62 protein-coding genes, 1 tRNA gene and 1 pseudogene (2 of these 64 only partly in view) are annotated in these 55,773 nt (G+C 43.0%); 41 read left to right on the top strand and 23 right to left on the bottom strand.

Features of this window, described 5'->3' with window-relative positions; genetic code table 11:
• Window positions 1–104, top strand: the 3' portion of a protein-coding gene (locus tag ATL39_RS06410) for a hypothetical protein (protein ID WP_120192462.1). It extends 97 nt beyond the left edge of the window; the window shows 104 of its 201 coding nt (coding positions 98–201); its start codon lies beyond the left edge, outside the window; it ends in the stop codon at window positions 102–104.
• A 35-nt stretch (window positions 105–139) separates the two neighbouring features.
• Here ATL39_RS06410 and trpS read toward each other — a convergent pair whose 3' ends face one another.
• The 3 genes from trpS to ATL39_RS06395 form a co-directional block, all read right to left on the bottom strand.
• Window positions 140–1,123, bottom strand: a complete 984-nt coding sequence (gene trpS, locus ATL39_RS06405; protein WP_120192461.1) for a tryptophan--tRNA ligase — start codon at window positions 1,121–1,123, stop codon at window positions 140–142.
• Window positions 1,124–1,199: 76 nt separating this feature from the next.
• Window positions 1,200–1,388 (bottom strand): hypothetical protein, encoded by a 189-nt coding sequence (locus tag ATL39_RS06400; RefSeq protein ID WP_120192460.1) that lies wholly within the window; start codon window positions 1,386–1,388, stop codon window positions 1,200–1,202.
• A 66-nt stretch (window positions 1,389–1,454) separates the two neighbouring features.
• Window positions 1,455–2,447, bottom strand: a complete 993-nt coding sequence (locus ATL39_RS06395; protein WP_120192459.1) for a sodium:calcium antiporter — start codon at window positions 2,445–2,447, stop codon at window positions 1,455–1,457.
• A 183-nt stretch (window positions 2,448–2,630) separates the two neighbouring features.
• Here ATL39_RS06395 and ATL39_RS06390 point away from each other — a divergent pair, with 183 nt between their 5' ends.
• A complete protein-coding gene (locus tag ATL39_RS06390; protein ID WP_120192458.1) occupies window positions 2,631–2,903 on the top strand; it encodes a YciI family protein in 273 nt (90 codons plus the stop codon).
• A 103-nt stretch (window positions 2,904–3,006) separates the two neighbouring features.
• On the opposite strand, the gene ATL39_RS06385 is transcribed toward ATL39_RS06390, so the two are convergent.
• Entirely contained in the window at window positions 3,007–3,543 is a 537-nt protein-coding gene (locus ATL39_RS06385; RefSeq protein WP_120192457.1) for an HD domain-containing protein, read from the bottom strand.
• Between the two features lie 339 nt (window positions 3,544–3,882).
• Between ATL39_RS06385 and ATL39_RS06380 the strand changes: the two genes are divergently transcribed.
• The 7 genes from ATL39_RS06380 (at window position 3,883) to pepF (ending at window position 10,877) form a co-directional block, all read left to right on the top strand.
• Window positions 3,883–5,091, top strand: a complete 1,209-nt coding sequence (locus ATL39_RS06380) for a putative glycoside hydrolase (protein ID WP_120192456.1) — start codon at window positions 3,883–3,885, stop codon at window positions 5,089–5,091.
• A gap of 138 nt (window positions 5,092–5,229) precedes the next feature.
• Window positions 5,230–5,802 (top strand): GNAT family N-acetyltransferase, encoded by a 573-nt coding sequence (locus tag ATL39_RS06375; RefSeq protein WP_120192455.1) that lies wholly within the window; start codon window positions 5,230–5,232, stop codon window positions 5,800–5,802.
• A gap of 61 nt (window positions 5,803–5,863) precedes the next feature.
• Window positions 5,864–5,998, top strand: a complete 135-nt coding sequence (locus ATL39_RS17615) for a hypothetical protein (protein ID WP_281270883.1) — start codon at window positions 5,864–5,866, stop codon at window positions 5,996–5,998.
• A gap of 276 nt (window positions 5,999–6,274) precedes the next feature.
• Window positions 6,275–6,670 (top strand): transcriptional regulator SpxA, encoded by a 396-nt coding sequence (gene spxA, locus ATL39_RS06370; RefSeq protein ID WP_120192454.1) that lies wholly within the window; start codon window positions 6,275–6,277, stop codon window positions 6,668–6,670.
• Between the two features lie 384 nt (window positions 6,671–7,054).
• On the top strand, window positions 7,055–7,726 hold the full coding sequence (mecA, locus tag ATL39_RS06365; protein ID WP_120192453.1) for an adaptor protein MecA: 672 nt from the start codon (window positions 7,055–7,057) through the stop codon (window positions 7,724–7,726).
• Window positions 7,727–7,817: 91 nt separating this feature from the next.
• Window positions 7,818–8,987, top strand: a complete 1,170-nt coding sequence (locus ATL39_RS06360; protein WP_170146853.1) for a competence protein CoiA — start codon at window positions 7,818–7,820, stop codon at window positions 8,985–8,987.
• Window positions 8,988–9,062: 75 nt separating this feature from the next.
• On the top strand, window positions 9,063–10,877 hold the full coding sequence (gene pepF, locus ATL39_RS06355) for an oligoendopeptidase F (RefSeq protein ID WP_120192451.1): 1,815 nt from the start codon (window positions 9,063–9,065) through the stop codon (window positions 10,875–10,877).
• A gap of 15 nt (window positions 10,878–10,892) precedes the next feature.
• Here the strand turns inward: pepF and ATL39_RS06350 are convergent, their stop codons facing one another.
• The 4 genes from ATL39_RS06350 to ATL39_RS06335 form a co-directional block, all read right to left on the bottom strand.
• Entirely contained in the window at window positions 10,893–11,846 is a 954-nt protein-coding gene (locus tag ATL39_RS06350) for a ClpXP adapter SpxH family protein (protein ID WP_120192450.1), read from the bottom strand.
• A 22-nt stretch (window positions 11,847–11,868) separates the two neighbouring features.
• Complete coding sequence (locus tag ATL39_RS06345) at window positions 11,869–12,252, bottom strand: globin domain-containing protein (protein ID WP_120192449.1); 384 nt, start codon at window positions 12,250–12,252, stop codon at window positions 11,869–11,871.
• Between the two features lie 365 nt (window positions 12,253–12,617).
• Window positions 12,618–13,340 (bottom strand): lytic transglycosylase domain-containing protein, encoded by a 723-nt coding sequence (locus ATL39_RS06340; protein WP_245960930.1) that lies wholly within the window; start codon window positions 13,338–13,340, stop codon window positions 12,618–12,620.
• 53 nt (window positions 13,341–13,393) lie between these two features.
• The gene (locus ATL39_RS06335) at window positions 13,394–13,981 is read right to left on the bottom strand and encodes a CYTH domain-containing protein (RefSeq protein ID WP_120192448.1); all 588 of its coding nucleotides are present in this window, start codon (window positions 13,979–13,981) and stop codon (window positions 13,394–13,396) included.
• Between the two features lie 129 nt (window positions 13,982–14,110).
• Between ATL39_RS06335 and ATL39_RS06330 the strand changes: the two genes are divergently transcribed.
• From ATL39_RS06330 to ATL39_RS06315, 4 genes are read left to right on the top strand one after another with little or no spacing between them, the layout of a single operon-like run.
• The gene (locus tag ATL39_RS06330) at window positions 14,111–14,497 is read left to right on the top strand and encodes a UPF0738 family protein (RefSeq protein ID WP_120192447.1); all 387 of its coding nucleotides are present in this window, start codon (window positions 14,111–14,113) and stop codon (window positions 14,495–14,497) included.
• 9 nt (window positions 14,498–14,506) lie between these two features.
• The gene (yjbM, locus tag ATL39_RS06325; RefSeq protein WP_170146852.1) at window positions 14,507–15,166 is read left to right on the top strand and encodes a GTP diphosphokinase; all 660 of its coding nucleotides are present in this window, start codon (window positions 14,507–14,509) and stop codon (window positions 15,164–15,166) included.
• Window position 15,167: 1 nt separating this feature from the next.
• Complete coding sequence (locus ATL39_RS06320; protein WP_120192445.1) at window positions 15,168–15,962, top strand: NAD kinase; 795 nt, start codon at window positions 15,168–15,170, stop codon at window positions 15,960–15,962.
• Between the two features lie 3 nt (window positions 15,963–15,965).
• Window positions 15,966–16,880: an RluA family pseudouridine synthase gene (locus ATL39_RS06315; RefSeq protein ID WP_120192444.1), complete on the top strand. Its 915-nt coding sequence runs from the start codon at window positions 15,966–15,968 to the stop codon at window positions 16,878–16,880.
• On the opposite strand, the gene ATL39_RS06310 is transcribed toward ATL39_RS06315, so the two are convergent.
• Complete coding sequence (locus ATL39_RS06310) at window positions 16,867–17,310, bottom strand: hypothetical protein (RefSeq protein ID WP_120192443.1); 444 nt, start codon at window positions 17,308–17,310, stop codon at window positions 16,867–16,869. The two genes, ATL39_RS06315 and ATL39_RS06310, sit on opposite strands and share 14 nt — an antisense overlap.
• Window positions 17,311–17,326: 16 nt before the next feature.
• A complete protein-coding gene (gene prpE / locus ATL39_RS06305; protein ID WP_120192442.1) occupies window positions 17,327–18,079 on the bottom strand; it encodes a bis(5'-nucleosyl)-tetraphosphatase PrpE in 753 nt (250 codons plus the stop codon).
• Between the two features lie 213 nt (window positions 18,080–18,292).
• Between prpE and fabI the strand changes: the two genes are divergently transcribed.
• From fabI to ATL39_RS06280, 5 genes are all read left to right on the top strand, one after another.
• On the top strand, window positions 18,293–19,075 hold the full coding sequence (gene fabI, locus ATL39_RS06300) for an enoyl-ACP reductase FabI (RefSeq protein ID WP_120192441.1): 783 nt from the start codon (window positions 18,293–18,295) through the stop codon (window positions 19,073–19,075).
• A 180-nt stretch (window positions 19,076–19,255) separates the two neighbouring features.
• Window positions 19,256–20,083, top strand: a complete 828-nt coding sequence (gene glcT / locus ATL39_RS06295) for a glucose PTS transporter transcription antiterminator GlcT (RefSeq protein ID WP_120192440.1) — start codon at window positions 19,256–19,258, stop codon at window positions 20,081–20,083.
• 193 nt (window positions 20,084–20,276) lie between these two features.
• Window positions 20,277–22,340, top strand: a complete 2,064-nt coding sequence (ptsG, locus tag ATL39_RS06290) for a glucose-specific PTS transporter subunit IIBC (RefSeq protein ID WP_120192439.1) — start codon at window positions 20,277–20,279, stop codon at window positions 22,338–22,340.
• 148 nt (window positions 22,341–22,488) lie between these two features.
• Window positions 22,489–22,722 carry a hypothetical protein gene (locus tag ATL39_RS06285; protein WP_120192438.1) on the top strand — a complete coding sequence of 78 codons (234 nt, stop codon included), beginning with the start codon at window positions 22,489–22,491 and terminating at the stop codon, window positions 22,720–22,722.
• Window positions 22,723–22,744: 22 nt separating this feature from the next.
• Window positions 22,745–23,044, top strand: coding sequence for an HNH endonuclease (locus ATL39_RS06280; protein WP_120192656.1), 300 nt, complete (start codon window positions 22,745–22,747; stop codon window positions 23,042–23,044).
• Between the two features lie 34 nt (window positions 23,045–23,078).
• Here the strand turns inward: ATL39_RS06280 and ATL39_RS06275 are convergent, their stop codons facing one another.
• Together ATL39_RS06275 and ATL39_RS06270 are read right to left on the bottom strand one after the other, a co-directional pair.
• Window positions 23,079–23,504, bottom strand: coding sequence for a GNAT family N-acetyltransferase (locus tag ATL39_RS06275; protein WP_120192437.1), 426 nt, complete (start codon window positions 23,502–23,504; stop codon window positions 23,079–23,081).
• Window positions 23,505–23,522: 18 nt separating this feature from the next.
• On the bottom strand, window positions 23,523–24,251 hold the full coding sequence (locus tag ATL39_RS06270) for an alpha/beta hydrolase (protein ID WP_120192436.1): 729 nt from the start codon (window positions 24,249–24,251) through the stop codon (window positions 23,523–23,525).
• 114 nt (window positions 24,252–24,365) lie between these two features.
• On the opposite strand from ATL39_RS06270, the gene ATL39_RS06265 reads away from it, so the two are divergent.
• Window positions 24,366–24,917, top strand: coding sequence for a phosphatidylglycerophosphatase A family protein (locus tag ATL39_RS06265; RefSeq protein ID WP_120192435.1), 552 nt, complete (start codon window positions 24,366–24,368; stop codon window positions 24,915–24,917).
• 173 nt (window positions 24,918–25,090) lie between these two features.
• Window positions 25,091–25,276: a hypothetical protein gene (locus ATL39_RS06260; protein ID WP_120192434.1), complete on the top strand. Its 186-nt coding sequence runs from the start codon at window positions 25,091–25,093 to the stop codon at window positions 25,274–25,276.
• A gap of 96 nt (window positions 25,277–25,372) precedes the next feature.
• Here the strand turns inward: ATL39_RS06260 and fumC are convergent, their stop codons facing one another.
• Window positions 25,373–26,761, bottom strand: coding sequence for a class II fumarate hydratase (gene fumC, locus ATL39_RS06255; RefSeq protein ID WP_120192433.1), 1,389 nt, complete (start codon window positions 26,759–26,761; stop codon window positions 25,373–25,375).
• A gap of 183 nt (window positions 26,762–26,944) precedes the next feature.
• Here fumC and ATL39_RS06250 point away from each other — a divergent pair, with 183 nt between their 5' ends.
• Both ATL39_RS06250 and ATL39_RS06245 read left to right on the top strand, forming a co-directional pair.
• Window positions 26,945–27,790, top strand: a complete 846-nt coding sequence (locus ATL39_RS06250; RefSeq protein ID WP_120192432.1) for a 50S ribosomal protein L11 methyltransferase — start codon at window positions 26,945–26,947, stop codon at window positions 27,788–27,790.
• Window position 27,791: 1 nt separating this feature from the next.
• Window positions 27,792–28,754: a 2-hydroxyacid dehydrogenase gene (locus ATL39_RS06245; protein WP_120192431.1), complete on the top strand. Its 963-nt coding sequence runs from the start codon at window positions 27,792–27,794 to the stop codon at window positions 28,752–28,754.
• A 60-nt stretch (window positions 28,755–28,814) separates the two neighbouring features.
• Here the strand turns inward: ATL39_RS06245 and ATL39_RS06240 are convergent, their stop codons facing one another.
• Window positions 28,815–30,155: an alanine/glycine:cation symporter family protein gene (locus ATL39_RS06240; RefSeq protein WP_425452977.1), complete on the bottom strand. Its 1,341-nt coding sequence runs from the start codon at window positions 30,153–30,155 to the stop codon at window positions 28,815–28,817.
• A gap of 274 nt (window positions 30,156–30,429) precedes the next feature.
• Here ATL39_RS06240 and ATL39_RS06235 point away from each other — a divergent pair, with 274 nt between their 5' ends.
• Window positions 30,430–30,978: an NADPH-dependent FMN reductase gene (locus ATL39_RS06235; RefSeq protein WP_170146851.1), complete on the top strand. Its 549-nt coding sequence runs from the start codon at window positions 30,430–30,432 to the stop codon at window positions 30,976–30,978.
• 39 nt (window positions 30,979–31,017) lie between these two features.
• Here the strand turns inward: ATL39_RS06235 and mbcS are convergent, their stop codons facing one another.
• Together mbcS and ATL39_RS06225 are read right to left on the bottom strand one after the other, a co-directional pair.
• Window positions 31,018–32,592, bottom strand: coding sequence for an acyl-CoA synthetase MbcS (gene mbcS / locus ATL39_RS06230; RefSeq protein WP_120192428.1), 1,575 nt, complete (start codon window positions 32,590–32,592; stop codon window positions 31,018–31,020).
• A 150-nt stretch (window positions 32,593–32,742) separates the two neighbouring features.
• A complete protein-coding gene (locus tag ATL39_RS06225; protein ID WP_120192427.1) occupies window positions 32,743–33,126 on the bottom strand; it encodes a hypothetical protein in 384 nt (127 codons plus the stop codon).
• A gap of 188 nt (window positions 33,127–33,314) precedes the next feature.
• Here ATL39_RS06225 and ATL39_RS06220 point away from each other — a divergent pair, with 188 nt between their 5' ends.
• Window positions 33,315–33,647 carry a metal-sulfur cluster assembly factor gene (locus tag ATL39_RS06220; RefSeq protein ID WP_120192426.1) on the top strand — a complete coding sequence of 111 codons (333 nt, stop codon included), beginning with the start codon at window positions 33,315–33,317 and terminating at the stop codon, window positions 33,645–33,647.
• Between the two features lie 103 nt (window positions 33,648–33,750).
• On the opposite strand, the gene ATL39_RS17390 is transcribed toward ATL39_RS06220, so the two are convergent.
• Entirely contained in the window at window positions 33,751–33,897 is a 147-nt protein-coding gene (locus tag ATL39_RS17390; protein ID WP_170146850.1) for a hypothetical protein, read from the bottom strand.
• A gap of 62 nt (window positions 33,898–33,959) precedes the next feature.
• On the bottom strand, window positions 33,960–35,186 hold the full coding sequence (locus tag ATL39_RS06215) for a DNA polymerase IV (RefSeq protein WP_120192425.1): 1,227 nt from the start codon (window positions 35,184–35,186) through the stop codon (window positions 33,960–33,962).
• Between the two features lie 146 nt (window positions 35,187–35,332).
• Here ATL39_RS06215 and ATL39_RS06210 point away from each other — a divergent pair, with 146 nt between their 5' ends.
• From ATL39_RS06210 to ATL39_RS06185, 6 genes and pseudogenes are all read left to right on the top strand, one after another.
• Window positions 35,333–35,527 (top strand): hypothetical protein, encoded by a 195-nt coding sequence (locus ATL39_RS06210; protein ID WP_120192424.1) that lies wholly within the window; start codon window positions 35,333–35,335, stop codon window positions 35,525–35,527.
• A gap of 21 nt (window positions 35,528–35,548) precedes the next feature.
• Window positions 35,549–35,797 (top strand): annotated as a pseudogene (locus tag ATL39_RS17680) (OsmC family protein); the annotation flags it as partial.
• Window positions 35,798–36,012: 215 nt separating this feature from the next.
• Window positions 36,013–36,954, top strand: coding sequence for a YsnF/AvaK domain-containing protein (locus ATL39_RS06200; protein WP_120192423.1), 942 nt, complete (start codon window positions 36,013–36,015; stop codon window positions 36,952–36,954).
• Window positions 36,955–37,150: 196 nt separating this feature from the next.
• Entirely contained in the window at window positions 37,151–38,332 is a 1,182-nt protein-coding gene (gene purT, locus ATL39_RS06195) for a formate-dependent phosphoribosylglycinamide formyltransferase (RefSeq protein ID WP_120192422.1), read from the top strand.
• A gap of 102 nt (window positions 38,333–38,434) precedes the next feature.
• Window positions 38,435–38,629, top strand: a complete 195-nt coding sequence (locus tag ATL39_RS06190; protein ID WP_120192421.1) for a hypothetical protein — start codon at window positions 38,435–38,437, stop codon at window positions 38,627–38,629.
• Between the two features lie 67 nt (window positions 38,630–38,696).
• Window positions 38,697–38,882: a hypothetical protein gene (locus ATL39_RS06185; protein WP_120192420.1), complete on the top strand. Its 186-nt coding sequence runs from the start codon at window positions 38,697–38,699 to the stop codon at window positions 38,880–38,882.
• Here ATL39_RS06185 and ATL39_RS06180 read toward each other — a convergent pair.
• Complete coding sequence (locus tag ATL39_RS06180; protein WP_120192419.1) at window positions 38,879–39,721, bottom strand: YihY/virulence factor BrkB family protein; 843 nt, start codon at window positions 39,719–39,721, stop codon at window positions 38,879–38,881. The genes ATL39_RS06185 and ATL39_RS06180 overlap by 4 nt on opposite strands.
• 311 nt (window positions 39,722–40,032) lie before the next feature.
• Between ATL39_RS06180 and ATL39_RS06175 the strand changes: the two genes are divergently transcribed.
• Together ATL39_RS06175 and ATL39_RS06170 are read left to right on the top strand one after the other, a co-directional pair.
• The gene (locus tag ATL39_RS06175) at window positions 40,033–40,707 is read left to right on the top strand and encodes a M50 family metallopeptidase (RefSeq protein WP_120192418.1); all 675 of its coding nucleotides are present in this window, start codon (window positions 40,033–40,035) and stop codon (window positions 40,705–40,707) included.
• A gap of 323 nt (window positions 40,708–41,030) precedes the next feature.
• A complete protein-coding gene (locus tag ATL39_RS06170; protein ID WP_120192417.1) occupies window positions 41,031–41,972 on the top strand; it encodes a nucleoside hydrolase in 942 nt (313 codons plus the stop codon).
• A 37-nt stretch (window positions 41,973–42,009) separates the two neighbouring features.
• Here the strand turns inward: ATL39_RS06170 and ATL39_RS06165 are convergent, their stop codons facing one another.
• On the bottom strand, window positions 42,010–42,354 hold the full coding sequence (locus ATL39_RS06165) for a hypothetical protein (protein ID WP_120192416.1): 345 nt from the start codon (window positions 42,352–42,354) through the stop codon (window positions 42,010–42,012).
• A gap of 190 nt (window positions 42,355–42,544) precedes the next feature.
• Here ATL39_RS06165 and ATL39_RS06160 point away from each other — a divergent pair, with 190 nt between their 5' ends.
• From ATL39_RS06160 to ATL39_RS06150, 3 genes are all read left to right on the top strand, one after another.
• The gene (locus ATL39_RS06160; RefSeq protein ID WP_120192415.1) at window positions 42,545–44,002 is read left to right on the top strand and encodes a phospholipase D family protein; all 1,458 of its coding nucleotides are present in this window, start codon (window positions 42,545–42,547) and stop codon (window positions 44,000–44,002) included.
• A gap of 63 nt (window positions 44,003–44,065) precedes the next feature.
• Window positions 44,066–44,908 (top strand): N-formylglutamate amidohydrolase, encoded by an 843-nt coding sequence (locus ATL39_RS06155; RefSeq protein WP_120192414.1) that lies wholly within the window; start codon window positions 44,066–44,068, stop codon window positions 44,906–44,908.
• Between the two features lie 108 nt (window positions 44,909–45,016).
• Window positions 45,017–47,011 (top strand): acyltransferase family protein, encoded by a 1,995-nt coding sequence (locus ATL39_RS06150; protein WP_120192413.1) that lies wholly within the window; start codon window positions 45,017–45,019, stop codon window positions 47,009–47,011.
• A gap of 111 nt (window positions 47,012–47,122) precedes the next feature.
• Here the strand turns inward: ATL39_RS06150 and ATL39_RS06145 are convergent.
• A tRNA-Val gene (locus ATL39_RS06145) sits at window positions 47,123–47,198 on the bottom strand.
• Window positions 47,199–47,473: 275 nt separating this feature from the next.
• Here ATL39_RS06145 and ATL39_RS06140 point away from each other — a divergent pair.
• Window positions 47,474–48,619 (top strand): mechanosensitive ion channel family protein, encoded by a 1,146-nt coding sequence (locus ATL39_RS06140; protein ID WP_211326974.1) that lies wholly within the window; start codon window positions 47,474–47,476, stop codon window positions 48,617–48,619.
• 36 nt (window positions 48,620–48,655) lie between these two features.
• On the opposite strand, the gene ATL39_RS06135 is transcribed toward ATL39_RS06140, so the two are convergent.
• Window positions 48,656–49,528, bottom strand: a complete 873-nt coding sequence (locus ATL39_RS06135; RefSeq protein WP_120192412.1) for a LysR family transcriptional regulator — start codon at window positions 49,526–49,528, stop codon at window positions 48,656–48,658.
• A 122-nt stretch (window positions 49,529–49,650) separates the two neighbouring features.
• Between ATL39_RS06135 and ATL39_RS06130 the strand changes: the two genes are divergently transcribed.
• A complete protein-coding gene (locus ATL39_RS06130; RefSeq protein WP_120192411.1) occupies window positions 49,651–50,865 on the top strand; it encodes an MFS transporter in 1,215 nt (404 codons plus the stop codon).
• A 186-nt stretch (window positions 50,866–51,051) separates the two neighbouring features.
• The gene (aceA, locus tag ATL39_RS06125; protein ID WP_120192410.1) at window positions 51,052–52,344 is read left to right on the top strand and encodes an isocitrate lyase; all 1,293 of its coding nucleotides are present in this window, start codon (window positions 51,052–51,054) and stop codon (window positions 52,342–52,344) included.
• Window positions 52,345–52,415: 71 nt separating this feature from the next.
• On the opposite strand, the gene rraA is transcribed toward aceA, so the two are convergent.
• Window positions 52,416–52,895 (bottom strand): ribonuclease E activity regulator RraA, encoded by a 480-nt coding sequence (gene rraA / locus ATL39_RS06120; RefSeq protein WP_120192409.1) that lies wholly within the window; start codon window positions 52,893–52,895, stop codon window positions 52,416–52,418.
• 141 nt (window positions 52,896–53,036) lie between these two features.
• Between rraA and dapD the strand changes: the two genes are divergently transcribed.
• From dapD to ATL39_RS06105, 3 genes are all read left to right on the top strand, one after another.
• On the top strand, window positions 53,037–53,759 hold the full coding sequence (dapD, locus tag ATL39_RS06115) for a 2,3,4,5-tetrahydropyridine-2,6-dicarboxylate N-acetyltransferase (protein WP_120192408.1): 723 nt from the start codon (window positions 53,037–53,039) through the stop codon (window positions 53,757–53,759).
• A gap of 101 nt (window positions 53,760–53,860) precedes the next feature.
• A complete protein-coding gene (locus tag ATL39_RS06110; protein WP_120192407.1) occupies window positions 53,861–55,072 on the top strand; it encodes an aspartate aminotransferase family protein in 1,212 nt (403 codons plus the stop codon).
• 2 nt (window positions 55,073–55,074) lie between these two features.
• Window positions 55,075–55,773, top strand: partial view of an N-acetyldiaminopimelate deacetylase gene (locus tag ATL39_RS06105; protein WP_120192652.1) — the 5' portion only. 405 nt of this gene lie beyond the right edge of the window; the window shows 699 of its 1,104 coding nt (coding positions 1–699); the start codon lies at window positions 55,075–55,077; its stop codon lies off the right edge, out of view.

Here is a 55,773-nt window from a genome sequence, read left to right as displayed (position 1 = left end):
TTGCTTATTTAGTCATGCAGATTTTTACAGCCATCTATTTTTTCGGAACGTTTGCCGCTATATTGTTTGTCGGCAAAGTATGGAAGAAACGAAACGGGTATTAAAAAAGACAAACCTGGAGGTCCCAGGCTTGTCTTTTTTATTTTCGTCCGAGTCCCATCGCCCGTTCTGCTTTCGTCAGCATTTTAACAGCACGTGTATTTGCTCTTTCTGCTCCGTTATCGAGAATACTGTCCAGTTCCGATGAGGCCATCAAGTCATGGTACCGGCCTTGAATCGGCTCCAGAACGGAAACAACTGCTTCTCCTGCCGCTTCTTTAAATGCACCGTAACCTGCATGTCTGTATTCGGAAACAATGTCATCAACCGTGCGGCCTGTGCATTCAGAGAAAATTGTTAATAGATTGGATACGCCGGGTTTGTTTAACTGATCGTAATACACTTCATTTTCCGAATCCGTTACGGCACTTTTGAATTTTTTTCGAATGACGGCAGGTTCATCCAGCATGGAAATAAAGCTTTTCTGGTTGGCATCGGACTTGCTCATCTTTTTTTCCGGCTGCTGCAGAGACATAATGCGTGCGCCATTTTCTTCAATTTGTACTTCAGGTATGGTGAAGATATTATTGTATTTATTATTAAATCGTTCGGCTAAGTTTCTCGTCAGCTCAAGGTGCTGCTTTTGGTCTTCACCCACGGGAACGATATCTGTTCCATATAATAAAATATCGGCAGCCATTAAAGGCGGATACGTTAATAAAGCGGAAGACACACCATCTTTTCCGGTGGATTTATCTTTAAACTGTGTCATGCGCTCAAGTTCACCAATATAGGATATAGCCTGCATCATCCAGGCAAGCTGGGAGTGGGCGGGCACTTCAGATTGAATAAAAAGAACAGACTTCTCCGGGTCAATGCCGGAGGCCAGATAGAGAGCAGCCAGACTTTTAATGTTATGACGGAGCTCTTTTTTCTTTTGAGGTACTGTAATGGCATGCTGATCCACAATACAAAAATAACAGTCATTTTCCTCCTGCAGCGGCGGAAAGTGACGGAGTGCGCCTATATAATTGCCGAGAGTTAATGTGCCGCTCGGTTGAATGCCTGAAAAAACGGTTGCCATGATTGATTCATCCCTTCTGCTTGCTTAACTGCTTCCTTTCATATCATATCGAAACTACCTGGCAGAGTAAACGAAATCAGTCGTTTCTTGTATTTTTTTTACTAGAATGCTTCTTGGCTGTATAAAAACACCATAGAAGAAAGGAAGCAGGCAGTAAAAAGGGAAGAATGGCATCTGCATCCGGAAATAAACCGCTGTAGGAAAAAAGAATACTTATAACAATACAGATGGCTGATACAATTAGGAGCAGTTGTATTTTAAACATGGTCTGCCCTCCTTTATACATAGAAGAGCAGCGGCACTCCGGCCTCTGCTCTTACGTTTGGTTTTTTTAATTGGCAATAAAAATCAAGTAAGACGATACAAAGTAGATAACGACGATAGCGATCGATGGAAGGGTATAGTAGCGAATAACTTTTTTTCTGGCCCGCATAATCGAGTAAACGAGAATACATGATAAAAGAGCTATGGCCGTAGACGTAATTAAATTTGTTTGACTGGAGGCGGCAATAACAGGGCCTTTAAAATAGAAAATGTCACTTACCGTTAACAAAATCATGTTAAATAAATTACTGCCTAAAATAGAACCGAGTGCCAGATTGTAGTTACGCAGTTTCAGTGCTATAAAAACAGAAACTCCTTCCGGCAGGGAAGTAGAAGCAGCTATTAAGAAACTTCCGACGAAACTGGCACCAATACCGGTTCTTGTAGCAATACCATCACCGCTGAAAGTCAAAGCGGAGCCTGCTATTAACGTAATAACAGCAGCAATAAGAAAGCCGGTCTGCGCTTTTTTCAATGGAATGCTTTTCTTTTTAACAGGAGATTTCGCTTCCAGCGCTGGAGCGGCTACTTCATTGGAGCCGGTGAATTTATTAATAGCGATCATGCCAATAACATAAGTTAATAATATAATAATGGAATCAATGCCGATACCGAGTATGGAAATATCTGTTCTGATAATTAAGGCGAAGAAAACCATGCCTGTTAAAAAGACGCCAAGCAGTGCCGTATAAATATTGGATCTTGCCATACTGGCGAATATTTTGTCTTTGCGGTAAACAAGGTCAAAAAATCCTATTATTAAAATGTTAAATAAATTGCTTCCCAGCACGTTACCTACAGCTATGTCCGGGCTGTCAATTAACACGGCGGTTACACTGGCTGTAACTTCAGGCAGTGAAGTGGCACCGGCAAGAAGAATCGTACCGACCATCATGCCTCCCCATTTTGATTTTTCACTGATAACATCAGCATAGGTTGATAATTGAACAGCAGCAAAAATGGTAACCAGAGCAGCGATAAGAAATAAAATGTAAATCATACGTTCTCTCCTTTTAATGGCAAAATAAAATATAACTGCAGATTTGACCTTCTTAAGTTTACCTTAGGACAGGAAAAAGTAAACCAAAACCGTCCTATCTCAAAAAAATAGAAAATATTCTTTTTTGTTTTAAAGAGGCTGACATGTATAATAAAGGAGGAAAATAAAAAGGAGAGTGGTTATATGTCAATATATGCTGTGTTTCTGCCAATGAAAGATGAAGAAAAAAGCGCGCAGTACCGTCCCCAGCACCTGGAATTTCTTGAGAAACTCCATGAGAGCGGCAGCGTTTCCGCTTATGGGAAATTTGCTGATGGAAGCGGCGGTCTAGTAATGTACAGAGCAGCCAGCTATGAAGAAACAGAAAAACTGGTAAAAGAAGATCCTTTTGTTAAAGAAGGCGCAAGAACTTATGAGATCCGCGAATGGGTTATGACATCCAGCGAGTGGAAATAGAGAATCGTTTAAAAAAGCCCGCCTGGTTAGGCGGGCTTTTTTGCGCATTTATGTAGAACAATTCCGGATAAAAGCTTATACGCTTTACCGGAATGCCTGTTGTCTAGCGGGTGTTTTGAAGAGATTCGGAACTGACGGACTTTTCAATACGCAGGTCCAGGTCGCCTATTTTCTTAGCGGCCAGTTCGTCAGTGATCTGGCGGTAGTGATGGTTTCCGTTAGGCTCCTCGTCTTTTTCATCGGCGAGAGCTACTACTTCCTGCAGGCTGTTACGATAAACGGTCTGCTCGGGCAGATAAGAATCTGTATGAAGCAGGACAGCCAATGCTATTTCTTTAGCTGTGACCGGATCCTCTCCGAGGCGGACCAGAAGCTTATGCGCTCTTTCAGCGCCTTTAATAGCATGAATATCGTTTGCTTTGTAAGAATCAAAATCCCATTCTCCGTCACGATACCATTCATAATGACCCATATCATGCAGGAAAGCGGCTTTTACAGCCAGGTCTGGATCGACCTGATATTGCTTTGCCAGTTCGAATGCATGATAAGAAGTAGAAATAGCATGAGCAAGTCCGGACCGCTTCACGTATTTCTGAGTAATAGGGTGTTGATAAATCTGCATCAGCGTCACTTTTCTCATGTTTTTTCCTCCTTTTATCTTACTGGCTTAATGTATACCTTTTATATAAGATGATAATTATTTTACAGGCAGTGCCAGATATAAAAATAGTCCCCATTCAGGAGACCTTCCTAAATGAAGATATTTTAATAAATATATCATAAAATAAAGCATAAAAGCAAGTATAAATACTCTTTTTGAAAATAGATTTGGCCTTTTTATATATTAAGCAGATTCCGGACAAAAACTAGTCATAAAGAAAGAAAAACAAGAAAATAATTACAATTATGACTTGGTAATTATGCAAATCATATGTATAATTTTACCTAGAAAGATACATACATATAACTGGGGGCAATTATGAAAAGAACAGTATTTAAAGCAGGAACAGTCCTCGTATTGGGAGGCCTTGCAGCGCTCCAGACCATACAGCCGGTGCAGGCTGAGGAGCAGGCAGGCGCGCACCCTCATAAAGAATTAGGAAATATGGAGCTGCAGTTTGAAGGGTCATCCCGATTTTTATATAACACGGGATATAATTTCGAATACCCGGATGCGGTGAGAGGAGTTTATGTAACAGCTAATTCTATTGTAGGAGAAAAATCGACAGGCTTATATGATCTGTTGGAAACTACAGATTTGAACTCCATGGTTATAGATATAAAGGATGACTTTGGAAATCTTACGTTTATGCCGCCGGAAGATTCAGACCTGCCTGAAATAGGAGTAAATACCATCGCAGATCCGGAAGCAATGATGAAGCAGCTGGAAGAACATGAAGTTTATCCGATAGCAAGAGTGGTTGTGTTTAAAGATACAGAACTTGCAGAAGCAAGGCCGGATCTTTCTTTTACTGAAAACGGAGAAGTATGGAAGAACTCCCGTGGTGAAGCTTTCGTCAATCCTTATGAAAAAGAAGTCTGGGATTACAATGTGAAAATTGCAGAAGAAGCTGCAAAATTGGGATTCAAAGAAATACAGTTTGACTATGTACGTTTCCCGGAAGGATTTGAGACACGCGATGAAGCTCTGGAATATTCGAGAGGTGATTTCGGGGATGAAGGAACAAATACCGAACAGCGTGTAAATGCGGTAAATAGTTTCGTTGAATATGCCAGAGAAGAGCTTCAGGGGAAATATGATGTGGAGGTTTCCGTTGACATATTCGGAAATTCAGCCGTAGTTGGAACAGAGCCGGGCATCGGCCAGAGTTTTACGGGTATTTCTGAAAATGTCGATGTTATTTCTTCCATGATCTATCCCAGCCACTGGGGCCCAGGTTCCTTTGATATTGATAAGCCGGATCTGCATCCTTACGAATTAACAAAAGAGTATGCGGTGCTGGAAAATGAAGTGCTCGGAGGTTTGGAAAACCCTCCGGTAACACGCCCGTGGATCCAGGACTTTACTGCCAGCTACCTGGGAGCCGGGAATTATATCAGCTATGGAGATCATGAAGTAGAAGAGCAGATCAGGGCACTAAATGAACAGGGAATCGATGAATACCTGCTGTGGGACGCCGGGAACAATTATTCCGCCAACGCAGACTATACGCCAATAAATGATTAAATTAGAAACCGCCTTTTTATAGGGCGGTTTTTAGTTTTTATCAGGCAGCTGATTACAGGCATCATTTTGACCGGTTACATATTCGGCAGTAAACACGTATAATAGAAGTAACATATAGTTAAGCAGAGGGGGAGACGCATGAACTGGTATGATAAATTGAGCCAATATTTTCCTATTGAAGAAATGAAGTCAAAAGAACATATGGAACTGCTTTTAAAGGAAAAAAGTGATATTTACCATAAAGATGAGGGTACAGATTATGTTATTATGTACGTAGAGACAGAGGACTTTGTGTTTATTGATTACCTGTTTGTATCAAAGAACTCACGCGGTCAGGGCCTTGGTAAAAAGCTGCTTGACTCCTTAAAAGAAAAAGGAAAACCTATTATTCTGGAAGTAGAACCTCTTGATTATGAAGATACCGATACGGAAAAAAGATTAAACTTTTATAAAAGAGCTGGTTTTGAACATGCAGAATCCATTGGATACACCAGAAGGTCGTTGTCCACAAAAGAGCTAAACACTCTGGAAATTCTTTATTGGTCCCCGGAAAACGACAGTGAAGAGTTAATATATGAAAAAATGAAGCATACGTATGAACATATTCACACATATAAAGACGAACAACTATACGGCGAATCCTATCAGACGGTAGACGAGGTATTATCTTTCTCAAAAAATGACGATCCTGTTAAAAAAGAAAAAGCCTAAACCATTTAATCCTTATGAATACTGGTTATAAATTCAATTACCTCTTAAGGAGGTGGGAGAAATGAAGGGCAAAATTAAAGAAAAGCGCAGGCGCAAGAGAGAAGTGCTGAAGGAACTCCTTCGTAAAAATTTAAAAGACTGGAAAGCAGCACCGTCTCCGAAAAGTGGTTCAGCTTCAGCAAAGCTGTCTGCTTAAATGGGAGAACAAAATAGAGGCCTTGAAGAAGGCCTCTATTTTTTATTATCAATTAAATATAAAAAAAGATCTGTATATAGGTTTTGTACATGTAATAAAAAGGTATTGTAAAGTATTGACTGAAAATAACCGTCAGCAATAGGGAACATATATTCACATTTAACCTTTTCAAATTAGAATAATTATTGTATAATTATAGTTGTAAACAGAATGATTTTAACAATAGTTCCAGCATATAAATTACCTTGTTAAACAAGGAAGGAGAGGTTCATTCGAATGGTAACCCTACTCACATCGCCAAGCTGCACATCATGCAGAAAAGCAAAATCATGGCTTGAAGAAAATGACATCCCTTTTGAAGAAAGAAACATCTTTGCTTCTCCGCTTAGTATTGATGAAGTAAAGCAGATTGTCCGGCTTACAGAAGATGGTACAGATGAGATTGTATCTAAACGCTCTAAAGTATTTCAAGAGCTTGATGTAGAGCTGGAGAGTCTTCCACTGCAAAAACTCTTTGCTTTAATAAGCGAACATCCCGGATTACTAAGACGCCCAATTATTTTCGATGAAAAGCGTCTGCAGGTAGGATACAATGAAGCCGAGATACGCCGCTTTCTTCCAAGAAAAGTTAGAACGTTCAACCTAATGGAAGCTCAAAAAATGGTAAACTAATGTAGAAAAACTTTCGCTTTTTATGTGAAAGTTTTTCTTTATCTTTTTTTAACCAATATTTCTCAATTACTTTTATTGATTATCAGTTTAAATATATATTGAGAAAATTTGTTCAAAATAATGAAAAAATTTATAAATAGATCATGCCTTTTTCTTGACTTATAGAGCATAATCCTTGAAAATAAACATTTAATAGGACTACTATATATAAACACATGTGACGCTCCGCTCCCCCCTTAATGAAAGGGTGCTTGCATTGGGATGAGCACATATTATACAAGCCATATCTGCACTGGTATTTATCTGCAGAAAGAATGCTTGAGTTCTCATATATCTAGAGAGAAGACGAAACGAGCACCACCTTATATAAGGAGGGAGAAAATCGTGGAAATCGAAAGAATTAATGAATCCACAGTAAAGTTTTTTATTACCTACAAAGACATTGAAGACCGGGGATTTGACCGGGATGAAGTATGGTACAACCGCGAGCGCGGAGAAGAGTTATTTTTTGAAATGATCAATGAAGCCCACGACCAGGAGAATTTTGAAATTGAAGGGCCGCTCTGGATTCAGGTTCAGGCGCTGGATCAGGGAATGGAAATCGTAGTAACGCGCGGCCAGATTACTGACGGCAACGTGAAGCTGGAGATTCCGGTTTCCCAAAATAAATCGGATGATATCCCGGTAGACGATAATATTGTTGATATGCTCGATGATCAGTTTAAATCAACACAGAAAAGCCGTCATACAAGCGGCGGCCAGGATTCTGAAGAGCTTGAAATTGTTATTGCCTTTGCCGATTTTGAAGATCTCATTTCATTGAGTCATGCTTTTGATGCTAAAGGTGTCCAAAATGAAATATATTTCTTCGAAAATAAGTACTATTTATATTTGATGTTCGACAATCAATATTCCGAAGAGCAGCAGGATGATATGGTCAGCCATGTTCTTGAGTACGGCCAGGAATCTGATGTTTCTATTTTCCGTATTAAAGAATACGGAAAGACAATTGTGGGAGAAGAAGGACTAAGCGTTATTAAGTCTAATTTTTCTTAACACAACTAATGCAGATAGGCATACCGCTTCTTAAACACTGTGAAAACAGTGATTTGAGAAGCTTTTTTTTATTTAAAAAGGAGGCATGCATTTGTTTATTGCAATAAATGAGTCCGGAGAATCGATTTCTCTGCTTCAACCCCATCCGGCCGAAGCACTAAAAGGTTGTTTTCGGTGCGACGTCTGTAAAGAGCCGGTAGTATTAAAAAAAGGGACAAGAAAAAAATGGCATTTTGCTCATCGGGCCGATTCTAAATGCCGGACCGGCGGGAAAACGGAATCAGATCTTCACATGACTGGGAAAAAGCTGCTTTTTCAATGGGTCAATCAATCTTATGAAACAGAAATGGAAAAGTTTATCCCGCTGATCAACAGAAAAGCAGATGTGCTCGTCACAATAAATAAACAAAAATATGCGCTGGAATTTCAATGTGCTGCTATAACGGAGAAGGAAATACTAAAGCGTACCCAGGATTACCTGTCATGCGGAATCAGGCCGATTTGGATATTCTGTACAAAGAATATCCGCGTCAGGGAAACGGGAAAGCTCTCTATCCATGCTTTTGAATGGACGGCTCTTCGGGAATCTCCTGACCGGCGTTCGCGTTTTCTTGTCTATCTGGATCCGTATGCAGAGACCTTAAGCATGTTCAGCCCCTCATTACATCAATTAAAAAAACAGCATCTTACCGATATTTCAATTTGGAACTCTTCAATTAATAACATAATTCAAGGAGTTCAATCAGGTGAGAAAACAAAACTCAATTCCGCCGGGTGGCTGAAGTTTAAAGAACAATGGCGTTTTAAACCGCAGCCCTGGATAGGAAAAAAAGATGCCACTTTCCTAAAAGAACATATGCTGAAAAAACAGTCTGATGTAGCTTTTTTTCCTGCAGAAGCAGGCTGGCCTGTTTTTGGGTATGAATATTTTCTTACTCCTGTTTATATTTGGCAAAGCTGCATACTCCTGGAGTTTTTACCGTCTGTCTTCTACAGCAGGGGCGGCTTTGCTCTCGAAGACATGATCGGCTGGGTGAAACAGAAAATAACCGGGAAAACCTTCCGGGTGCGTTTCTTTCCGCAGATCAAACAGCCGCTCAGGACAGCTGTTCTCAACTATTTATTTCTTCTTGTTCGTTTTGACTGTCTTTCTTACCATCAGCCGTCCCGGACGTTTTTAATAAATAAACTGCCACAAGCGGCACCTTCCCTTGTGGATGGATACAATAAAGACAGGGAATACAGTTTTCAACTGCGATAACGAAAAGAGGCAACATTGGCAATCAGAAAGCAGGTTCGGTAAAATAAATAGTGGTTACTAAATGGAGGTGTCAAAATGGCAGATCAAACAGCTGCATCTCTTCCGAAAAGAGAAGAGGTAAAAAAGGAATGGACATGGGATCTTGAAAATATTTTTTCTTCGGATGAAGAATGGGAAAAAGAATTCACCTGGATGAAAGACAATATTGGTACTCTTGAAGAATATCGGGGCAGGCTCCATACAAGCGCGGATACTCTTTATGAATGCCTGGAAACACAAAGCAGTATAACAGAGAGGTTCGGACGCTTGTTTTCCTATGCTCATATGAAATACGACCAGGATACGGGCAATTCCCACTATCAGGGGCTGGAGGACCGGGCATCCGGTTTGGCAGCGAGATTGGGGCAGGCTATGGCTTTCGTAACGCCCGAAATTCTTGCTGTTCCTGAGCAGACTCTCGCGTCCTTTATGGAAGAACATGAAGGCTTGGCTTTATACAAACAAGCTTTGGAAGAAATAAATAATAAACGTCCTCATATTCTCACAGAGGCAGAAGAATCTATTATGGCTCAGGCTGCAGAAGTAACAAGCAGTCCGGGTAATATATTCGGCATGCTCAATAACGCCGATATAGAATTCCCTGTCATTAAGGATGAAAACGGAGAAGATGTACAGGTAACACACGGCCGCATTATACGCTTTTTAGAAAGCTCTGATAGAAGAGTCAGAAAAGATGCTTTTGAAGCCGTCTACAATACGTATAAGAAATACAGAAATACTCTCGCAAGCACGTTAAATGGCCAGGTTAAGAAAAACCTGTTTCAGGCTAACGTTAGAAAATATGATTCTGCACGTCAGGCGGCACTAAGTAAAAACAACATTCCGGAAGTTGTATATGATCAGCTTGTTGATACGGTAAACAAAAATCTTCACCTGCTTCACCGCTATGTGAAACTTCGGAAAAAGGTGCTCGGATATGATGAAATTCACAACTATGACCTGTATACTCCCCTAGTAGATGACGCAGATATGAAAATACCGTATGAACGGGCAAAAGAGCTTGTGCTCGATGGTGTGGCCCCTCTAGGGAAAGAATATCAGGAAATAGTTGCGGGCGGCTTTAATGAGCGCTGGATCGATGTATATGAGAATAAAGGGAAACGAAGCGGTGCTTACTCTTCCGGGGCATATGGAACGAAGCCGTTCATATTAATGAACTGGCAGGATAATGTGAACGATACATTTACGCTGGCCCATGAGCTGGGGCATTCTATGCACAGCTATTTCAGCAGAAAACATCAGCCGTATCTTTACAGTGATTACACTATTTTTGTAGCAGAGGTAGCATCAACTGTAAATGAAGCATTGCTGAATGAACACATGATCAACACAGCAAAAGATAAAAAAGAAAAGCTTTACCTGTTGAACCATTTTCTTGAAGGCTTCCGCGGCACTGTATTTCGCCAGACGATGTTTGCCGAGTTTGAGCAGTTGATTCATGAAAAGGCTGCTTCCGGCGAAGCCCTCACGCCAGATACATTGGAAAACCTGTATTTTGATTTGAACCGCAAGTATTTCGGGGAAGATATAGTGCTCGATGAAGATATACGTTTGGAATGGGCAAGAATTCCGCATTTTTACATGAATTTTTATGTCTATCAGTATGCAACCGGATATAGTGCGGCTGCAGCACTGACGAGAGGAATTTTACAGGAAGGACAGCCGGCGGTTGATCGTTACCTGGAGTTTCTTAAGTCAGGAAGTTCGGATTACCCAATAAATGTACTGAAAAAAGCCGGTGTCGACATGACTTCTCCCAAACCAGTGGAGGATGCCATGCTTTTATTCGAAGAAACGCTGGATCAGATGGAAACTCTGCTGAACGAATAACAAAAAACCTTCTCCTTATTTAACAGGAGAAGGTTTTTTAGAGTGAACAGAAGCGGTACTCATATATTTCCAGAAGGAACCGTGTTTTACTGGTACGTGCTCTATTTTTCGCTGAAGTACTAGTTTTTTTAACTCTGCTTCCGCTTCTTTTTCCGTCCAGTCAAAGACGACTGCGACCTCTTTAGTAGCTACAAATTCATATTTCTGCAGGAATTTCTCCAATGAGAGGTGGTTGGATGGTACTGGTCTCTCACCAAGCATTTCTGTCAAAATATCAACATATACCTGATATGGATAGAGCCCGGAAATTTTTAATCCGCCGTCTTCGACCCGGTCATTAAAGAAAACGAAAGTAGGAGCATAGTCTATCTCCATTTCTTTTGTTGTTTTAACATCGCACTGCAGCGCTTTAGCCGCGCATGGAGAAGCCATATCCCGTTTGAATTCTTCTATATCAAGACCTACATCCTCGGCACATTGCAGTAGAACGTGTTCTTCAGTAATATTTTGTTTCGATAAAAAAAGCAGTTCACGAATACGTCTGAAAAAAGAAGTGGCAAGCTGTTTTCCCTGCATTTCAGAAGCTTTAATAGCTAATGAAGGCATGTAAGGGGAGGCCAGGGCATTTTCAAACCAAATATCTCCATCGCAGGACATTCCGGTTTTACTAGCTGTTTTATCATAGTAGTCTGCCAGGTATTTTTGTACTCTCGGCTGCTGGTATTCTCTTTTGTTCCAGCTTTCCAGCTGTGCGGCTACGAAAAAACGAATGGAGAAGTATTGGCCATACTCCAGAAATAATTTTTTTAATGTTGGTTCAAATGCCCAGCATTCCGGACATAAAGGATCGATAAAAATATAAAGTTCAATTTTCTTTTTTTCCCGTTTGTATAACAGTGTGTCTTCCTCCGAAGAAATACCGCAGATTCCAAGGGTACTGTCACATGAGAGGCTTTCGTCGTATGTCATGGGAGTTATGACTCCTTTCTTGCTATTCTTCCGGTGTATTAACCATGTGTTTTGCTGTATAGGAGAGTCGGGTAAAAATATGCTCCCGCACGGGATCCTCCACCTCTGCTTCATCCATCGCCCTGTCCATGCAGGAAAGCCAGGCCTCCGCACGTGCGGGGGTAATTTCAAAAGGCATATGACGGGCTCTAAGCATTGGATGTCCGTGTTCTTCTGTATATAAAGCAGGTCCACCCAAAAATTGGGTTAAAAACTGTTTTTGTTTCCTTGCCGTTTCCCCTAAATGATCTGGAAAAATAGGATGAAGCAGGGGATCTTCCGATACATTTCGATAAAATATATCTACCAGTTCACTAAGTTTATCTTCTCCGCCGAGCGCTTCGAATGGCGTTAAGCTATCGGACATATCTATCCCTCTTTTTTATATAGGTGCATGATTATTTAATTTCCATTTGTACCTTTTACATCAGTTCTGCATATAAATTCTGGAGCGGGTAGCCCCATATCATTCCCTTGATTAAGATAACGGGTGCCGTCCAATTATGCAAGCATAACGATTTCATATGTTTATTATATACGGATTCATGCATAAATTTTGATTTTTCTGAGAAAATAAGACAGGCGGTAAATAAGCTATATTTGTACAACTTTAATCTATTCTTCCAATTAAGCTTATTCTAACAAGAGGAGGGGTCAAACAGCAAACAATATGAACATTTTGTGACAAAAAAATGATGAACATATAAAAAATCCGCCATTATAAATGACGGATTAAGTAAGAGAGCGGAATGTATTTAATACTTTAGGAACATATGCCTGGGTTTCCTTAAAAGGCGGGATGCCATTGTGTTTGTCTACGTTGCCGGGTCCGGCGTTATACGCGGCGAGGGCAAGTTCCTGGCTGCCATTATATTTATTGAGCATATCCTTAATATATTTAGTTCCCCCCTCAATGTTTTGAGCAGGATCCAGCGGATTTTGGACTTTCAAATATTTTGCCGTTCCGGGCATAAGCTGCATTAGGCCTGCAGCTCCAGCATGGCTCTTGGCATTGGGGTTAAAATTGGATTCCTGTTTGATGATGGAATAAATCAGCTTTGGATCAACGCCGTGCTTAGAGGCAGAGGCTTCGATCAAGGATTTATATTGATTATCGGAAGGAATAGCGCCGGTTCCTGATGAGCTTGTGTTTTGAACAGAAGCAGAGGGCATAGAAGCAGCTGTTTCTGAAGGCTGCTGGTTAAATGCTGCCTGACCATTCTGGAAAAAGCTCATGGCATCCTGTACGGATAGAAACAATGACAGCGGAGAGCCGCTCCCTTCCTGAAGCTGTTGAGAGTCGCCTGTATCCGGACTGCCTCCGGATGACATCGCCTGTTCGATCATCGATGGAAAAGCGGACAGCATGGAGGCAAATGCCCCTGGCGCATTTTGTGATGAGTCTGTCTTATTATAGGAAGTGCTTGGAACAAAAAAGGACTGATCAATATTCATGCTTTATATCACCTCAATAATAAATTAGATTTTAAAATATAAGATAATGGGGGTCATTGAGCATATTTACGGTTGAAAAAGCGTGCTATTTTGTTGGGTGCCTGTCTGACGGGAATAGAAAATGGTGTTAAGAGTTTATTCATTAATTTATTAACGGCTTCTTCGGACGCAGATTCAATCTCCACTTCAAAATCCTCCGTATCCAAATACTGGCTGTGATCGAGAAATACTTCGCCTTCATGCCAGTTTATGGAAGCACGTTTTGTATAAAGAGTGCCCAAAGCTTGAAGATCTTCCGAAGAGATCTGCAGAGAAGCCATCAGCTGTTCTGTAACTTCGCCCTGAGGGAATACCGTATGATTTAGAATATCTTCTTTTTCTTTATCGGTCAGGTTCTGGTTTGTTTCAAGTAAACCGGGAACATTTTTATTTTTTTGTTTAAGCGTAAGCTCCGCTGAGCTGCCTTTCTCTCTTACCCGCAGGGCAGCGCCGGCTTGTTTAAGGGAAAACTCCCCGGTATCAAAATATGTATTTGACTGGCTGGAAAAATCTTTTTCTTCTAATTTTAAATACTCCCGCAGCGTTTCAAATTCTTTTTTCGTAAGCAGATTCTTTTTTTCTATTTCATATTCCTGTGCCATGATTATACGCCCTTTCCGCAAGACAATTGTATTAAAATTATGATACCATATCGAAGGAAAACCATCTTTGCCGCGAAAGAGGACAAATATGGTAAAATATGAAAAGATACATTAAAAGAGGTGCTTAAAATGGAACATATGCTTACAGTAACAGAAGCAGCAATGGAAAATAATACATTAAAGCTATATCCTATAGAAGAATGGCCGGTTATGGAATGGAAAAAGCTGAAAGATGGCATGAGAATGCTTGCAGATTCCAATGCGTTAACATTTGTTTACGTATTGGACACGGAAGAAGCATTCATACAGCTCAGACTTCCTAAACAAATCTGGCCTCAGCTCGCGGAAGCGGTAAAGCAGCAGGCAGAAGTAACTGTAGAAGGTCCGACATCCATTATACTGCATTCCTTTCAACAGGAAATGGATTACCTTCTTGATAATATCCCGGGAAACAGCAACTACGGAAATGAAATGGTGAATGCAGTAGAAGACAATTTTCTCCCTCAAAACGAATAATGGCGGTGAATGACAGTGAGCAACTGGGATACGTTTCTTACTCCGTACAGGCAGGCAGTAGAAGAGCTTAAAGTGAAGCTGAGAGGCCTTCGCGAGCAGTACAAACTTTCGTCCAAGCATACACCAATAGAATTTGTAACCGGGCGGGTAAAGCCGGTTACGAGTATTCTGGAAAAAGCCAAACTAAAAAATATCGCTTTGGATGAATTAAGCGAACAAATGCAGGATATTGCCGGTGTCCGCCTTGTCTGTCAATTTGTTGGAGATATTGACACCATTGTTGAACTGGTAAGCAGCCGTTCCGATTTTGAAGTAGTGGAAGCAAGGGACTATATAAAAACGAAAAAGGAAAGCGGCTATCGTTCTTATCATATGGTTATAAAATATCCTGTGCATACAATTGATGGAGAAGTGAGCGTGCTTGTAGAAGTCCAGATTCGAACGATGGCTATGAATTTTTGGGCTACAATTGAGCATTCCCTGAATTATAAATACAGCGGGGAAATCCCTGAGAATATCAAGAAGCGGCTGCAGAGTGCTTCAGAAGCCGCATTCCGGCTTGATGAAGAAATGTCGATGATCCGTGGAGAAGTAAGGGATGCCCAGCAGATTATCCTCCAGAATAAGGAAAACTACCAAAGAGACCGGGAAAGAAGGGAAGGGGGATAACATGAGATATACCGTAACGAGTAGAGGAGACGATACATCAAACGCGCTTAGGAAAAAAGTAGACAAGTATTTAAAGGAATTCGGCCTGACAGAAGACAGTGAAACACCTGAAATCGTTATAACGATTGGGGGGGATGGAACGTTTCTTCATGCATTCCACCAATACAGTAACCTTTTAAGTGAAACGTGTTTTGTCGGGATACATACAGGACATCTCGGATTTTATGCCGATTGGAAACCGGAAGAAGTGGAAAAGCTGGTTATCCATATCGCAAAAACGCCGTTTCAAGTGGTGGAATACCCGCTGCTTGAAGTAGTCGTGCGTCATTATGACCGCCCGCAGTCCGATCGTTACCTTGTTTTAAACGAATGTACGATTAAAACCCTCGAGGGTTCGCTCGTCTGCGATGTTGAAATAAAAGGAGAGCCTTTTGAAACATTTCGTGGAGATGGCTTGTGTATATCCACACCCTCAGGCAGTACTGCTTATAATAAAGCGCTGGGAGGCGCGATTCTGCATCCGTCTCTTGCTTCCATGCAGATTGCAGAAATGGCCTCCATCAATAACCGTGTGTATCGTACAGTCGGCTCACCGCTCATACTTCCCCAGCACCATACCTGTCTGTTGAAGCCGTTAAACGAAGTGGACATGCAGATTACGCTTGACCATAAATCGATTGTAGATCAATGTATAAAATCTATTCAGTGCCGGGTAGCTGAAGAAAAAGTCCGGTTTGCCCGCTTCCGCCCGCTTCCTTTTTGGAAACGGGTCAAAGAATCATTCATTGGAGAATAAAAAATGAATTCCTATCGATTTATTCATTGGAAAGCGTCCTCTCCAAAAACCGTTCATGATTTTTTGCTGCATGAGAAGAAAATATCATCCGGCTTTAAGCGGAAAATAAAAAGAGAGGGCCTCGTTATTGTAAACGGCAGGCCCTCTCCTCTTCGTAAAAAGGTAAATACAGGAGATCTTATTTTAGTATGCGTGCCCGTAAAGGCTCCGGAAGTTTTTGTGCCTGCATTTTACCCATTTGATGTTCTTTATGAAGATGAACACCTTCTGGTCATTAACAAACCGGCTCCGCTTCTTACAATGCCTGGACGAAAAGAAGGGGAGCCGAATCTGGCGGAAGCCGTGTTGTATTATTTACAGCAGAAAAACCAGCCGCAGTCTTTTCATGCGGTTTCAAGGCTTGACCGGGAAACAAGCGGCGTTATTATTATAGCCCTGCATGCCTATGCTCATGAAAGGCTTTCTCATTATTTCGACCAGAATCCCGGCAGTAAAACCTATCAGGCACTGGTACAGGGAAACACAGGCAGTGCAGACGAAGTAATGACCGGACGTATTCGTGTAAAAACAGACAGCATCGTTACAAGAGAAATACACGAAGAAGGAAAGCCGGCCAGAACAGCAAGGAAAACGATAGAAGCAAAGGAAGATGTTTCATTTATAGAGCTCGTTCTGCACAGTGGCAGGACGCATCAGATCCGTGTGCATATGCAGGCTGCAGGTCATCCGCTCCTAGGGGATACGCTGTATGGAGAGTCTTCCAGCCTGATAAACAGGCAGGCTCTGCATGCAAGCCGCATAGATTTTGAGCATCCGGTAACTATGAAGCCAATGTCTGTAAGCGCCAGTCTTCCGGAAGATTTTCGCTATGCTCTTACGCAGGCAGGTTTAACCGAGCCTTATCCTAACGATAACTGATATTTACATCTTTCATAGACAGCGTCTGCAAAGGGTTATGATTTTCATCGTAAACATTTACTTGAATATTATTTTGCAGCTCTTCTTCAGAGATAGTGCCCATGTAATCAAATTGTTCATGTAATAACCGGCCGTATTCCGGGTCAATAGAAAATTGTTCCGGGATACCTCTTTGATTAGTATTATAGTATAATGTCGAGGTTTCGAGCTGATGGGCCAGTTCCTCATTGAGTACTTCAAATTCAGCGTACAAAGTTTCGGTTTTCCACTCTCTTTCATTTTCTATTAACGTTTGGATAATCAAAGTGGAAGTGTCAGAGTCAACAACGATGGAGCTGCTTTCTTCATCGAGAGAAAGACTGATCGGCCGGCAGGCAGCCAATAGGAAACAACTGATGATTAAAAATAGAAAAAGAAAACGTCTCAGCACCGGTACCACCTTCTACCTACATAGTCATATTTACATCATCAAACGGAAATTTAGCCGGTACAAAGGAATAAGAAGAGGGCACAGAAAGAGTTTTCTCTTCCGGATATTGGAAAGCTGTCAATGCATTGCCAAATACACAGCCGGTATCAATGTTCACAGTCTTATTTACATATCTTGCAGAAAGAACAGGGGTATGGCCGTACACGACCAGCCGGCTTCCCAGATAGAGCTGTGCCCAGTCTCCACGAATAGGAAGGCCATTCTTATCTTTTCGGCCGGTAACATCTCCGTACAATACAAAACGTTCTGCTTCTTTGGAGTAGCTGCCGTATAAAGATTCGGTAAGACCTGCATGGGCTGCAACTACCTTCTCATCGTCAAAAGATGCGTACAATGGGGCATTTTTATACAGATCAAGAAAAGTAGAAATGATATCTTTTCGTTTCGAAGCGGTAAGGCTGTTTATTTCATACACTGTTGTTTCCAGACCGTGATTAATTGTAACCGGCCTTCCAATGAGATATCTGTACAGCTTATTGCAATGGTTTCCGGGAACATAAACGGCCTGATCGGAAGATACCATTTCAGAAACCAGTTGTATAACCTCAACCGAGTTGTCTCCACGGTCGGTTATATCACCGACGAACACTGCTTTCCTATCACCAGGGTGAAAAAAGCCTTTTCCATTCTGCTGATAGCCCAGGGCGGAAAGAAGCTCGCATAATTCAGTAAAACATCCATGAATATCGCTGATAAAATCATATTTCATTCGCTGTAAATCCTTTCCGGGTTGTCCATTCTTAATCTCTTATTCTTTTTATTACGAAATAAATGGAGTTATGTTTCTTTTTTACCGAAAAAAATAAAGAATAAACGAGAAAAGATTCTTTAAAAAAGCGGATAGGAGAATAATAGCTGACATGATATACTAGTGTTAATAACAGGTAATAAATTATATAGGTATAACAAAGGAGTGTCGTACATGAGTTTTTCATTAGAAGGACGCACATATGTCATTATGGGAGTGGCCAATAAACGAAGCATCGCCTGGGCGATTGCGCAGAGCCTTTCCAATGCAGGAGCAAGACTGGTATTTACGTATGCAGGAGAACGACTGGGTGAAAATGTCCGCAAGCTGGCTGATTCACTCGACCGGGATGATTCTCTCGTACTCCCTTGTGATATTTCAGAAGACAGTGCAATCGATGAAGCATTTAAGACAATCAAAGAAGAAGTAGGCGTAATCCACGGACTTGCCCATTGTATCGCTTTTGCCAAGTCGGAAGAGCTTGAAGGCGAGTATATGAATACGACCCGCGAAGGTTTTCTTCTTGCCCAGAATATAAGTGCGTATTCTCTTACAGCTGTAGCAAAAGTTGTGAAGGAACTGGATTTAATGAAAGAAGGAGGCTCCTTTGTGACGCTTACGTATCTCGGCGGTGAAAGAGCCATCAAAAACTACAACGTTATGGGCGTAGCAAAAGCTTCACTTGATGCAAGTGTCCGTTATCTGGCAAGTGATCTCGGCCAGTACAACATCCGCGTAAATGCTATTTCAGCTGGTCCGCTTCGTACTCTTTCAGCTAAAGGCATTGCCGGTTTTAACAGCATTTTAAAAGAAATGGAAGACAAATCTCCGCTCCGTCGTCCAGTAACCCAGGAAGAGATCGGGGATACAGCGTTGTTTTTAATGAGTGACCTGTCACGGGGAATTACGGCAGAAATCATTCATGTAGATGGCGGTTACAACACTGTCGGTATGTAATCAATGTAAAGAAGAGAGGCTTTTTTCTATACAAAAAGCCTCTCTTTTTTGTATGATATGATAGATATACATATTTTGGATCAACAAAGAAGTGAGAAGCCACACTACATACATTTACCGGGCATGCGTTCTTTTGAAATTATCATCCGGGACAAGTAGGAAACAAATGGGGTTGAACAGATGAAAGTGCTCAAGGTATTAAATAATAATGTTATTATAGCGGACCACGAAAATTACGGCGAAGTGATCGTAACTGGAAAAGGCATAGGATTTGGAAAGAAAGCTGAAGACAGTACTTCTGAAGATGCCGCAGAGAAATTTTTTGTTCTGAAAGACGGGCAGGAACAAGAACAGTATAAACAGCTAATTAATCATGTGGATGAGTCATTTATCGCATGCATGAATGAGTGTATGGTAATATTGGAAGAATATTTTCAGGTCAATCTGAACGAACACATTCATGTCAGCCTGACCGACCACCTATTTTTTGCAATAAAGCGGCAGAAGCAGGGGTTGGCTTTTACTAACCCATTTTTGGAAGAAGCTGAAATTGCCTATCCTGCTGAATATAAAGCAGCCAGGAAAATTCTTCTGCACGTAGAAAAATGTACCGGAAGCAGACTGCCGGAAGGGGAAATAGGTTTCGTTGCGCTTCACATTCACAGTGCGCTGACGGATAAAGATATTCATCAGATTAACAAACACACCCAGATTATTGCTGATTTAAAACGGACAATCCAGCAGAATCTTGATATTGTCATTGATCATAAAGACCTCGATCATCAACGATTGATCCGCCATATTCAACAGGCGATTGACCGTATTGAAAATGGAGACAGCAGAGATGAACCGGATTCTTTAAAAAAAGTATTGAAAGAAGAATATCCTGTGTGCTATAATCTTGCTTGGAAGCTCATCAAAATGATGCAGCATCAATTACATGTTACCGTTCCGGAAAGCGAAGCAGTGTATTTAACGATTCACTTGCAAAGGCTTTCAACTAAATAAAGCACATTCCAACCCGTGTGACTGGTAAAGCAGGCATGAGAGAAACGAATGGTTCTGATGATGAAAGAAGAGGCAGGGTGGCTTTTCTTTGATCGTTAGAGCTTTTTCTCTCATGCCTTTTTGTGTGCTTAAATAAGCTGGATCGGTGACGTGTTAAATGATGTAAGCGTTCTAAAAAAAGGGAGGAAGAGAAATGAAAGAAACATTTAAAAACTTGTTCGGACTGCTTCAGCGTATAGGTAGAGCTTTAATGCTCCCTGTAGCTCTGCTGCCGGCAGCCGGTCTTCTTCTTGCTATCGGTACAGGGATGCAGGAAGAAAACATGGTCAGCATTTTTCCATTTTTAACAAGCGACTTTTTCGTTTTGTTAGCGAGTCTGATGTCCGAAGCAGGTGGAATTGTATTTGATAACCTCGCTATTTTGTTTGCAGTAGGTGTAGCTATTGGCCTTGCAAATGGAGATGGGGTAGCAGGACTTGCCGCATTAATAGGATTCTTTATTATTAACGTTACGATGAGCGTACTTGTCGGAATTGACGCCGATATGGTTGGAGATAACCCGGCCTACGCCAGCGTATTAGGTATCCCGACTCTTCAAACGGGCGTGTTCGGCGGTATTATTGCCGGTATTCTCGGTGCTTACATGTTTAACCGCTTTTACAAAATTGAACTTCCTTCGTACTTAGGATTCTTCGCAGGAAAGCGTTTTGTTCCTATTGTTACATCGATTGGCGGTTTGATTATTGGTGCGATTCTTACATTCGTATGGCCTCCGATCCAGGAAGTATTAAACACATTTTCCTACTTCATGACGGAATCCAACCAGACGCTTGCCGCATTTATTTTTGGTGTAGTAGAAAGGTCACTTATTCCATTCGGTCTTCACCACGTATTTTATACCCCAATATGGTTTGAGTTTGGCACATATGTTAACGCCGCTGGTGAAACAATCCGCGGAGACCAGCGTATCTTCATTGAACAGATGAGAGATGGAGTAGATTTCACAGCCGGTACATTTATGACAGGTAAGTATCCATTCATGATGTTCGGTCTTCCCGGCGCAGCACTTGCGATTTACCACTGCGCGAAGCCGGAAAACAAAAAATATGTTGCCGGTATTATGGGATCAGCCGCATTAACTTCTTTCTTAACAGGTATTACCGAGCCATTGGAGTTCAGCTTCTTATTCGTAGCTCCTGTATTATTCGGTATTCACGCTATTTTTGCCGGACTATCCTTTATGACAATGCATTTATTAAATGTAAAAATTGGGATGAGTTTCTCCGGGGGAGCAATTGACTACTTCCTATACGGTATTGTTCCGAACCGTACAGACTGGTGGCTCGTGATTCCAGTAGGTCTTGTATTCTTTGCTATCTATTACTTTATGTTCCGTTTTGCCATAAGGAAATTTAACCTTATGACGCCGGGTCGTGAAGAAGCAGCTGCAGCAGTAAGCACAGGCGGCAAAGGCGAAGTAAGTGAGCTGCCTTACAATGTGCTTGAAGCATTCGGCGGTAAAGAAAACCTCAAGCATTTAGACGCGTGTATTACACGTCTTCGTATTACGGTAAACGATAAATCGCAGGTGGATAAAGACCGTCTCAAGCAGCTTGGAGCCGCAGGCGTGATGGAAGTCGGAAACAATGTCCAGGCTATTTTCGGACCGAGATCTGATGCAATCAAAGGTCAGATGCAGGATATAATAGACGGTAAGACACCGGCCGAGCCGATTAATAAAAAGCCGGATTTTGATCCGGATAAAGAAGCAGAGCCGGCAATTGCACCGGATCTCTCAGAAGAGAAATCAATCAATTCTCCTGCTGAAGGTCGTATTATCCCGCTTGATGACGTGCCGGATGACGTATTTTCTGGTCGTATGATGGGCGACGGGTTTGCGATAGAGCCGGCTGACGGCGAATTCGTTTCCCCGGTTGATGGAAAAATAAACAACGTCTTCCCTACTAAACATGCGATTGGTATTATTGCTGATGACGGCCGGGAGATACTGCTTCACATCGGTATTGATACGGTTGGCATGCAGGGCGAAGGATTTGAAGTCTTTGTTTCTGAAGGAGACATCGTTGCTCAGGGACAGACTCTTGTAAAAGCTGATCTTGCTCTTATAGCGGAGAAAGCTAAATCAACGATTACTCCAGTTATTTTCACGAACTTAAATGAAGGCCAGAAAGTAGAACTGAAAAAAACAGAAAAGGTATCCAGGAACGAAGCGGATATTATTAACATTTCTAAATAAGATTAAAGGTCTGCCTTTCGGGCAGGCCTTTTTTTGTTTTCATAAAATGTATCCGGGGGTGCTGTAAAGATAATCTTCCAGGCATAAGTGACTATATTAAATAAAAACGGGGTATAGTAATAGTAAAAGACACGGGAGGATGAGGAGTATGGGGTATGTTCCGCCGGTACCAAATGAGGCCGCTCTTTTATACGGAAGCAGGCAGGTAGAAAAAACGAAAGGCACGGCCAAAGTAGCCGGCCCTAAAAAAATAGAGAGTATTTCACAGGTAACAGACAATGAATCACCTGATCCGGATGAGGAAAGAGAGATACTGCAGAAGCGCAGAGAAATTGAGCAGGACCTGTACGGCAAAGGAAACAGGTTTGATCAGCAGACATAGAAAGGAGCCGGCAATTCAGCATATGGCACGAAGAAAAGACAAACAGGGAATTTGTGAACTCTGTGGAAGAGAAGTAGAGGAGCGCACCGTCCATCATCTCACACCCAAAGACAAAGGCGGCGCCCATAAAGAAACTGCTTTACTGTGCAGAGCCTGCCATAGGCAGATACATGCGTTGTTTACGAACAAAGAGCTTGCCGATCATTATGATACATTGGGAAAATTAAAAAAGCAGGAACAGATGCAGCGTTTTTTGAAATGGATCCGCAAACAATCTCCTGACAAAAAAGTGAAGGTGAAAACAGCCTCTCAAAAAAGATAGCCGCTTTTTCCTTAAAGGAAAAGCGGCTGTTTTATTATAGTGATTTTACCATAGCTACATGAGGAATACCGGCATCGATAAAAATATCAGATGTAATCGTATAGCCGAGCTTTTCATAAAAAGGGACAGCCCTGGTCTGGGCATGAAGCTTAGCTTCAGCAAAATTCTGCTCCTGCCCCAGCGCTTCAATAGCCTTCATAATATAACGGCCGGCCCCTGTTTTTCTGTAAGGGGCCAGTACGCAGATACGTTCGACCTTAATAAAACCGGTACCTTTGCGCATCCGTCCGGCTCCAATGGGAATGTTGTCTTCATAAGCAACAAAATGAACGGATTCTTCTTCAAACTCATCAATTTCTTCTTCAGCAGGTACTTTCTGCTCTTCAACAAACACAGCGTAGCGGACAGCAAAAGCCTCATCCATCTGCTTTTTTGTTTCCGCTATTTCTACAATGACCATAAGACGATCCTTCTTTCTTTAAGAGGGTGGTGTAATGTCATACATAAAACGAAGGGCAGGAAGCATGTCCGCTTCCCATACTTTCCAGAAATGGCCGCCCTCTAATTCCTTATAGCAATAACGTGCTCCTTTTTTCTCCAGAGCTTCGGCAAGCTTTCGGTTTGGCTCCAGAAAATCCTCATATGTGCCATTGGTTGTTTTGACCGTATGTTCTTCCAGGCCAATCGTATGGTAGATATCAAAGTGGCCGGTGTTCTCTGCATTATCTACTTCTGCTGCTATGTTGTCATCACTGTAGGGAGAGTGCATCACCACACGTGAAAACGTATTGGGGTAACGCAGAGCCGCCCGGAGAGAAACAGTGCCTGCCAGGGAGTCCCCAAGCAGCGTACGGCCATGGGAAAGATTCCAGGTTTGGTACGTTTTATCTAAAAAAGGAAGAAGTTCCTTTACTATAAATGCCAGATAGTCTTCACTTTTTTCGCTTTTGGGGTGATACCATTCGCGCCGCTGTCTGACCGAGGGATAAGGTACACCTACAACAATGGTCTGTCTGGCTCCTTCGTCCATCGCCGTCTCTATATGTTCGGCTATTTTACCCAGCCTGAAGTAATCCCGGCCGTCCTGAGTAAGTGCGAGGTGATACGTGTAAAGCGGATTATAATGAGCTGGAAGATATACATACAGCTCAAACGTGTGCTCGAGAATATCACTATGCAGGGTGATTCGCTCTGTTGTGCCGTTCATCAAAACAATCCTTTCCAGTCAAATGTATCGTTCAGCAGTCCTATTGTATCACAGCATTTAACCAGAGCGCAGGTTCTATTGATATGTTAAAATAGGAAAAAGGAGGCATCCGTTATGAAAAAACCTGTATCATGCGACGTAGTAGAAAATGCTGCGAGAAAAGCATTAAAAGAACGAGGTGTCTTAATTGACGACATCGCTGAAATTGTTTATGAAATGCAGGCTCAATATTCACCGAACCTAACGATGGACGACTGTTACGAAAGTGCTGACGCAGTGCTGTGCAAGCGGGAGATCCAGCACGCGGTACTCGTCGGAATCGAATTAGACAAACTTACAGAAAAGAAACAGCTGTCTGAACCTCTTCAATCGCTGATTGAATCAGATGAAGGGCTGTTCGGCGTAGATGAAACCATTGCCTTAGGTTCTGTATTTGGATTTGGAAGCATCGCTGTGACAACATTTGGATATTTGGACAAAGAGAAAAAAGGCATTATCAAAAAACTCGACAACAATAAAGAACAGGTGCATACGTTTTTGGATGACCTGGTAGCAAGTATCGCAGCAAGTGCATCCGCCAGGCTTGCCCACCGTATGAGAGACCGCGAGGAAAATAAACGCAAAGATCAGATCAAAAAGCGCGAAGATGAAGAGCTTATAGGATAGATAAAAAACCGGCGCAGGCCGGTTTTTTGCTGTTAAAATAAAATATAGTTACAGCAGAAAGAAACATTAGATGATTTTTCTAATGGAATCCGCTACAATATGGATAATAACCAATCCCACTATACCTGCTCATACAGCATTTAAATATAATAAATAAAGGAGTCGGCGATAACGTGAATGCACATCAACCGCGCTGGATATACTGGAAAGAAACATTCCGCTCAAAATTCCAGGCTGGATGCCTGAAAGCAAAGCTTGAAGATAACTGGAAGGAAGGCTATGAACTCGGTCCTTCTGTGGAAGTAAGAAAGCTGAAAACCAACCGTTATGTGGTCCGCTATACTTATGATGAAGCATGATACATAAGTGAAGCAGTATCCTCATGCAGAATACTTTACTTAAAACGTATAAAAAGGCCTGGATGCTCAAGCATCCAGGCCTTTCAGATTATAATATTATTCTTTAGGAGTAACCATTTTGGCCGGATCTACGTATTCTTCAAACTGGGCTTCTGTTAAAAGGCCGCTTTCCAGTACCGCTTCTTTTAAAGTCTGTCCTTTAAGGTGGGCACTTTTGGCAATTTTTGCTGCGTTCTCATAGCCAATATGCGGGTTAAGAGCTGTGACCAGCATAAGAGACTGGCGGAGGTGTTCTTCAATATTTTCATGGTTCGGCTCGATGCCGACGGCACATTTTTCATTGAAAGAAAGCATTGAATCGGCAAGAAGATAAGCAGACTGCAGGAAGTTGTAGATAATAACCGGCTTAAATACATTAAGCTCAAAATTTCCCTGACTGGCTGCAAAGCCGATCGCGGCATCATTTCCCATAACCTGGGTAGCTACCATAGTCATTGCTTCACTTTGTGTAGGGTTTACTTTACCCGGCATAATCGAACTGCCCGGCTCATTGGCAGGGATGGAAAGTTCCCCGATACCGCAGCGCGGACCGCTTGAAAGCCAGCGTACGTCGTTGGCAATTTTCATTAAGTCAGCGGCCAGTGCTTTTAACGCACCGTGTGCATAGGTCGTCTCATCATGACTCGTCAATGAGTGAAATTTGTTCGGGGCCGAGCGGAAAGCTGTGCCGGTAATAGAAGAGATTTCTTCTGCGACGTACTCACCAAACTTAGGATGGGCGTTAATTCCTGTACCGACTGCCGTACCTCCGATCGCCAAATCCTTTACATGGTCAATACTTTCCAGGATCATTTGTTCACAGCGTTCGAGCATCCGGTGCCAGCCGCTGATTTCCTGGCCGAGAGTAAGCGGCGTAGCATCCTGAAGATGAGTACGGCCGATTTTAATAATATCGTCAAACGCTTTCATCTTTTCTTCGAAAGTTCCCTTTAAAACGTTCAAGGCTGAAATAACATCTTTTTCTACTTTGAGCACAGCTGCAATATGCATCGCTGTTGGGAAAGTATCGTTGGAACTCTGGGAACGGTTTACATCATCGTTGGGATGAACGATGAATTCCGAGCCCCTGGTCTTTAGAATTTCGGTAGCTCTTCTTGCGAGAACTTCGTTCATATTCATATTGGACTGCGTACCGCTGCCTGTCTGCCATACGACAAGCGGAAAATGGTCATCAAGCTTTCCGGATGTCACTTCTTCGGCAGCAGCTGCAATAGCATCTGCTTTCTCAGCTTCTATTTTTTCAAGACGTTTGTTGGCGAGCGCCGCTGATTTTTTTAGAATGGCAAAAGCGTGGACTACTTCAATTGGCATCTGCTCTTTGCCTATTTTAAAATTCTCAAGGCTTCGCTGCGTCTGGGCGCCCCAATGCTTGTCAGCCGGCACCTGCATTTCTCCGATAGTATCTGATTCAGTTCTAAATTCCATGTGTGTCCCTCCTGGGTAGCTTGAATTCTAGTTCAGTTCAAAATCGCCTGCTCTTATAGAGTACCTAAAAACTAAGGAAAAAAGAAAGAGAAATCCAGTATTTTCTTTCAAATTCTTTAAAAACCATGAGAAAATAAGTGTAGAGCAGATAGAATCTGTGAAACACTGGAAAGGAAGAGTGCTATGTGGAAAATTACAGTTCCTCCGGAAAAAGAAGAAGACCTGGTTTACCGGCTGAATGAAGCAGAAATGTATTCCTTTTTTATACAAGAAGCCATTCAAATAACAAAAAACTTTGACGGATACAGCTACATAAAAGATAGTAATGGAAGCCAGATGCTGTTTATTGATGATCAAATGTATCCAGAGGCGTCTGTAATCGCAGACGTATTAGGGATTCCAAAAGAAAAGATAGACTGGGAAAAGCTGGATGATTCTGTGGAAGAATATAAAGACCGGCCTATTGTAAATGGATGGGAGCTGCAGTATCCTCCGTTTGAACACCGGCATGATAAAAGTATCTGCCTGGATCCTCAGGGTGCTTTTGGCACCGGTCTTCACGGCACGACCATAGACATGCTCAGCATTATAGCAGAAGAAGAACCGGCGCCCTCTAACGTATTGGATGCCGGAACAGGTTCTGGTATTTTAGCTGTAGGGGCTGCTTTAAAAGGAGCGCAGGTAGACGCATTTGATATTCAGCCCGTAACCAGGGAGGTAATGGCCCAGGCTTCTTTAAACCATGTTGAACAACAAATCACGGTATATGAAAAGGATCTTCTGGCTGAAGTACCGCCGCGAAGGAGCTATGACTGGATTGTAGTGAATATTGGAGCCAGCTTCAGCATAGAAATGCTCGTTTATCTGAAAAAGCATAATGTTCATTTTAATAAACTAGCCATTTCAGGAATAATAGAATGGTCGACTGAAGCAGTAGAACAGGCCTGCGTGCTTGCCGGACTGGAAAAAGAAAAGCACAAAGTATCTGGAGAATGGCATACCATGCTTTGGACAAAGAAAGGGGTATAACATGAAACCGTATGTATTTATTGCAAGGAAAATGCCGGAAGAAATCGTAAATAAGTTAGCCGATCGGTATGAAGTAGGCATGTGGGAAAAAGAAGAGGAGCCGGTACCAAAGGAAAGGCTGGCTGAAGAATGTCAAAAAGCAGATGCAGTATTCTGCACGATCACAGAAGCGATGAGCGGTGATATGCTCAGACAGTCTCCAAAACTGAAAGTGATCGCCACAATGGCAGTCGGCTACAACAACATTGATATAGAAACAGCTGCCGAACTTGGCATTAAAGTGGCTCATACGCCGGAAGTACTTACAGAAACAACAGCGGATTTAACGTTTGCACTGTTGATGGCTGCTGCCAGACGAGTGGAGGAAGCGGCTCTTTCTATTAAACAGAATCAATGGAGTTCCTGGTCTCCTTTTCATTTAACCGGCAGGGATGTTTTTGGCGCTACACTTGGTATTATTGGGATGGGACGAATAGGGGAAGCGGTCGCCAGGCGTGCCGCGGGATTTAATATGGAAGTGCTGTATCATAACCGCTCCCGGAAAAAAGAGGCGGAAGACCGCCTTGGCGTTATATATACCGGCAAAAATGAACTAATTGAACGGGCTGATTTTTTATGCGTAATGGCTCCATATTCAAAGGATACGCATCATCTGATTGGAAAAGAGGAATTCAGGCGGATGAAACCAACCGCCATTCTAATTAATTCTTCGCGTGGCGGCGTAGTCGATGAAAAGGCTCTCTATCAGGCACTGCAAAATAAAGAAATCACAGGCGCCGGACTGGATGTATTTGAGAACGAGCCTATTGATTCCGCCCACCCGCTGCTGGAATTGTCTAACGTTACTGCCACCCCTCATATAGGAAGCGCCAGCGTAAAAACACGAATGGCGATGGCGCATATGACAGCAGACCATATTCTGCAGGCCCTCTCAGGAGAAGAATTAACGCACCGGGTGGTGTAGGAAAGCCGAATTTGTATAGCATATGAAAAAAGAGCAGCCGCTGTGGCTGCTCTTTTAGTGTTATTTTACCATACGTTCTTCTTCCCGCTTTTTCTTGAGGAAGATTTTTGTTTCTGCGACTACTACACCGGAAAGGAGCAGCAGGGCAATTAAGTTTGGTACGGCCATTAGTCCGTTCATGATATCTGCTAAAGCCCAGACAGTGTCGAGCTGCAGCACGGCTCCAATGAAAACAGCTATAACATATAAAAGCCTGTAAATCATAATAGCTCTGGATGTTTTAAACAAGTAGTATACGGAACGCTCGCCGTAGTAGGACCAGCCGAGTATAGTTGAATAAGCAAAGAATATTAACCCAATGGCAACGATAGTGGCACCAATAGGTCCCAAGAAGAATTCAAAGGTGGCTGAAGTCAGTGCAGCACCATCAGCTCCGTCTAAATACATATCACCCATTACAAGCGTTACGCCGGTAATAGAGCAGATCACAATAGTGTCAATAAACACCTGGGTCATCGATACGAGAGCCTGGCGTCCCGGGTAATCGGTTTTTGCAGCAGCAGCCGCAATCGGCGCCGAACCGAGACCTGCTTCGTTTGAGAATACACCGCGCGCCACACCGTACTGAATAGCGACACCGACAGCTCCGCCGGCAGCCGCCTGACCAGTAAAGGCATCAGATAGAATAAGCCACACAGCGCCTGGGATCAGTTCCAAGTTTAATATAAGAATAATAAGTCCGGCACTAACATAAAACAAAGCCATAAATGGAACGATAAAACCTACAACACGTCCAATGGATTTAATTCCGCCCAGTATAACAAAAGCCGTGAAAACCATTAGAATAAGACCTGTAATCCATACGGGCATAGCCCAGTTTTCCTGAAGAACGGCAGCTACAGAGTTGGACTGTACAGTATTTCCTATACCAAAAGAGGCAACAGCCGCAAAAACTGCAAATAAAACGGCCATCCATTTCCATCCCAGTCCTTTTTCAATATAATACATAGGACCGCCGGCCATCTGCCCGTTTGAATCCTTTATGCGGTACTTTACCGCAAGGATAGCTTCAGCGTATTTCGTCGCCATGCCGACCAATGCAGAAATCCACATCCAGAATACAGCTCCCGGTCCGCCGATAACAACAGCCGTGGCTACCCCGGCAATATTACCTGTACCGATAGTGGCCGCAAGAGCGGTCATCAAGGATTGAAAGTGGGAAATATCCCCTTCGGATTTCTTATCCTGTTTTTTTGTGAAGGCTGTCTTTAAGGCATAGGGCAGCATCGTAAACTGAAGAAAGGACAATCGGATAGTAAGGTAAATACCCGTTCCTACAAGCAGAATAAGAAGAGGCGGTCCCCAGACAAAGCCACCAACCGTTCCTAAAAAATCATTAATTCCCAACCATAACCCTCCTATGTAATGAGTATTTCTATTTAACGGGTCGTATGAAGAAATGAAGCTATGTAGACCCGTAGGAATAGCTGTAATTGTGATATTATTCAGAAAAAACGATTAGAACAAATTAAGTATAGCAGATGATTATTATCTTAACAAAGAAATTTTTACAATATATAGTACCTTGTTACTATTTCTGTCATGCTTTTTAGAGCGGCATTATTGCGCGTCTGAATGTGATTCTGTAGTGTAGAAATAAATGGAGGAATGTAAAATGAAAATAGCTGCAATAGCTGGAAGTCTTCGCAAAGAATCTATCAATAAGAAAGTGCTGCATCACATGATAGAACAAGCGGACAGTAAAGTAGAGTACACATGGATTGATCTTGCGGATATTCCTCTGTTCAACGCCGATGAAGAAACAGGCGGAGATCCGAAACAGCCGGCCGAAATGAAAGAACAGCTCAAAGAAGCAGACGGAGTATTGATTGTAAGCCCTGAATACAGCCACGGTATGCCGGGGGTAGTAAAAAATGCACTGGATTGGGCAGGCAGTATGACAAATGAAAATGTCCTCGATAAAAAACCTGCCTTTGTGCTAGGTGCTTCTCCTATGGCGCTGGGAACGGCTCTGGGACAGCAGCAGATCAAGCAGACTCTTGCTGCATGCGGCAGCCTGGTACTGCAGCAGCCCGAGGTGTTTATAGGAACTGCCCCGAAAAAGATAAATGACGACGAAGTCATTACAGATGAAAGGCTTCGGGAAACGTTGAAAAAAGCAGAAATAGCATTTATTGAATGGATAGAACAACAACAGACATAAAAAAAGAGCAAAAGCCCCGGGCTTTTGCTCTTTTTTGATCTAACGGCTTTGCTTCCGCAGATCTATTCTTCTGATCTTACCAGAGGTCGTTTTTGGAAGCTCCTCTATGAATTCAATCCGGCGCGGGTACTTATAAGGAGCCGTCATTTGTTTCACATGATTCTGCAGTTCCAAAACGAAGTGTTCTTTATTTGCAGGGTGTTCTCCTTTAATAACTACAAAAGCTTTTACTATATTTCCCCTGACTTCATCGGGTGCTGCTACAACGGCGCATTCCTGCACCTGCGGGTGTTTAAGAAGAGCATCTTCCACTTCGAACGGTCCAATGGTATAGCCGGAGCTGATAATAATATCGTCACTGCGGCCTTCGAACCAAAAATAGCCGTCCTCATCCATGGAAGCCTGATCTCCTGTCAAGTACCAGTCGCCTCTAAAGGAACCTGCCGTTCTTTCAGCATCTCTGTAATAATGTTTAAAAAGAGCCGGGCAGTCTTTATGAACAGCGATGTCTCCCACTTCGCCGACTGCCGCAGGTTCAGCCATATCATTAATAATCGATACAGGGTTTCCTGGAGTGGGCCTGCCCATCGATCCCGGTTTGACTTCCATATCCAACAGCGTTCCTACAAGAAGGGTATTTTCTGTCTGACCGTAGCCATCCCTTACATCTACGTTAAAGGCATGCTTGAATGCCTCAATTACAGGGCGGTTCAATGGTTCCCCGGCCGATACTGTGCTGCGGAGATGAGGAAGACTGTAAGAGTCCAGATTGTCGACTTTCGCCATTAAGCGGTACTCGGTAGGCGTGCAGCAGAGAACATTAATATTCTCATCCTGAAGCAGCTGTAAATAAGTATCCGGCTTAAATCCACCATGATATACAAACGCAGTGGCTCCAAGCATAACGGTGGAAAGAAATGGACTCCACACCCACTTCTGCCATCCGGGAGCGGCCGTAGCCCAGACGATATCATTTTCCCTTACGCCAAGCCATTCCGTAGCTGCGGTTCTGACATGGGCATAGGCCCAGGCATGGGTGTGAATAACGCCTTTAGGGTTGCCTGTAGTTCCGGAAGTGTAGGACAAAAAAGCAACATCGCTGCTTTTAGTATCAGCGGTGGCCAGTTCTTTTTCTTTTGTTTCAGCAAGAGCATCAGCATGCTGCCAGCCATCTACAGCACCCCCGAGTGTCAGCTTAAACTGCAGATGAGGGAGCTCTTCTGTAATAGCATCGACTTCTTCAGTAGAGTGGTGGTGTGCGATAATTCCCACTGCTTCTGAATGCTGAAGCCTGTATACCAGATCTTTGGAGCGCAGCATTTCAGAGCTTGGAATGGCTACAGCTCCAATTTTCAGGCAGGCAAGGTATATAATATATGCTTCCGGCAGTCGCGGAACAATAATAAGAATTTTGTCTCCTTTTGTTATGCCCATATCGAGCAGCACACCGGCAAATTGGCTGGTTTTTTCCAAAAGAGTTTTGTAAGACACGTCACGGCGTTCTTTTTTTTCATTCATCCACCGAACGGCGGTTTTTTCATCGTCATTTCTATAAGCGTCCAGTTCATCAACTATGTTGTACTGAGCCGGCGCAAGCAGATCCTCTCTCTTCATATCGTGCGGCCTCCTTTAGGTTGAATTAATGCAAGTATACTAGAATAACTAAAAGAAAGGTAGAGAATAATGAACAGCTATTCATTTACACATGAAAAAAGAAAACAACTGAATGAGTAGCTGCTTTCTATTGGAAAAATATAGGTGACATTAATTACATGGAGCTTTTAATGGCTGCCCTCCATGCGAACTGCGCTCTACAATGGTATAGTGTGCCACCTGTATATTATTTCTGCGCAGCATTCGGATAGCTAAGTTTTTCGATACCTTGTCCGGTGCTATTAGAAAAACATGCTGCTTTTCAATAGTGTGCAGATACCTTTTTAAATAAGGATAGGGAAGAACTTGTGCTCCAGGTAACGGATTATGATCAACGTCCAGGTATTCACGAATGTCTAATACTGATGTATCCTCTGAAAGAAGAGCCTTTTCCGGAAGATCGGTGCATGATGCCCCGCCGGCGGGAATCCATCGTGTTGATAACATGTAAGCGGCCGCCAGGCCAAGGATAATAGCAGTAATCCATAGCAGCATGCTGGTTTGTTCTCCTTTCATTAACGAATAAGATCTATGAAATACAAATGTACGCTTGCAAAGTACATGATGAAGTATACTATAAATAAGCAGGTATTGAACAGTTATCCACTGTTAAAAATCAGGAATTTGTTCTATTTGGCCGGATTTTGTTATACTTTTCATAGAAAGAACAGGAGGTAGATAACATGACGGATGAAAAACAAGAAATGATTGACCGCGTGTATGCGGAGCTCGAAAACGTTATTGACCCTGAACTTGATATTGATATAGTCAATCTGGGCTTAATATACAACGTAGATATTGATGATGCAGATAACGTTAAGATTACCATGACGCTTACTGCGATGGGATGCCCGCTTGCAGCAACGATAGTGAGCGATATAAAAAGCTCATTAGAGGAGCTGCAGGAGTTTGGGGAAATTAAAGAAGTTGAAGTAGATATTGTATGGAGCCCGCAGTGGGATAAGAGTATGATGTCACGCTATGCAAAAATTGCTTTAGGTGTACACGAGTCGTAACAAATAAACCAAAGCCAGGCAGATGCCTGGCTTTTTTTATGGAGAGAGACGGCTCTTTTAAATCGGTTGAAACGTTCAGTATTAAATGAAGAGGGAAAGCATATCAGCGGATGATTTTCCGAATCAATTTCCCGGCTTGTCTTCCGAGGACACGACGGGCCAGCCTTTTTCCGATAGTACCGTTACGGACGGCCTGGGCATCCCCCATCGTTCTTGAAGCTTTGAAAAACAAACGGCTCAGCTTATTCAATCCTATCCCTCCTTAATAACCAATGGTTACTTATACCACTATTTATAATAGAAGAAACAAAATTATTTGTAATGACCGCCGATTTTCTTAGCCCTTATCATCGCCTGTCCTGCAGGAGAAAGAGAAGAAGCATGGAGCACGGCGTCCATTCCATACTTATCCTTAAGCTGGTCAATGGTGTGATAAAGAGAATCCAGGTCCTCATCGGTGTCAAATAAACTTAGTTGTTTATAATGAGCCGGCTGAAGGGAACTTAGAGAAATTCCCAGGCTTCGAATTGGGGTACCATCCCAGTATTCTTTAAATAAAGCAGAAGCTGTTTCAAAAATAACTCTGCCGCTGTTTGTTGGTTCAAAGAGACGCTGCTGACGATGGAAGGAACGCTTAAATCCATATTCCTGCCCGACTGCTCCTATACTGACGACCTGGCCGAGAGAGGTATGCTGCCGGCTCCTTCTGCTCACCTCTTCGCTCAGCTCCCGCAGTACTACTTTGATTTCCGACCAGTGATAATAATCACGAGGCAGGGTCATATGGTGGCCGATGGATTTTCGTTTTTGATGTGTAGAAGGAGAAACAGGGGAAGTATCATACCCCCGGGCTGTCTGCCAGAGCAGCTCTCCGTTAATACCCCATCTTTTCTTCAAATCATAAAGCGGATGCCGGGCCAGCTGGCCGATGGTCCGGATTCCCATATTAAGAAGGTGGGTCTCCATCCGGTTCCCCACGCTGAAAAGCCTGCCTATAGGAAGAGGCCAAAGCAGCTCGGCGGCATTAGCATCATTGAGGACAGCCGTGCCCGTTCTGCTTTCTTTAGCGAAATGATCGCAGGCCATTTTTGCATACACTTTTGTCGTGCCGATACCGATACGGGCCTGAACGCCGATTTCCCGGAGCAGGCGCTGTTTGATGTGCTGGGCGAGCTGTTCCGCCTTCCCTTGCTCCATGGCGGGAAGTTCCAGAAAAACCTCATCAATGCTGTAGGGTTCTACTGCTGCGCTGTATTGTTCCAGAAAACTGGATATAGTAACAGACACATTTACATAAAACTGCATATGAGGCTTAAGTATATGTACATGCGGGCATTTATTCTGCGCCTGCCAGATTGGTTCGGCAGTTTGAATTCCATACGATTTTGCCGTTGGGCATGCGGCTAAAATAACACCGCTTCGAATAGAAGGGTCTCCCGCTACAACAACAGGCTTGTCTGTTAGTAGAGGGTGGGCCAGTTTTTCCAGGTTGGCATAAAAAGACTGCATATCGATTAAGAAGATGATCCGGTTCTCCACAGCGGCCACCTCTTTTCCTGATGTAAAATAGAACATTTGTTCGAATAAAAGTATAAACTAATTTAATATCAGAAAAAAGAGACTATGCTTAAAAGAATTATAAAATGGGAATGGAGAATTATAAATACTATTCAGGAGGGTGATGAATGAGTAAACCAATTGAATTAACAACCATTACTATTGAACAGCATGAACCGCCCCACCGCATGGCGTACATTAAAGGATTTGAAGAGCCTTTCAACTACGGGGTGCACGGCGGAGTAAAGGAATTCTACGGTGTTTCACCCGAAACCGAATATCCTTCCACTTTGGATCACATTGTTGCTTCAGCGGGCGGCTGACTAACCGGAACATTATCCGGCGCGCTGGATGCGCGCGGCATACCGCCTTATCCAAATAAATTAAAAGCTGTCGCTAAAGGAACAATTGAAGCTCCAGAAGGTGTCCTGAAAATAACAAAAATTGATGTTCACTTTGAGCTGAGCATTCCTGCAGGTAAAAAAGAACCGGCGGAAAGAGCACTCCGTGTATTTGATAAAGGCTGCCCGGTAGCCCAGACATTAAATGGATGCGTTGATTTTAACTATACATGGGAAATAACAGAAGAATAAAAGCTGTGCAGATTCTCCCTACAGCAGGGGGAATCTTTTTATGTCGGTCTGGGCCGTTGGATAGAGATTGTTTCCAAATGCCGTAGTCTTTTGTCTCGAGTTTATTAATATGCAGGATAAATCAGTTTCAAAAAGCGGAGGAGGGGAACGTGAAGCATAACGTAATGCATGAAAAGGAATAAACAGGTACCTACATTAAATGGAGGTTTTATAAAATGGAAACAAGAGTAATTGGATCTTACCAAAACGAACAACAGGTGATTGGAGCGGTAGCGGGGCTCAGAGAACAAGGTCTCGAAGCGAATGATATTTCTATTGTGCTGAACAATAAGGAAAGCGCGGCCTATCTTTCAAAAGAAACGGGAACGCACATCCATTTAGAACATACAAACGAAAGCAGCAGAGGACTTGTAGAAAACTTAAAAGAAGCCCTCTCTCCTGAACAGCAGAAAGAGCAGTCAGATGTTACCTTAATTCGTCTTGGCCTGACAGAAGAAGAAGCTGACAAATATGACGCAGATATCAGGGAAGGCAGCATTATTGTCGTGGCTCACGAAGGCACAGCCGTTACGTCCAGAAGTTATACAGAACATACGGCTACTGCCTCTTCTGCGGAAGAAAAAGAGGTGCACGCAGCGGAAAAAAGAGCCCCTTCTTTAAGAGCGGTTTCGTCCGAAAGCAAAGCTTCAGCCGATAGTCAGCCACCGGAAAAAGAAAGTACCTCGACTAAACGGGAGGCAGATGCAGAAACAGAAGAACAGCAGGCTCTCCGCCTGCACGAAGAAAAACTTGATGTAAGCAAGAAAAAAGTAGAAAAAGGCGAAGTAGAAGTTAGAAAAGAAGTAGTAGAAGTAGAAAAAACGATAAAAGTACCAGTCCAGCGTGAAGAAGTATATATTGAAAGACGTGCAGTTTCGGAAGAAGATCAGGATGTTACAGGAACAAAAATCGGAGAGTTTTCGGAGGGATCTGAAGAAATTCGTGTACCTGTAGTAGAAGAACAAATTGAAATTAAGAAAACACCGGTCGTAACAGACGAAGTCGTTGTAGGTAAAAGAAAATATCAGGAAACCGAAGAAACGACTGAAAAAGTAAAGCGTGAAGAAGCGCGTATTGAAGGCGAAGAAAACATTAAGCCTGAAAATAGAGATAAATAATTGTTAAATAAAGCTGCCTGCAATGAGTCTTTTACTTCATTGCAGGCAGCTTTTATTTTCCAACGATGAAAAGACATTCAAAATTATAAAAAACGAATATTAATATATATTTTTTTATTTTTGTTCGTATTTAGGTTGAAAATAGAGGAAGAGAGGTTGTAAGATAAAAAGGACTACGATTTCTGGGAGGAAATAAATGAATATAGGTGCCCCTTTACAACAAAAAGGAATAAAATTAATGATTTTAGGGTCTGGTGAACTTGGAAAAGAAGTGATTATGGAGGCGCAGCGTTTAGGCGTAGAAACAATTGCTGTAGACAGATATGACGGAGCTCCGGCCATGCAGACGGCACATCGCTCTTATGTGATTGATATGCTGGAAGCCGACAAACTAAAGGAAATTGTCCGCTGGGAAAAGCCGGACTATATTGTTCCTGAGATTGAGGCGTTAGCAACAGAAGCATTGATAGAACTAGAAGAAGAAGGGTTCCGCGTTATTCCGACGGCAAGAGCCGCCCATTTGACGATGGATCGCGAAGGTATCCGCCGCCTGGCTAGTGAAGAGCTTAAAATACCTACGGCTTCCTATCAATTTGCAGATAACATAGAAGAACTTGCTTCGGCAGTAAAAGAAATCGGTACTCCGTGCGTAATTAAGCCGGTGATGAGTTCTTCAGGAAAAGGTCAGACCGTATGCCGCTCTGAAGCAGATATAGAAACGTCCTGGCAGGAAGCAGTAGGCAGTGGAAGAGGAAAGAAAAATCGAGTGATCGTGGAATCATTTATTCCCTTTGAGTCGGAGATTACTTTATTGACGGTACAGTCTATTTCCGGTACTTCCTACTGCGAACCGATTGGCCATGAACAGAAAGATGGAGATTATATTCAATCCTGGCAGCCCCACCCAATGCCGGCCGCTCAGCTGGAACAGGCAAAAAAAATAGCATCTGAAGTAACGGCTGCTTTAGGAGGGTATGGCTTGTTTGGGGTAGAGCTTTTCCTGACAAAAGATCATGTGTATTTTAGTGAAGTATCGCCCCGGCCCCATGATACAGGCATGGTTACACTTGCTACCCAGCATTTATCAGAATTTGCGCTTCATGTTCGTGCCGTTCTGGGTCTGCCGGTAGAAGATATTGTATTTCACCGTGCGGGAGCCTCTTATGCAGTAAAAGCCGAAAAAGAATCCAAAAATTACCATATTGAAGGAGCACAGGAAGCGCTTCTCATTCCGGAAACCGAACTGCGTATTTTTGGAAAGCCTGAAACAAAACCGGGCCGGCGCATGGCTGTGGCGATCAGCCTGGGAGCAGATGTAGAAGAGGCAAAACAACGTTCAAAGCAGGCAGCAGAAAAAATAAATATTATAGAAGAATGATCCAGACATGAAAACGTAATAGTATTTTTAGAAGTAAGCTCTTCTTCTCCTGAAAATATGTGGTATTGTAAAAGCATATAAGAAAAGGATAGGAGAGAAAACATGCTTAAATCAATATCGGCTCTGGGCCTGGCTGTCGTAATCGGCGCAGCAAGTGCAGCAGGAGCATCTACAGTAACAGCTCTGGAAAATGATGACGATAAGAATATAAAGCAGGTAGCAGAAAATGTGCCCTATGAAGTAGACGTTGATATTTCAGAAGATGAAATATCTGCTTCTGCCAAGAAAAAACTATAAATGGATAAAACCCCCGCGTTCAAAAGGAACACGGGGGTTTTACATACGTGAAAAAAGGAGAATGCCTATGAACCCTGAACAAAAATATCACTGCTGTGCTACGTGCAGGTGGTTTCATATAGAAAAAGAGCCCGGGCAGCCTTCGATAAAAAGCTGCATTCGTCTCGGATTTGAAACAAAACCGCATTACCAGTTCAACTGCTGGGATCCACGGGAGGATATAAAAAAACGAATAGCTGAAGAAAGTTTTTAGGAAAAAGAACGCTCGGAGCGGAAAAGTTTACTGTGCCGGTACAAAATGGCGTTCACTTCGCCTCCGATAATGAAAATAAATCCGGTTAAATAAAGCCAGAGCATAAGCACAATGATACCGCCCAGACTGCCGTAGGTAGCTGAAAAATTGTTGAAATTGGTAATGTAGACTGAGAAGCCGATGCTTACAAGCTGCCACAGGATAGTGGCCACAAGTGCCCCGGGAATAACATGACGCAGAGGAAAGCGCATAGAAGTAGCAAAGTAGTAAAGAAACGAAAGTACGCTGGAAATGATAATAATTAATAATGCCCATCTGAAGATATTCAGCAGTAAAGCGGTGCCCTGCTCGATATTGAGCCAGTTGGTCAGTGTTTCAATAATAAGGTTGCCGAATACCGATAAAATTAAAGTAACTACCAGAGCGAAAATGAGAGCAATTGTCAGCACGATAGAAAGCAGCCGGGTAACAATAAAAGAACGGGTTTCTTCCAGATTAAAAGCTGTATTAGCGGCTTCGATAAAAGCATTGACGCCGTTCGAAGCAGTCCAGATCGTACCTATAATACCAAAGGTGAGAAGCCCTCCCTGTGGAGTAGTAATTACATCAATGACATTATCTTGAATAAGCTGTAGAAAAGCGGCAGGAAGCGCACTGCTCAGCAGTTCAAATATCTGGTCTACGTCGAGTTCAAGGTAGGGAAGGATAGACAAAACAAGAATAATCATAGGGAACAGCGACAACAAATAGAAAAAAGCCTGCTGAGCAGCGAGTCCGGCTGCCCGGTCCTCTATTATTTCTTTTGTCAATGTTTTCATAAATTGAAATAAGCGGCCCATGATAGCTTTCTCCTTCTGCTTTTTTTATAAGCGTAGTGATTATTAATTATTCGACAAAATCTGCAATACAGGTTTTAAAGGCTGTATTCTTAGGGAATACGTTATTAGTGCCTATTATAAAAGGGGTGAAGAATATGATTAGAACGATTTTAATGATTGTTGGACTTGTAGTAGTAATTAGTATTATCCTGTCGTTTATCTAAATGATATAAAATAATGTTTAATGACATCATGAATATTATCATACTTAAAAGTTCCCTAATACCTTAGGGAGCTTTTTCCTATAGAGAAGGTGGAAGTGAGGCCTGCTTATGTATGAAGGAATAATTGTATTAATCCTGCTTGGTTTCACAGCGGCTTTGCTGCGGGTGCCTATTCTTGGATCTTTTCTGGCTTTATTCCACACCTTAGTACATGAGAATGGGCATGTGGCAGCAGCAAAATGGACAGGGGGAAAAGCGCACTCTGTTTCGTTATTCTACAACCAGAGCGGCCTGGCTTTAACAAGCCATCAGGGAAAGGGAGGAGCAGTACTTACCATTGCAGCAGGATATGTATTTGCTTCAGCAGTGAGTGTTGTCTACATTTACGCTTTAATGATGCAGTGGTATACACCAATGATGATTGTCCTATGCATACTGTTACTCTACAATATCATGTTTCTTGTAAAGAACATAGTTGGCATTTTATGGCTTGGCAGTGTGTTTTTATTAATTGGGGTGCTGTACGCAAACCAGGCGTATGAAGCGAGCGTTTATGTGTTGTATATTATCGGAAGTACGCTCCTCGTACAGGCTTTTCTGTCCAGTTTATATGTGTGGAAAATGAGTAGGTTTCATGCCGCGGCCTCGGGTGACGCAGCCCTGCTTGAAAAAGCTACGGGCATACCGGCCGTATTTTGGGGATTTATCTTTTTTGGACAGGGGGCTGTCTGCTTTACAGCAGGAACGTGGATGCTCGTTAGAGAAGGACTCCCTTTTTTGTAAATTAAGAAAAGTTACCTTTTGTGTATAAAAAACTTCCACCCGCGGGTGGAAGTTTTTTTGTCGTTGTTAATTCATAAAGAGGAACGTGCCGACACCTATAATAATGAGAATAATAAATGCTATAATCATATAAGTCGTTAATCTGTTCATATCATCACCCGAACTTTCTATGCGGAAATTAATTCACGTAAGTATAATGGAAAAGTATTTCTATATTATAGCGTACATGCAGAAATCAAATCGGTAATTTCACTGTTTTTAGAAAAAGTTTCGAAAAATGTCATAAAAAAGATATAATAGATTCACAAAATGAGGTGATTCTTATGGGAAATACGCGGAAAATTATTATGGATATGGATCCCGGCCATGATGACGCCATGGCACTTATTGTAGCAGCTTCGTCGCCGAAACTTGAGATTATGGCGATTACTACGGTTTCCGGAAATGCGCCGGTAGAGAAAACAACTAGAAATGCCCGGCGCATCTGCGACTTAATCCATCTTCAGCAAGTGCCCATTTATAAAGGCGCATCGAGACCGCTTCTCCGCGCGCCTGAAGCTGCAGAGACGATCCATGGAGAATCCGGGCTGGATGGACCGGAGCTTTCGGACAATCCGGAAAAAACTGTTGAAAAAGAACATGCTGTTGATGCTATCATACATATTATCGAGCATTCGGAAAGTCCGGTAACGCTTGTACCTACAGGCCCTTTAACCAATATTGCCCTGGCTCTTATAAAAGAACCGGGTATTGCCGGTAATATTGAAGAAATTGTTCTGATGGGAGGCGGTACATTCGGTAATTGGACACCAGCCGCTGAATTTAATATTTATGCAGATGCAGAGGCTGCCAAAGTTGTTTTTGAGAGTGGGATTTCAATAGCCATGTTCGGTCTGGATGTGACCCATCAGGCATTGATTACTCCGGAGATCCAACAGCGGATCAGTACCAGCCGTCATCCAGCAGGAAGATTTGTGTTTGATCTGCTCGATTTTTTTATGGAGGCTTACAAAAACACGTTTCGGTTTGAAGGAGCCCCTCTTCATGATGTATGTACGGTCGCCTATTTAATTGATTCCGGCATGTTTACGATGGAGCATGTACACGTTGGTATTGAAACCAGGGGAGAGTATACGTACGGTGCTACAGCGGTAGATCTTCTGCATGTGACTGGAACAGAGCCGAATGTCTGGTTCGCCGGCAGTCTTCAGGTGGATAGGTTGTGGAAGCTGATTAAAGAAGCGGTAGATTCGTATGAAAAATAAAAAAAGAGACTGCCACGGCGGTCTCTTTTTAAAACAATTAGTATAAAGAAAGGTTTCCTGCCCGTACATCTGATTTCATCGATAATCTCTTAGCCTGGACAACTTTATAGTAAGACTCCAAAATACCGATTTCACGGTAGATTTCATCTCGTGTCGTTTCCGGTTTAAGAAGTCCCGACCAGAAAACAGCGCCGATATCACTTTGAAACAGCAGCGTAAATTTTTTCTGGCGGTTGAACATATCCGACTCCTCGTCAAAATCAAGAATGTTAGACCCTCTTGCATCTACTAAATGAAGAAGAATAAGACCTTTGGCGTCTACATCTTTAGCTTCTCTAATATATGTTTTAAAGTCTTCGAACGTTTTAATTTCAATATACAAAATGACACCTCCATGGTTGCTTTACTAATATAGGAAAAATAAAAAAACAATATGGCCGCAAGCAGCATACTTTTCTATTTTAGCAAAAGCGGGCCGAAGTTACGAGTTGAATTTACGCAGGAGGAATAAATCCAGCATTTTGTCGCTCAAAAACTCCTGCCGCAAAGACTGCAATAGGAGGGATACAGTCGTGTTCACGAAAAGGTTGGAACGAAAGCCATTAAAACGATACCGGGCCGCTAAAATAATCGGTGTTCTTCTCGCTGTCTACGGGGCTGTAATGATTTATCACGTATATAAACCGGTACCTGAAGGAATATCCTACAAAGGAAAAGAGCATATCGGCACAGAGGCGGAAGTTTTATTTGATCTTACTTATGAAAAAGAAGGCTCCATCCAACGAGAGCAGGCCATATTTGATAAAGTTTTTCAAATGATCGAAGAAGCCGATGAGTTTGTCGTTATCGATATGTTTTTATTTAACGAAGAATATCCGGGCGGGCTGGAATTCACTGAACTTTCCGGGGCTCTGGCCGATAAATTAATACAAAAAAAACAAGCAGAACCCGGGATGCCCGTCATTTTTATTACAGATCGCATTAACAGTGTATATGGATCAAGAACACCTGAACATATTAAGCAGATGGAAGAAGCCGGTATTACCGTCATATGGACCGACCTAAAACCGCTCCGTGATTCCAATCCAATTTACAGTGGTTTATGGAGAACGGCAGTTCAATGGTTTGGCACACCGGATGGAGGGTGGCTGCCGAGTCCTTTTTCCGAAACTTCTGATCCTGTTACACTGCGCTCTTATCTGGACTTATTGAATTTTAAAGCAAACCATAGAAAAACGGTAATTACCGGTCAGGAGGCGCTTGTTACTTCCGCCAACCCCCATGATGCCAGTGCTTATCACTCCAATACCGCCTTTATTTTTCAAGGGGAGATGGTGAAGGATCTGCTGAAGAGTGAGCAGGCTGCAGCAGAAATGTCCGGAAGCGATCCTGCTGTATTTGAAAACCTGGAAAATCGGATAAAACCAAAAGAGTCAGAAGGCGGGCCTGCCGGGCAGGTTCTTACGGAAAAGCAGATAAAATATCAGCTGCTTGAAGATTTATCTGCCGCCGGAGCGGGGGATAACGTCTGGATTGGTATGTTTTATGTGGCAGACCGGGATGTGATGCAGGCGCTGAAGGAAGCGGGACAGCGAAAAGTAAATGTCCGGCTGATACTGGATGTTAACCAGGAGGCCTTTGGACGTGAAAAAATTGGCATTCCCAACAGGCCGGCAGCAGACGAATTAGTAAACAGCTCTGAACATATTCAGGTCAAATGGTACCGGACTAACGGAGAGCAGTATCATACAAAGATGATGTACATCGAAAATGAAGAAGAAGCCGTAATCAATGGCGGATCATCCAACTACACAAGACGCAATCTCGATAATTTTAATCTGGAAAGCAATATTGTGTTCCGGGGGTCGGTCGATGATCCATTGATGATCGAAATGAACGAGTATTTCCATAAGCTGTGGAGCAATGAAGAAGGGCTTTACACGGAAGATTATGAAGTACACCAGGAGGATACAGCCTGGAAATACTGGCTGTACCGATTTCAGGAAGCAACGGGGATGTCTTCTTTTTGACCCTTTCAAGGCAGACATTACTACAGCATACCGATATACTTAAGAGAAGAAGGTCGTGGCATAATGAAATCGATAACGTATCTCGTACTGCCATTTTTATTGATGAATGCGCAGCCCGCAGAAGCAGTAGATGCATTTAAAGAAGCAACAATTGACAGGGAGCAGGAGTTTGCTGAAAATCAATACGAAGGAAGCGGTGAGCCCGTCGTTTATTTAGAAGGAACGTCTTCTTTTGTTATCACCGTACCGCACGCGGTCAAGCATATCCGCGGCGGCTCTCCTAAAGACGCAGAAATTTATACAGGGGCTCTGGCTAAATGGCTTCATGAAGAAACCGGTGCCCATGTGATTTACAGCTCAGAAATGACCGAAGATCCCCATGATAACAGAAACAGCGATTTTAAAGATAAGCTGGCAGATGTAGTAAACAGCCATGATATAGAAATGGTTGTCGATCTGCACGGAGCTTCCGGCAGCCGGGATTTTGATATAGATCTTGGTACGATGAGCGGGGGAAGTGTAAGCCGTCAGGTAATTGGACATCTGCGGGCTTCTCTGCAGGAAGCCGGTGTAGAGGATGTAAAAGAAAATCACACCTTTACTGCCGACAGCCCGTTAACGATAACCAACTACGCTTATACAGAGCTGCAGGTGCCGGCTGTTCAGATTGAAATCAATCAGGCGTTTCGTGACCCGAGAAGTGACATCACTTCTTTTCAGCAGATGTACAACGGCCTGTATACGTTTTTGACAATGTATGAAGCTCAGTACTTTTATCAGACAGTACCTTTCTGCGGGGACAGGGAACTGTCACGGGCTGCCTGGAAAAACAGCTATTACGACAGCATTAATTTCCAGCTTTTAAATCAGGCTTACTTTCTACCGGAAACAGGATGCAGAAAATAAAGCGGAAGCAAATCCAAACCCCGTAGTGAAAAATAGAATAAAGTAAGGTACGATCATTATGTACCTATTAGAAAATGAAATAATTTTACAGCAATGGAGATGCAGAACATGAATGATTTAAAGATGCCGGAAAAAAAATTCCGGCCGGAACTTGAAGGTGTGCGGGCAGTAGCTGCTTTATTGGTAGCGGTATATCACATTTGGCTTGGCTCCGTTTCCGGAGGAGTCGATGTTTTTTTTATCGTATCAGGATACCTTATCACTACTTCATTACTATCCAGGATGGAGCGGGAAGGAAGGTTTCATTTTGTAGAGTACCTTCTGGGACTTGCTAAAAGATTATTCCCGTTAGCGCTGACAGTCGTTTTGGTTACGGCCGTCTGTTCCTTTTTACTTCTCACCCGTGCCCAGTGGAGCCAGGTGATTCCACAGGTATTTTCCTCTGCCTTTTATTTTCAGAACTGGCAGCTTGCTAATAATGCCGTCGATTATTTAGCACAGAACAACCAGGCAAGCCCTTTTCAGCATTTTTGGGCGCTCTCGATTCAGGGGCAGTTTTACCTGACGTGGCCGCTGGTTATTCTGCTTGCTTACGGAGCAGCCGTAAAAGTTTTTAAAACGCCGATTAGAAAAACACTGCTCGCTTTACTAAGCGTCATTTTTATATCTTCTTTAAGTTATTCTGTCTACATTACTTCAGTTAATCAGCCATGGGCCTATTTCGACACGTTTGCCCGCGTCTGGGAATTCAGTTTGGGAGGCATATTGGCCCTGCTTATTCCTTATTTACTCTTTAATAAGCGGGTAAGCTTTGTTTTAGGGTGGCTCGGACTGGCTGTTATTGCTCTCACCGGGCTTTTACTGCCTGTGTCTACCGTGTTTCCGGGGTACGCGGCGTTATTGCCTACAAGCGGCGTGATGCTGGTTATTATCGCAGCGGAAAACGGAACACGTTTTGGAGTGGAAAAACTTCTCGGTTCAAGGCCATTTTTATATTTTGGAAGTATTTCCTACGGCTTTTATTTATGGCACTGGCCTATTTTAATTTTTTATTATGCCTACTTCAACACAGATACGGTTACGAATGTGGCAGGAGCAGGCATATTGATCATTGCGTTTCTTTTATCCGTACTGTCTATTAAAGGAATCGAAGACCCTATTCGTAAAATCAATGTGAAAAAATCCAAAAAGAAATTGACGGCTGTGCTGGCAGCACTTATTCTACCTGTTATTCTGGCGGGCAGTGCGTGGGGGATATACCTGGAACAGACTACAGACAGCCTGAACGTTGATTACAGCGTTAATGATTATCCGGGAGCCAGAGCTGTTTCAGAAAATATTGAACCTACACCAGACCTGGAGCCGCTGTCTGTAATGGAAAACGGAGCCAGCCAGCTTCCTGCTTTTTATGAAGATGAGGAGTGCTATACAAAATTAGATGAGAGAGGCGTAAGCTTCTGTTCATATGGAGAAACGGAAAATCCCGATTATACCGTAGCACTGGTGGGAGGATCTCATTCAGGCCACTGGTTCCCGGCGCTTGAAGCGATGTCGGAGGAGTTGAATATGCAGATTGATTTGTACAATAAAGACGGCTGCCGTTTTTCCGTTGATGATTTTAACGGCTCGCTGTCCGACAGCTGTATGGAATGGAACGAAGAAGTGGTGGAGCCATTGACGGAGAATCCACCGGATTTATTAATAACAACAGCAAATGTTAATAAAAGCAGTTCTGTTCCGGAAGGATATTTGGAGATGTGGGAAAAATTTGAGGGCGTAGCAGAGGTATTTGCTATTCGGGATAATCCGAGAATGACTGAAGATATACCGATCTGTATCGAAGCAACTCCCGATAACTGTGCAGTACAAAGATCGGACGCACTCTCGGAAACACCACCCTGGGAGAATACAGAAAATATTCCGGATAATGTAACGTTCGCCGATTTATCCGATTATTTCTGTAATGATGAGACGTGCGAACCGGTAATCGGAAATGTGGTGGTCTACCGCGATCAGCACCACATTAATACGTATTACTCCAGAACCATGTCTTCCGCCCTTCAGGAGCATATTGAACGAGCTTTAGAGGAAGAAGATTTATAAGTATTTATCTGTGATCCGGCCCCTTCATGCTATTGAAGGGGTTTTTTGTGTGAATAAAGCTGGCAGTAAAGAAAAACCCTTCCAGAAGGAAGGGTTTGAATATGTGTATAATGGTGCCCCGTACTGGGCTCGAACCAGTGACCTCCACCCTGTCAAGGTGGCGCTCTCCCAGCTGAGCTAACGGAGCAGCTGGATAGATGAACCTTTATTAATTTACCTTGTACAGGTAGGTTTTGTCAATACAAAAAGTAAATAGTCTGCCTGTGGACAGACCGGTCAATCGCTTTTTTTGTGAAAAAGGCTGATCTAAAAAGCCCGATTGTCCAGTTATTTATCCCAGACCCGCCTATTATAATGGGACAAATAAGCTTTTCTGGTCTTTCATAGGAAGAACTAGAGAATCTTCGGACGATGTGGTAAGATGTGTTTTGTTCAACAGTAAATAACATCCGGAGGGTACCTATGATAGATTTTTGGATGAGAACGCAGGAGTTTTTCATAAACCTGCCGTGGATTGATATAGGATTTGCTATATTAATATTTTTTCTCATATTCTTCTTAAGACGATATTTGACGACATATATTTTCCGACTGCTGATTCGAATAGCGAAAAAGACACCGACTGATGTGTTTACCAACGTGATTATTGCGTTTGAAAAACCGCTTCGATTTTTCTTTGCGATACTTGGTTTGTATTTAGCATTGCTCTCTCTCCCGATTCAAGGGGACTATATGGGTATTGTAACCCGGTTTTACCGCACGTCTATTATTATTGTAATGGGATGGGGGCTTTTTAATTTCACAGCAGCTTCTTCTTCCATGTTCTATAAGCTTTCCAGCAAGATGGATGATGGGGAGGACAGCATGCTGCTGCCATTTCTCTCCCGTATTGTTCGTTTTGTGATTCTGGCTTTAACTATTACAATTATCGCTCATGAGTGGGATTACGATATTAATGGATTAATTGCCGGACTGGGTCTGGGCGGCCTGGCATTTGCGCTTGCGGCTCAGGAAACGCTCAGTAACTTTCTCGGAGGTATTATTATTGTCACAGAGCGTCCTTTTAAAAAAGGAGACTGGATTGCTTCGGCCACTGTCGAGGGATTTGTAGAAGATATCAATTTCCGGAGTACAAAAATCCGCACCTTCGAGGACTCCCTCGTCATTGTGCCTAATAAAACGCTGGCCCATGAAGCGATAACAAACTGGTCGGAAATGGGAAAGCGTCAGATAACCTTTAATGTAGGTGTGAAATACGAAACGCCTAAAGCAGACGTGCAGCGTGTAGTAGAACGAATTGAAGACACGCTTCAGGAAAATGATAAAATCGATAAAGACCTGATCATTGTGCGATTCAGCGAGTTTAACTCTTCTTCCCTCGATATTTTCGTGTATTTCTTTACGAAAGCTACAGGCTGGGTGGATTGGTTTGAAACAAAAGAGGAAATCAATTTTGAAGTAATGGAGATTTTGGAGGAAGAAGGAGTAGACATCGCATTTCCTTCCGAATCGGTATATATTGAAAATGCTCCAGCGCAGGCCTGGCCTGATTCGATTAAACAGGAAATTGCAGAAAAAACAAGACATGCAGAACATTCAAACAAATAATCGAAACCCCGGCTGTGCAGGCCGGGGTTTTATTATTTAAGCAAGGAGAAACTGCAGAAACGCTTTGTTGGCAGGGGATAAAGATTCTTTTTGGCGATGGGCAAGAGCAAGCGTCAGCCATACGGGAGGATCTAAAGGAACGCCTGCCAGCTTTTCATCATCCTGAATGACCATTTCCAAAAAAATTGTAATACCAAGACCGCGTTCCGTCAGTGATTTTGCCATGGAAAGTTGATTTGTTTCGAATGCGAGGTGAACGGGACGACCGGCTTTTTCGCTGATTTGATCGACAACTTTCCTCTGATAATATCCTTCTTTAAATAAGATGAGCGGTTCTTCCGCCACTTCTTCATGGGAGACGGAAGTTCTGGAGGCAAAAGGGTGATCGAGAGGAACGACAGCAACCATCTGTGTCGCCAAAAAAGGATGAATCGTTAACTGGCTGGATGATTTTCGTCCTTCATCTGTGACGATGGTGCCAAGCTCGATTTCCCCATTTATGATAGCTTCTTCAATAGCAGAAGTGCCTGCTTCGTATATGGAAACAGACAGGCCGGGGTAGGCTTTCAGAAAACGCGTAATCTGGTCGGGAAAATAATAAGAACCGGCCATCGACGGCAGTCCTATTTCAACTTCTCCCTGAGTAAGATCCTGCATATTAAGAACATCGCTTTTTGCTTTTGTAAGCAGGCGGTGCATATCAATGGCATGTCCATACAGCTTTTCACCAGCTTTTGTCAGGCGGATCTGTCTTTTGTCACGGATAAGAAGGCGTACGCCAAGCTCTTCTTCAAGCTGACGGACCGCACGGCTGACGGCGGGCTGTGCAATACGAAGAGAAGCAGCGGCTTTTGTGAAACTCCGGCAGACAGCTACTTCCCGGAAGTATTCAAGGGCTCTGCTTTCCATAACAATCTCCTTTCATAACAAAAAAGCATAGTTATTATGTTTATTATATATTTTATTTATCAATATGCTCATGATAGCATAAAAATATAAAAGAAAGTGTGATGGAAAGAAGGATATATGCCATGATTGAAGCAAAAACAGCCTCATTTTGGAAAGCTACTACGGCACTCGGAGCCGCTTCTTTTTTAATATTTGCGAACTTATATTATCCGCAGCCGCTTCTGCCTATGCTCAGTGAAGAGTTTCAAGTATCTGAAGTTGCCTCGAGCCTGATTATTTCCATTCCGTTGATTGTGCTGGGTATTACTTTTTTTGTATACAGCGCCCTCTCTGATGCCTTTGGCAGACGAAATATTTTATTTATATCCATGATACTTGGTATTGCGGGCACCATTCTTATCAGCATGGCGCCGAGTTTTGGCTGGCTGATGGCAGCCCGGGTGTTTCAGGCAGCTGCTTTAGCCGGTATACCGGTAGCGGCTATGGCATATCTCAGCGAAGAATATTCCAAAAAAGCTATGACAGTAGCAGTGGGGATTTATATTAGCGCAAACAGTTTCGGAGGGATGAGCGGCCGGGTGGCAAGCGGCATTATTGCAGATGCGTCGGATTGGCAGCTGGCTTTTATAATAATGGCCGGAGTGAGCGTAGGCATTGGGATTTTTGTCTGGTTTATGCTTCCGGAATCCACCCAGTTTACAGCGAAACCATTCCATTTTAAAACCACGCTGCAGAACAACTGGATGCATCTGAAGGATAAAAAAATGGCACTGGCCTATATTATCGGCGGGCTGCATTTTTTCGTATTTATTGGCGTATTTAACTTTATTACGTATCTTTTAAATGGGGAGCCGTTCTTTGTATCAGCTACTATACTCGGTCTGCTTTTTCTAACATACGGGGCGGGCACCTTCAGCTCGACGCTGGCCGGAAAGATGGCGCAGGTATGGAATCAGACAAGCTGCATGCTGATTGGAATCGCTTTAATGGCAATAGGGATTGTGCTGACAAGCGTTCCTTCTTTTCCGGTTATATTAATAGCGCTGCTTACATTAAGCTTTGGTTTTTTCTTTGTCCATTCGAGCTCCAGTTCCTGGGTGACAAGGCATGCTGTGCAGGCAAAAGCCAGTGCCTCAGGCCTGTATTTGACCAGTTATTATTTGGGAGGAGGATTAAGCAGTGTCTATTTTGGCTGGCTCTGGCCTTCATTTGGATGGCCGGGCGTGGTTACAGGCGCAGCTGCTGTACTGATTATTACATTGAGCTGTACGCTCAGCCTGCGCAGGATCGACAGAGCTGAACAAAAGGCAGCTTCTTCTGTATTTGTAACAAATTAACCGGAATAAAGCCGAACCCGTTATGGGTTCGGCTTTTGTTATGTAACAGTTCACGAAAAAAGATACTGTTCTAACTTTTTTAGAAAAAAATCAATGTAAGGGGTTGCAAAAACGAAAATACTGTTATAATATAAAAACATATTAAATTAACTGTTATAAAACAGTAATCGTAAGGGAGAGATAAAAATGGGATCTATTCAAGAAGATGCAAAGAAGCTCGAGCAGCAGTGGAAAGAAGACAGCAGGTGGGAAGGCATTGAAAGGCCTTATAGTGCGGAAGATGTAATTAAATTAAGAGGATCTATTGAAATCGAGCATACTTTAGCAAAGCGGGGATCGGAAAAGCTGTGGAAACTTCTTCATGAAGAGCCATATGTAAACTCTCTGGGTGCGTTAACAGGAAATCAGGCTGTACAGCAGGTGAAAGCAGGTTTGAAAGCGATTTATTTAAGCGGCTGGCAGGTGGCAGCAGACGCCAACCTTGCCGGACAAATGTATCCCGATCAAAGCCTGTATCCGGCAAACAGTGTACCAAGCGTAGTACAGCGTATTAATCAGGCGCTGCAGCGTGCAGATCAGATCCAGCATATGGAGCAGGAGGGGGATACGGACTTCTTCGCCCCTATTGTAGCCGATGCAGAGGCAGGCTTTGGCGGTCAGCTGAACGTATTTGAACTAATGAAGAGCATGATTGAATCAGGTGCTTCCGGTGTACACTTTGAGGATCAGCTTGCTTCAGAAAAGAAATGCGGGCATCTTGGTGGAAAAGTTCTGCTTCCTACGCAGAATGCCGTACGTAATTTAATATCCGCCCGTCTTGCAGCAGATGTAAGCGGAACGAAAACCATTATTCTTGCCAGAACAGATGCGGATGCAGCCGATCTTATAACAAGCGACATTGATCCCTACGATCAGGAGTTCATAACCGGTGAACGCACAGCTGAGGGCTTTTACCGTACAAAGCCTGGTATTGATCAGGCAATTGCAAGAGGCTTGGCCTACGCTCCGTTTGCCGATCTGATCTGGTGCGAGACATCCAAGCCGAATCTCGAGGAAGCCAGGAAATTTGCTGATGCCATTCATGAGAAGTTCCCGGGAAAAATGCTTGCCTATAACTGCTCTCCTTCATTTAACTGGAAAGCAAACCTCGATGATGAAACGATTGAAACCTTCCAGCAGGAAATTGCAAAGATGGGGTATAAGTTCCAGTTTGTTACGCTTGCCGGATTCCATGCGTTGAACCACAGCATGTTTGAACTGGCTAAAGGCTACAAAACGCGTGGAATGGGAGCCTATTCTGAACTGCAGCAGGCAGAGTTTGCCAGTGAAGCAAAAGGCTATACGGCAACGCGCCACCAGCGGGAAGTTGGTACCGGCTATTTTGATGAAGTAGCCCAGGTAATTACCGGTGGAACGTCTTCTACTACAGCACTTAAAGGTTCTACAGAGACGGCGCAGTTCCAGAAAACAAAATCATAGAACGTTCAAACCGAAAAAGCCAGCCTCTACTAGTAGAGAGCTGGCTTTTTTGATGAATGAACGCTGAGCAATTACACATCCAATTTATCTGGTGAAAGAAGAATTCCATCGTTATCAGCATACACCCATTCGCCGGGCTGCCATTTAACGGAGGCAAATACCACTGGAATATTGGCATCGCCAATTCCTTTTTTTACTGATTTAATCGGGTTTGTTCCAAGAGCAAAAATTCCGACGTCCATATTGGCTATTTCATCAGAATCGCGGATGCATCCATACACGATCACGCCCGCAAGCTTCCGCTCCACAGCAATTTCTGCTAAATTATCTCCCATCAGGGCACAGCGGGAAGACCCGCCGCCGTCGACCACTAATACGGAGCCTTCCGATATTTCCTGAAGCGCTTTTTTGACAAGCACATTGTCTTCGAATACGCGTACTGTGGCTGCAGGTCCGGAAAAATGGGTTTTCTGCCCGTATCGTTTAAATAATGGATCGGCTACTTTTACTACATCTGAATAATCATCACAAATGTCAGCTGTGAACCCCATCGTATCACTTCCTTTTTTAGTCATCTCTGTAATACTTCGATATGTATTAAAAAAATCCTTTCCATACGCAACGGTTTCCTTCAAAGGCTTGATATGATACTCTATGTAGGAGATTGTTAAGATTCTAAGGAGGATACGTTGATGAAACAAATGGATGCAAATGAAATCATTGCTTTTATTTCAGAAAGCAAAAAATCCACACCGGTAAAAGTCTATATTCAGGGAGACCTGGATGCGATCGGTTTTGGAAATGAAACAAAACGCTTTATCGAAGGGAATACAGGTGTTCTTTTCGGGGAATGGAGCGACATTGAAAAAGGCATTAATGATAACAAAGATAAAATTACAGATTATGTAGTAGAAAGCGACCGCCGCAATTCTGCTATACCCCTTTTAGATACAAAAGCAATTGAAGCACGTATTGAGCCGGGAGCGATTATCCGTGATCAGGTGGAAATCGGTAAAGGTGCAGTTATTATGATGGGTGCTTCCATTAATATCGGTTCCGTTGTTGGAGAAGGCACAATGATAGATATGAACGTTGTCATGGGAGGCAGAGCAACAGTAGGAAAGAACTGCCACATTGGCGCAGGATCTGTACTTGCCGGCGTTATTGAGCCGCCTTCCGCCCAGCCTGTTATCGTACAGGACGGAGTAGTAGTAGGTGCAAACTGCGTGATTCTTGAAGGAGTAACGGTAGGCGAAGGTGCTGTAGTAGCAGCAGGAGCTATCGTAACTGAAGATGTTCCCCCAAATACGGTAGTAGCCGGCACGCCGGCCCGTGTGATTAAAGAGATTGATGAGAAAACAAAAGGTAAAACAGAAATTAAGCAGGAGCTCCGCCGTCTTAACGACGATAACTAAAACAGCATATTCTTTTAGGCCGTCCGGTGGAAATTATTTAGCCGGGCGGCTTTTTTATATTATAATGTAAAGATCATAGAAGAGAGAAAGGATAAGAGCACATGAACTGGATGGAACGAGATCAGAACGCTATCATGTCTACATACCAGAGACTTCCGATAGCAGTGGAAAAAGGGGAAGGCAATTACTTATACGATACGGAAGGGAAAGCTTATTTGGATTTATTTACAGGACTGGCCGTGAACCTGCTCGGCCACTCCCATCCCTATCTTTTAAAAAAACTGGGCGAACAATCGGAGAAATTTCTCCATATCTCCAACATATTTTTAAATCAGCCGGCGATCGAGCTGGCTGAACGGATGATAGAACAGTCGATTCCCGGAAAAGTATTTTTTGCTAATTCAGGAGCAGAAGCGACAGAGGCCGCGGTAAAGCTCGTGCACAAATGGAAAAAAGAACAGAAAGAAGAGAAACGTGGAATTGTTGTACTGGAAAAAAGCTTTCATGGTAGAACACTTGGTGTAGTAAAGCTGACAAGACAGCCTGGTATTTATCAGGACTTTCCGGCTGCGGATTATCCTGTATTTGAAACAGTGCCGGAGGATTTGGAACAGCTTGAATCAGTAATGGTAAAAGAAAAGCCGGCCGCTTTCCTGGCAGAACCTATCTTAGGATCAGGCGGCATTACGCCGTTGTCCACAGATTTTCTCCAGGGAGCGGAAGCGCTCTGCAGAAAACACAATGTTCTTTTTTGTATAGACGAAATTCAAACGGGAATCGGACGAACCGGAACGTTTTTTGCATATCAACAGGCTGGCGTCATACCCGATATGATCTTATTTGCTAAAGGAATTGGAGGAGGTCTGCCATTAGGGGGTATTATTGCGGGCGACAAGCTGAAAAATAAATTCGCGCCCGGTGATCATGGCACTACTTTCGGACCTTCCCCGCTGAGTGCAGCTCTTGGGAATGCTGTCATGGACGTTTTATTTGAACAGAATGGATTAAAAGAGGGCAGGCAGAGAGCAGATTATTTCAGACAGCAGCTCGAAGGCCTTCAGCTTGAGCTGAAAACCGAAATAGAGGAAATCAGGGGATTGGGAATGATGCTCGGGGTAAAGCTTGATGCCGATGCAGAGAAAGTGAAAAGCATTCAGGAGGCGCTGCTGCACCGGGGATTTATGGTTAATATAGCCCAGCAGACAATTATTCGTCTGCTGCCACCGCTGACTCTGCAGAAAGAAGAAGCAGATAGTTTTATCCAGGCTTTTAAAGAAGAACTAATATCCAGGCGTCAGGAGGCATCCGTGTGAATATGACTACTATCCGCCGGGAGCTTCATCAAATACCGGAACCAGGATTTAAAGAATGGAAAACACAGCAATATCTTCTCGATAAAATTGCTTTATGGAAAGCGGATTACATGGAGTGGAAAACATGGCATACCGGCATTTTTTTATTTATCCATGGCTCAGCCCCCGTTAAAAACGTAGCGTACCGCACAGATATGGACGGACTACCTATAGAGGAAAACACGACCTACTCGTTTCCCTCTCTTCATCCGGGAATGATGCATGCGTGCGGACATGATCTTCATATGTCTATTGCGCTGGGGCTTGTCCACACTTTCTCTCAGGAACAGCCTAAAGAAAATCTGCTGTTTATTTTTCAGCCGGCTGAAGAGGGCCCGGGTGGTGCAGAGCCAATGCTCGATGCCGCACCGTTTCTGGAATGGAAACCGGATGAAATATATGCCCTTCATGTGGCTCCGGAGCGGAAGGTGGGGGAAGTGGCTTCCAAACCTGGTCTTTTATTTGCGAATACGTCAGAACTGTTTATTGACTTAAAAGGTACGGGAGGTCATGCAGCCAGGCCGCATCTGGCCAATGACATGGTTGTCGCTGCCAGCCACCTTGTTACGCAGATTCAATCCGTTGTAGCAAGAAATGTAGATCCGCTTGATGCTGCCGTTGTAACAATCGGAAAAATAACCGGCGGCACGAAGCAGAATATC

This window comes from Sinobaca qinghaiensis (assembly GCF_003610495.1).
In the GTDB taxonomy this organism is placed as follows: Bacteria; Bacillota; Bacilli; order Bacillales; family Marinococcaceae; genus Sinobaca; species Sinobaca qinghaiensis.
Note: the sequence above shows the minus strand (reverse complement) of the source record. Positions and strands in the feature narration are given on the sequence as shown.

Bases quoted from the DNA above. Each gene is read 5' to 3' on its own strand.
- trpS (WP_120192461.1), bottom strand. From the start codon at position 1,123: ATGGCAACCGTTTTTTCAGGCATTCAACCGAGCGGCACATTAACTCTC.
- ATL39_RS06400 (WP_120192460.1), bottom strand. From the start codon at position 1,388: ATGTTTAAAATACAACTGCTCCTAATTGTATCAGCCATCTGTATTGTT.
- ATL39_RS06395 (WP_120192459.1), bottom strand. From the start codon at position 2,447: ATGATTTACATTTTATTTCTTATCGCTGCTCTGGTTACCATTTTTGCT.
- ATL39_RS06390 (WP_120192458.1), top strand. From the start codon at position 2,631: ATGTCAATATATGCTGTGTTTCTGCCAATGAAAGATGAAGAAAAAAGC.
- ATL39_RS06385 (WP_120192457.1), bottom strand. From the start codon at position 3,543: ATGAGAAAAGTGACGCTGATGCAGATTTATCAACACCCTATTACTCAG.
- ATL39_RS06380 (WP_120192456.1), top strand. From the start codon at position 3,883: ATGAAAAGAACAGTATTTAAAGCAGGAACAGTCCTCGTATTGGGAGGC.
- ATL39_RS06375 (WP_120192455.1), top strand. From the start codon at position 5,230: ATGAACTGGTATGATAAATTGAGCCAATATTTTCCTATTGAAGAAATG.
- ATL39_RS17615 (WP_281270883.1), top strand. From the start codon at position 5,864: ATGAAGGGCAAAATTAAAGAAAAGCGCAGGCGCAAGAGAGAAGTGCTG.
- spxA (WP_120192454.1), top strand. From the start codon at position 6,275: ATGGTAACCCTACTCACATCGCCAAGCTGCACATCATGCAGAAAAGCA.
- pepF (WP_120192451.1), top strand. From the start codon at position 9,063: ATGGCAGATCAAACAGCTGCATCTCTTCCGAAAAGAGAAGAGGTAAAA.
- ATL39_RS06350 (WP_120192450.1), bottom strand. From the start codon at position 11,846: ATGACATACGACGAAAGCCTCTCATGTGACAGTACCCTTGGAATCTGC.
- ATL39_RS06345 (WP_120192449.1), bottom strand. From the start codon at position 12,252: ATGTCCGATAGCTTAACGCCATTCGAAGCGCTCGGCGGAGAAGATAAA.
- ATL39_RS06340 (WP_245960930.1), bottom strand. From the start codon at position 13,340: ATGAATATTGATCAGTCCTTTTTTGTTCCAAGCACTTCCTATAATAAG.
- ATL39_RS06335 (WP_120192448.1), bottom strand. From the start codon at position 13,981: ATGGCACAGGAATATGAAATAGAAAAAAAGAATCTGCTTACGAAAAAA.
- ATL39_RS06330 (WP_120192447.1), top strand. From the start codon at position 14,111: ATGGAACATATGCTTACAGTAACAGAAGCAGCAATGGAAAATAATACA.
- yjbM (WP_170146852.1), top strand. From the start codon at position 14,507: ATGACAGTGAGCAACTGGGATACGTTTCTTACTCCGTACAGGCAGGCA.
- ATL39_RS06320 (WP_120192445.1), top strand. From the start codon at position 15,168: ATGAGATATACCGTAACGAGTAGAGGAGACGATACATCAAACGCGCTT.
- ATL39_RS06315 (WP_120192444.1), top strand. From the start codon at position 15,966: ATGAATTCCTATCGATTTATTCATTGGAAAGCGTCCTCTCCAAAAACC.
- prpE (WP_120192442.1), bottom strand. From the start codon at position 18,079: ATGAAATATGATTTTATCAGCGATATTCATGGATGTTTTACTGAATTA.
- fabI (WP_120192441.1), top strand. From the start codon at position 18,293: ATGAGTTTTTCATTAGAAGGACGCACATATGTCATTATGGGAGTGGCC.
- glcT (WP_120192440.1), top strand. From the start codon at position 19,256: ATGAAAGTGCTCAAGGTATTAAATAATAATGTTATTATAGCGGACCAC.
- ptsG (WP_120192439.1), top strand. From the start codon at position 20,277: ATGAAAGAAACATTTAAAAACTTGTTCGGACTGCTTCAGCGTATAGGT.
- ATL39_RS06285 (WP_120192438.1), top strand. From the start codon at position 22,489: ATGGGGTATGTTCCGCCGGTACCAAATGAGGCCGCTCTTTTATACGGA.
- ATL39_RS06280 (WP_120192656.1), top strand. From the start codon at position 22,745: ATGGCACGAAGAAAAGACAAACAGGGAATTTGTGAACTCTGTGGAAGA.
- ATL39_RS06275 (WP_120192437.1), bottom strand. From the start codon at position 23,504: ATGGTCATTGTAGAAATAGCGGAAACAAAAAAGCAGATGGATGAGGCT.
- ATL39_RS06270 (WP_120192436.1), bottom strand. From the start codon at position 24,251: ATGAACGGCACAACAGAGCGAATCACCCTGCATAGTGATATTCTCGAG.
- ATL39_RS06265 (WP_120192435.1), top strand. From the start codon at position 24,366: ATGAAAAAACCTGTATCATGCGACGTAGTAGAAAATGCTGCGAGAAAA.
- fumC (WP_120192433.1), bottom strand. From the start codon at position 26,761: ATGGAATTTAGAACTGAATCAGATACTATCGGAGAAATGCAGGTGCCG.
- ATL39_RS06250 (WP_120192432.1), top strand. From the start codon at position 26,945: ATGTGGAAAATTACAGTTCCTCCGGAAAAAGAAGAAGACCTGGTTTAC.
- ATL39_RS06245 (WP_120192431.1), top strand. From the start codon at position 27,792: ATGAAACCGTATGTATTTATTGCAAGGAAAATGCCGGAAGAAATCGTA.
- ATL39_RS06235 (WP_170146851.1), top strand. From the start codon at position 30,430: ATGAAAATAGCTGCAATAGCTGGAAGTCTTCGCAAAGAATCTATCAAT.
- mbcS (WP_120192428.1), bottom strand. From the start codon at position 32,592: ATGAAGAGAGAGGATCTGCTTGCGCCGGCTCAGTACAACATAGTTGAT.
- ATL39_RS06225 (WP_120192427.1), bottom strand. From the start codon at position 33,126: ATGCTGCTATGGATTACTGCTATTATCCTTGGCCTGGCGGCCGCTTAC.
- ATL39_RS06220 (WP_120192426.1), top strand. From the start codon at position 33,315: ATGACGGATGAAAAACAAGAAATGATTGACCGCGTGTATGCGGAGCTC.
- ATL39_RS06210 (WP_120192424.1), top strand. From the start codon at position 35,333: ATGAGTAAACCAATTGAATTAACAACCATTACTATTGAACAGCATGAA.
- ATL39_RS06200 (WP_120192423.1), top strand. From the start codon at position 36,013: ATGGAAACAAGAGTAATTGGATCTTACCAAAACGAACAACAGGTGATT.
- purT (WP_120192422.1), top strand. From the start codon at position 37,151: ATGAATATAGGTGCCCCTTTACAACAAAAAGGAATAAAATTAATGATT.
- ATL39_RS06190 (WP_120192421.1), top strand. From the start codon at position 38,435: ATGCTTAAATCAATATCGGCTCTGGGCCTGGCTGTCGTAATCGGCGCA.
- ATL39_RS06185 (WP_120192420.1), top strand. From the start codon at position 38,697: ATGAACCCTGAACAAAAATATCACTGCTGTGCTACGTGCAGGTGGTTT.
- ATL39_RS06180 (WP_120192419.1), bottom strand. From the start codon at position 39,721: ATGGGCCGCTTATTTCAATTTATGAAAACATTGACAAAAGAAATAATA.
- ATL39_RS06175 (WP_120192418.1), top strand. From the start codon at position 40,033: ATGTATGAAGGAATAATTGTATTAATCCTGCTTGGTTTCACAGCGGCT.
- ATL39_RS06170 (WP_120192417.1), top strand. From the start codon at position 41,031: ATGGGAAATACGCGGAAAATTATTATGGATATGGATCCCGGCCATGAT.
- ATL39_RS06155 (WP_120192414.1), top strand. From the start codon at position 44,066: ATGAAATCGATAACGTATCTCGTACTGCCATTTTTATTGATGAATGCG.
- ATL39_RS06150 (WP_120192413.1), top strand. From the start codon at position 45,017: ATGAATGATTTAAAGATGCCGGAAAAAAAATTCCGGCCGGAACTTGAA.
- ATL39_RS06140 (WP_211326974.1), top strand. From the start codon at position 47,474: ATGATAGATTTTTGGATGAGAACGCAGGAGTTTTTCATAAACCTGCCG.
- ATL39_RS06135 (WP_120192412.1), bottom strand. From the start codon at position 49,528: ATGGAAAGCAGAGCCCTTGAATACTTCCGGGAAGTAGCTGTCTGCCGG.
- ATL39_RS06130 (WP_120192411.1), top strand. From the start codon at position 49,651: ATGATTGAAGCAAAAACAGCCTCATTTTGGAAAGCTACTACGGCACTC.
- aceA (WP_120192410.1), top strand. From the start codon at position 51,052: ATGGGATCTATTCAAGAAGATGCAAAGAAGCTCGAGCAGCAGTGGAAA.
- rraA (WP_120192409.1), bottom strand. From the start codon at position 52,895: ATGGGGTTCACAGCTGACATTTGTGATGATTATTCAGATGTAGTAAAA.
- dapD (WP_120192408.1), top strand. From the start codon at position 53,037: ATGAAACAAATGGATGCAAATGAAATCATTGCTTTTATTTCAGAAAGC.
- ATL39_RS06110 (WP_120192407.1), top strand. From the start codon at position 53,861: ATGAACTGGATGGAACGAGATCAGAACGCTATCATGTCTACATACCAG.